Genomic DNA, 57,671 nt, shown 5'->3' on the forward strand with positions numbered 1-57,671 from the left:
TCGCCGAACTCGCGCAACGCCGCGCAGCCATCACCCGTCTCGGCGGCGTCAACGCCGTGGCACAGCGGATCGGCCGCAGTCCGTCGTCGGTGCGGAAATACATGGCAGGCAAAACCAACGAGCTACGCAATGACGCGAAATCCAAGCTCACGGCGGCGAAGGCCACAGACACCATGCGCAAGGCCGGTGTCCTCAACCCCGACGGAACACCGAAGGTCGCCACGATCCGGGTCACCGGCCGCGTACATGTGCGCAACGGCGACGAAGCGGGTTACGACTACCGCACCCGCACCTTGGATTTCGGGAACTCCGATGTCCCGTTCAGTGCCGACGAGTCCCGCGAGATCGCCGCGGCATTGGCCAACGACGACCAGGCCCGTGTTGTGGCGATTCTGGAACGTCATGCCACTGGCATTGAACCGAAACATCGAGGACCTCCACCTCATGCGGCCTCGGACAGTCCTAATCGTCTCCCCCTGTATAAAGCTGAAACGTGCGCAACTTCAAACCATGCGGACGCGCTGACGGTCGAGTATGACTTTTCGTAGTGGATGAGGTCGCGCCCTGATCACGCATCGGTGAGAGGGCACAGTCGGAGGGCGGAAACCGTTTCGCGCGGCTCGACCCATCGGTGAACCTTGAGGACGCGTAACTGCGAAAGTGGAGGCGGGAATGGGCTATCGGTCACGACCGATTCCGGGCGCTCTGTCACCCCTGGGCCGATCGCTCACCCGCGAACGACGAACTGGATGTGATGCGTCGGCAGGTTGTCGACGATATGAAGCGGGCAGTACATATCGCGCTCAGCGACTTGTCTCGATGTCATCCGATCGATGTGCGTGGGGCACAAATCCTTCTGGTCACGATCGCGAAGGAGGCCCCACCCGCGTTCACAGCGACCGGCCTGCACGTCAACAGAGAGCAGCGAACCCGAACCCTTCTCGGTGATGATCGAACGCGCGCTCTTCGTGCGGATCTGACCCGACTTGTAGAGGGCTCGACGTGACGCCGCGAACTATCTAACGGTAGTGTCATATTTGGGCGCCCAGCTATCGGCCCCGGTGAACCGAGGAGGTTGCAGATGACGAAGCGCGACAGGCTCGTGGTGTGTGCGAGTCACAGCCCGGGAATGGAACGAGATGTGGAGAAGGTCTTCGGGGTCGCATTCCGAGATGGTCTCGCCCAGGCGGCCGCACGAGTGCAGGAATTCGACCCCGACTACATTGTGCTGTTCGGCGGGGACCACCGGCGCGCATTCCGGCGCGTCGTCCCCACGTTCGGTGTGGGTTTGTCTGCGGGAATCATCGCAGAAGGCGGCCACCCCTCGGGTGCATTGACGGTTCCGCAGGGCAAAGCGCGCATGCTCGCCGATCATCTCCTCGAATCTCACTTCGACATCGGCGTCTGCCGCGACATCGAACTCGATCACGCGTTCGCGCAGCCGTTGCGCGACCTGACCGGTGCCCTCGATCGATACCCGGTGATCCCAGTGCCTGTGAACTGTGCTACCGCACCGCTACCGCATGCCAGTCGGGTGCTGGAGTTCGGCGACGCGGTGTGCCGTTACCTCGATGAGCAGGGCGATCGTGTCCTCGTTATCGGCACCGGAGGGCTGTCGCACTCACCGCCGAGTCTCGAAATCGATGCGTACGAGATCGATGACGAGGAACGCGCCCGGGTGATCGCCGAGGGGCTCCCAGCCGCACGTAAGAAGATCAAGCCGGAGTGGGATAAGAGCCTGCTCGACGCGTTCGCTGCCGCCGACCGTGCTGCACTGGTGGAACTGTCCGACTCGGCGCACGCGCGCGGGGGCGTGGGAGCGAATGAGGTGCGCACGTGGCTCGCAGCTTCCGCGGCGGGCGGTGGTGGGCCGCTCGACGCGTTGGTCTACGAACCGGTCGAAGAGTGGATTACCGGGATGGCTGTGTCTGCCTCCCGCTGACCCCAGTACGTATGAGCGTGTTCGAGCGCTCTTCTGACGTCTCATGCGGAAACGCGCTGTGCGGGATAGGGAATCCATGACCGAATCATTCGACGTGAATCGTTCTGAGTAGCGGTGCAGCCGGACTGACGGCAGCCGCCACTGCGGCGAACGAGGGTGCCCGAGGGGGGTATTCGAGAAAAACTGACCAGGTCGGCGGCGCGGCAGCGTGGCCGGGCGCCATCGTGTGGATCCTCGACCACTGGCTTATGGGTGGGTCCCGGACAGCCATGAAAGCGCATACACCTCAGTTCGTTGTCGCGAAAGCTCCCTTGAGGAGTGGCTCGGCCGCGCCTTCGTGCGTGCGGTCGACGACATGGTGACCTATCTCGACAAGCAGGACGGTACGAAAGTGTGTGTAGCTGAGGTCGTTTCCGACTGCCGTCCCGAGGATATTCGGGCGGTCTTGGCCAAGGGGTCTCACTCTTGAGATGCTATTGTTCGCCTTCGATGAACTCGTTGAGTGGCTGCATCGGGTGACTTCCGGTTGTACTTCGCGAAATTGGGGATCTGGTGCAGGAGACACCGATCGTCGCTGCCATTCCTTATCCGCCGTCCGACGAGGAGTTCGCGCAGCGGCAGAGCCGCGACGAACGCGGGGACGAGGACAGTCTCTGGTCGGTGGACTGCTCAAGGCCTGTCTCGACCGTGACGTAGCCATCGAAGCCGGTCATCGGGCACATCGGCTCGCGGTTGAGGCAGCCCGAGCGAAGGGTGTCGAAATTCGATACGGCAGATGGATCATGGACAGTGGATGCGATGGGGGCGTGAGCCTTTGCGTCTGGCGGTTTCGAATGGCACGAGGAGTACGGGTCTCGCCGATGTGTGCCGACACCTGCTCCAACGGGCTTGAACACATGCAAGTTGCCCGTTCAGCTCGAGGTGGTCTGGGCCAGCGCAACGCGATGGGCAAGACCGTCGAAAATGATCTCAACCGACGATTCGGGGGATAGTGCGGTCGCGGAACAGAACTACATCACCGCGACCGCACGTCCCCTCGGGATACCTACGTCTGGAAACGCCCGGCTGATCAGCCGACACTGGTCACCGGGATCGAACCACCGGTGATCGCCGCCCCGTCGTCGGAAAGCAGATAATCGATGACCTTCGCGATGTCGGCCGGTTGCGACCATGACTGCCGATCCGCGTCGGGCATCGCGGCCCGGTTGCCCGGTGTGTCGATCACGAACGGCATCAATGCGTTTACTCGGATGTGGTCGTCGATGTACTCGAGCGCCAGCGTTTCGACCAGTGCGACGACCGCGGCCTTGGACGCGATGTATGGCGCCGCGCCGGCGAACGGCCTGCGGGTCGCCGCCGCCGACATGCAGATCACAGACCCACTGCCACCTCGGATCAGGTGCGGCAACGCAGCCTGCGTAACAGCGTAAGCTGTCCGCAGGTTCACATCGAGCTGGGAGTCGAGGAGTTCTATCGGCGCCTCGTGCACACGCTGTCCGGACGCGAACCCGCCCACCAGGTTCACCAAGCCGAACAGCGGAGCGTCCGGATCGGTGGCTGCAACTGTCATCACCTCGTCGAGGTCGCTCTCGTCGGACAAGTTCGTCTCGACCAGGTGCAAGTTTGGATGCTCACCGAGGCGTTCGAGTTCCTCACGGACGAGCCACGGCACAACGACGCGCCAACCGGTGTCGAGGAGGTGCTTCGTGACTGCGGAGCCGAGTCCTCCGGTGCCACCGGTGACCAGAACAGTTCGATTCACCGGGCTCATCGTCCCGTCCACACGGGGGCACGCTTCTCGGCGAACGCGCGTGGTCCCTCTTTCGCGTCCTCGGACGACGCGATGGTGGGTAGCGCTTCTGACGTCATCTCCCAGCCGGATGCTTCATCGGAAGCCCATTGCCCCAGGGCGATTCGCTTGTGCGCCTGCACCGCAAGGGGTGCATTCGCGGCGATCGTGCCGGCGAGTTCGAGTGCGGTGGCCACCACATCGGATGCCGGCACAACGCGGTTGACGAGGTGCAGTTCGAGTGCGCGTTGAGCACTGATGGACTCGCCCGTCATCAACAGTTCCATCGCGACGGTCGGTGGAAGCTTGGCAGCCAGGCGGAACGCGCCACCTGCGCCGGCGATCAGACCGCGTTTGACCTCGGGTAGCCCGAACACCGCCGTATCCGCAGCAATGACGAGATCGCTGGCCAGGACGAGCTCTGTGCCGCCGCCCAGCGCGGGACCGTTCACTGCAGCGATCGTCGGCTTGCTGATGCGATGGCCGACATACCCCGCCAGCCCCCACTCTTCGCGTCCCTCCGGGATGACCCGTTCGCCGCGAGTGATCGCCTTGAGGTCGGCTCCCGCACAGAACGCTTTGTCGCCGGCACCGGTGAGAACGACGGCGCGAATTTCGGGGTCGCGATCGGCCTCCTCGAGTGCATCGCCGACGACGAGACACATCTCCGCGTTGACGGCATTGCGGGCACCAGGTCGGTTGAGGGTGATCAGCAGAACGTTGCCGCGGCGCTCGACCAGCGCGGGTGGAGCGGTGGTCATCGAGTCTGTCGCAGTCATTGAAGGTCCTCTCGAGATTCGGATTGTTCGGGATCGTGCGCGCACCACACCTGTCGAGGCGTAACCGCGGTGCGAGGAGGAGCGCTGGGCGTGGAGGCGGGAGTTCGAGAGAAGCGGGTCGCCGGCAGAGGTTGGATCACGCCGTCGATCTCAGCGAAGGTGCCTCGCGCAGTGAAATGGGGATCACTGGGGGCTTCGCTGAATGTGAGGACGGGAGTGACACAGGCGTCGACTGTGTCGAACAGTTTGGTCCATTCGGCGCGGGTTCGAGTGCGGAACCGCGCCGCGATTATGTCGCGGAGGTCGGGCCAATTCTCGCGGAGGCCGCGATCAGGCACCGTGGCTTCATCGAGTCCGAGAACATCGAGCATTCGTGAATAGAACTTCTGCTCGAACGCGCCCACCGCCATATATCGGCCGTCGGAGCACTTGTAGGTGTCCAGGTACGGACAACTGCCGTCGACGAGATTTTCACCCCGCTTGTCGGACCACCCTCCGCTGCCCCGCAGCGACCAATTGAATTGGGCCAGCAACGCTGCGCCGTCGGCCGCTGCAACGTCGAGAACCTGGCCGCGTCCGGAAGTGGCGCGCTCCCATAGTGCCGACAGTATGCCGACGGCGAGGAACATCGAACCACCTGCAAATCCTGCGACGAGATTGAGTGGTGGAATGGGGCGATCGTCGGGACGTCCGATTGCCTGCAGGATGCCTGTGGGTGCGAGGAAGTTGATGTCGTGACCGGCATGCGCCGACCGAGGGCCGTGCTGTCCCCATCCGGTCACACGCGCGTATACGAGTTGCGGATTGCGGACGAGGACGACGTCGGGCCCTAACCCGAGTCTCTCTGCGACGCCCGGACGGAACCCTTCGACGAGCACGTCTGCGCGAGCGATGAGATCGAGTACGTCCGTCACGGACTCGGGATCGCTGAGGTCGGCAGCCACGATTGTGCGCCCCCGTCGGATCTGGTCGTCGGCACTTCGCGGCAGGCCCGGTCGCTGCACACAGACAACGTCCGCGCCGAGGTCGGACAGCACCATCGCTGCGTATCCGCTGGGTCCTGCGTTGGCCAACTCCACGACCCGCAGGCCGGAGAGAGGGCCACGCATATCACGTGCAGGCGCAGGAGATGATTCGTCGAAGGCGCTTGTATCTGCGGTGTATCTCACCGGCTCACCGCCAGAGCTGTTCGGGGGCAACAGGGACGCGTGGTGGGGCGAGTGGCCGGCCTGCTGGGGTGCGAGAGAACGCAGGTGCGGGGGCCGGCTGTACGACACCGTCGATCTCGGTGAAGACTCCACGGTCGATCAGATGAGGGTCCGCCGAAGCCTCTGCGAAGTCGAGAACCGGTGTGACACATGCATCGATGCCGTTGAATGCAGCTGCCCATTCGTCGCGGGTACGGCTGAGGAAGGCATCGGTGAACGCCTTGCGCATGCCCGGCCATCCCGCCGCGTCGCGTTGGGGACCGAGATCGTCGGCATCGAGGTTCAGGACCCGCACCATCTCGGCATAGAATTGCGGCTCGAGTGCCCCTACTGCAACGTAGCGGCCATCGGCGCACTCATAGGTGTCGTAGAACGGAGCCGATCCGTCGAAGATATTGGTGCCACGTTCGTCCGACCATGTGCCGGTACCCCGCATGGACCACAACAGGTGCCCGAGAAGCGGTGCGCCATTGATCATTGCGGCGTCGATGACCTGTCCGCGGCCGGAACCCTGACGTTCTACGAGTGCCGCGAGTACACCTACGACGAGGAACATCGAACCACCGCCGAAGTCACCGAACAGGTTGAGCGGCGGCACCGGACGCTCTCCGGCACGGCCCACAGCATGCAGAAGACCGGTGAGGGAAATGTAGTTGAGATCATGCCCGGCTTCGAGAGCCCGTGGCCCGGTCTGTCCCCACCCTGTCACCCGTGCATAGACCAACCGGGGGTTCCGGGAGAGAGCCTCGTCAGGCCCCAGGCCGAGACGTTCGGTTACGCCGGGCCGGAACCCCTCCACCAGAACATCGGCGCGTTCGACCAGGCCGAGGACGGTTGCGATGTCGTCCGGATCCTTCAGATCCGCTTCGACGATCGTTCGGCCGCGCAGTTGCTGATCCGCCGGGTGGTTGTCGGCGGGCAGCGCGCCGGGGCGTTGGACTCGAACGACGTCGGCGCCGAGATCCGCCAGGAGCATGGCACCGTGGGGACCCGGCCCCATCCCTGCGAGTTCCAATACGCGGATGCCGGCGAGGGGGCCGGTGCGCGGTGCTTCGGGGTCCATCACGCGTATACCTCGTGTCTGAGCGAATTAGTTCGGATCGATGTGGCGGTCAGTCGCTCGAAGGTAACGGCTTGGCCGTCTTCAGCTCGAGCGGTTGACTACCGAGTGCGGGGCTACCACTGCCGGGCTTGGTCACGAGGATCTCGACGGTGCCACCCTCGTCGTGATAGCGCTTGCCGAGAGTGCTACCGCCGGCGAAGGCGGTGTCGATCGTGAGCCCGTCGGCAACGGGATCCCCGATTTCGATCATCGGATGCCCCCCACAGGTGAGCTCGGCCGGCGGGTTGTCGGCACGCACGACGATGACTTCGGTAGTACAGACCTGGCTGCGCAGGCGTGCTCCGGTCTTCAACATGTGTTGGGTCCTTCCTGAGAATGCGGATAGGGGTCTGTTCAGACGGGGGCGACAGCTGTGCTGTCGGTGAGAATGTCTGCAATGATGTTTCGGCGCAATATCTTTCCGGTCGCGGTGGACGGGAGCTCAGGCCGGTAGACGATCACATCGGGAGTGCGTGACCCGCGTAGGCGGGCACGGACGTACTGCCGCAGTTCTTCCGGGTCGGGCTCGTCGCCCGGCTCGGGTACGACAGTGGCCGCGATAGCCTGGCCCCAATGGTCGTCGGGGATTCCGACGACCGCGACGGAGCGCACTTTCGGATGATGTATGAGGACATCCTCGATCTCCGCGGGCGCAATGTTCTCGCCGCCACGGATGATGGTGTCGTCGTTTCGCCCAACCACGAACAGGAAGCCGTCCGAATCCTGGTACGCAAGATCACGCGTCGGGAACCATCCTTTGTCGTCGAGCAGTGAACCCGTTCCCATGTACTCACCGGACACCTGCGGGCCCCGCACCCACAGTTCGCCCTGCTCCCCGACACCGACCGGGTTGTCGTCGGCATCGCGGATCACGATCTCGATGCCAGGGACCGGACGCCCGATGGAGCCGAGGCGAGCCCGGATCTCCGGATTGTCACTGGCGAGTGCGTCCCGGTGGTCGTCGGGGCCGAGCAGCGCGATCGTAGAACTGGTCTCGGTGAGGCCGTAGGCGTTGACGAATCCGACTCCCGGGAAGGCACGTAGTGCGGCTTCGAGCGTGGGGAGGGGCATGCGGGCGCCGCCGTACGACAAGGACTTCAACGTGGGGACATCCGCTTCTGCACCGTCGAGGCTGTCGACGATCATGTCCAGCATCGTGGGAACCACCATCGCCGAGGTGGCACCGGTGCTGCGCGCGACATCGAGCCAGCGCTGTGCGTCGAAATGCGGAAGGTAGATGATGCGGCGACCTGCGTAGAGGTTTGTCAGGATGGTGCCCATGCCGGCGATGTGATACGGCGGCACGCTGACGAGTGCCCCATCGGTCTCCTTCGCCGAGCCGTATTCGACGGTGCCCATGACGTAGCTGAGCAGATGACTGTGGCGTAGGACCACGCCCTTCGGCTCCGACGTCGTGCCACTGGTGAACAGCACGATGGCCGTGTCTTCGGCGTCTACGGTGGCGGACGCGGCGACCGTGACCGTTTCGGTGCGGGTGTGGAAGTCTTCGATGGTGACAATCTGACCTGCAGCACCGGCCACGGCGTCGAGATAGCGTTGTTCGACGACGACGAGGGGCCGCGACAAGCGGCCGATCAGTTGTACGAGCTGCTCGGCCGAGAGTCGATAATTCACCGGCGCAAACGGCACACCGGCGTGGGCCGACGCGAACAGCAGGGTGGGCAGATCCAATCCGGAACCTCCGAGGTACACGACGGTGTCGACGTCCGCCGACTGGATTGCCGAGCCCGCTGCCGCCACACGGTCTGCGAACTGCTGGTACGTCACAGTCGTGTCGTCGACGATGAGTGCTGGGCGGTCGGGATTACCCGACACTGCCATCTCGAGGAGGAGGGAAATACTCATTGTCCGTTCCGATCGGTCGTCGGGATCCGGCGAGGCCGGGTCAGCTCTGGTTCATCGGGATCAGGTTCTTGACGGAAGGTGGATCGTTCTCGGTGCGACCGACCTTCGCGGCCCCTCCGGGGGAACCGAGGTCGGCGAAGAAGTCCACGTTGCTCGCGACGTAGCCGTTCCAATCCTCGGGAAGGTCGTCCTCGAAGAAGATCGCCTCGACGGGGCACACGGGCTCGCATGCGCCACAATCGACACATTCGTCGGGATGGATATAGAGCATGCGCGAGCCTTCGTAGATGCAGTCGACCGGGCATTCTTCGATGCAGGCTTTGTCCATCACATCTACGCAGGGTTCGGCGATAACGTACGACACGCGGGCGATGCTCCTCGTTTCGAATTGTGACCCAGATCAAGTCACCAACTAGATTAGGTGAAGTTCTGACAGTTTGTCTACATCTGACCCCGGCGGTCTATGTGATCGTGTTCCGCGCGCCGGATGCCGCGCGGGAGCGGGTGATTTGCACTCAGAAAGTCGAGTTGGGTTCGAATCCGAACACCACCCTGTTGCTAGCCTCGTAGTTTCGATACGCTGCGATCTGACAAGTTAGTCATTAGTTCCGGCCGGTTCTACCAGGCCGCCGCGGCGCCCCGGCCCGCTCGATCGAAAGGTACAGCGCCATGGCATTGGCGATCTCCGAGGACCACCAGGAACTGGCGGCCGTCGCGGCGGCCCACCTTGCACGGCACAAGGCCCGAGCAGCCGCTCGCGACACCTTGGACGGCGCGGTGGACACAACCACCTTGTGGTCTTCGACCGCAGAACTCGGCTGGCTCGGATTACACGTACCCGAGGAATTCGGAGGATCCGGCTTCGGCCTGTCCGAACTCGCCGTCGTCCTCGAAGCAGTCGGACGCGAACTGGCTCCTATCCCGATCTTGCCTACCGTGACCGCCGCGGCGATCCTCGCCCACTCGGATTCTCACGAGTTGCGATCCACCCTCTTGCCCGGACTTACCGACGGTTCCTCGATCGGTGCGGTCGGGATCTCGCCCGGCCTGCGACTGGACTCGACCGGATCTCTCACCGGCGAGAGCCGCGCAGTTCTCGGCGCACCGGACGCGGACATCCTGCTCCTGGTGGCGGGCGATGACGTAGTAATCTTGGACAAGGACTCGACCGGCCTGACCGTCACTTCTCTCGGCGGTCTCGACACCACCCGAAGCATCGGGACCGTTGCCGCACAAGGTGTCGCTGTGCCTGCAGGACGCGTGCTGCGAGGAGCAGCTGCCGCGGCCGTTTCCCTATATCGCGTCCTCACGGCCGCCGAAGCTGTCGGAAGTGCCTCCACATGCCTCGAGACCGCAACCGAGTACGTCAAGACCCGTGAGCAGTTCGGCCGGCCGGTCGGAACCTTCCAGGCGGTCAAGCACCACCTCTCGAACATGCTCATCGACATCGAACTCGCCGTCGCCGCAACGTGGGACGCGGCACGGTCCATTGATCTCGACAGGGTCGGCTTCGCCGCCGCGGTGGCCGCAGCCAACGCCACTCGCGCCCAGGTCAACGCTGCGCGACTGAACATCCAGTTACACGGCGGCATCGGGTTCACCTGGGAGCACGACGCACACCTGTACCTGCGCCGAGCCGATACGGTGGCTGCGTTGCTCAACGACGGGCGTCGTCCCCTCAGCGATCTCGTGGCGGAGTATCGTGCTGGGCAGGCGCACGGAGCCGAGCTCGAACTACCCCCCGAAGCCGAAGAATTCCGGGAGCAGGCCCGCGCAGCAGCGCAACACCTCGCAACGCTGTCCGAGGCCGAACGACGGGACTATCTCGTCGACAGCGGCTATCTGGTACCTCACTGGCACAAGCCCTGGGGCCGGGAAGCGGGAGCCATCGAACAACTGGTCATCGAGCAGGAGTTCGAGGGTGTCGACCTCCCCGAGTTGGGCATCGCCGGCTGGGTGACTCTGACTCTGTCCCAGGTCGGTTCGGAAGAACAGAAGAAGCGCTGGGTAGATCCGGTACTGCGGGGAACGAGCAGCTGGTGCCAGTTGTTCAGCGAGCCGGGTGCAGGTTCGGATGCAGCCGCCGTGCGAACGTCCGCCACACGCGTCGACGGAGGCTGGCGCGTCAACGGCCAGAAAGTCTGGACAAGCGCTGCAATCGGGTGTCAGTGGGGCTTGGCAACGGTGCGCACCGACCCCGACGCCCCCAAACACGCGGGCGTCACCATGATGGCAATCGACCTCACCTCACCGAAGGTCGAGATTCGTCCACTCCGTGAAATCACGGGCGACGCACTGTTCAACGAAGTGTTCTTCGACGACGTCTTCGTTCCCGACTCCGATGTGGTCGGAGGAGTGGGCGAGGGATGGAAGGTCGCCCGCGCCACGCTGGGCAACGAGCGGGTATCGATCGGTGGCGGCTCGGGCTCGATTCCGTTCACAGGCGCCGAGCTGGTAAAGCTTCTCGACAGTGCCGTCGATGCCGATACGGGTGTCGAACGTGAAGTCGGCGCGGTGCTGGCCGAGGAGCACACCCTCAGGCTTCTCAACATGCGTCAAGCGGTCCGTGCAATCATCGGCGCGGGCCCCGGCCCCGAAGCCAACGTCACGAAACTGGTGAGAGCCGAGCACTCGCAGCGCATCACTAACCTGGGGCTCACGCTTGCAGGAACCGCGGCGGTCACCGGCCAGGAACCCGACATCACCTATCCGTACCTGTTCTCCCGGTGCCTGACCATCGCAGGAGGAACCTCCGAAATCATGCGTAATACCATCGCAGAGCGGATCATCGGCTTGCCCCGCGACCCACTGGTTCGCTGAATCACATGCGAGTACAGGAGGATCAACGATGACCGATCTGCCATTGACGGGAGTCACCGTCGTCAGTCTCGAGCAGGCGGTGGCAGCTCCGTACGCAACCCGCCAGCTCGCTGACCTTGGGGCGCGCGTGATCAAGGTCGAGCGACCGGACGGCGGTGACTTCGCGCGAGGCTACGACGAAACGGTGTACGGGCAGTCCAGCTACTTCGTGTGGCTCAACCGATCGAAGGAGTCGATCACTCTCGACCTGAAGTCTACGGAGGGATTGGCGGTACTTCGGGAATTGGTCGGTCGCGCCGACGTGTTCGTGCAGAATCTTGGGCCTGGTGCAACCGAGCGGATGGGCTTCGGCGCGGATGCGCTGACGGAAGCGCATCCGGGGTTGGTCGTGTGTGAGATATCCGGTTACGGCGCGGATGGGCCGTGGCGGACTCGCAAGGCATACGATCTCCTCGTCCAGGCAGAGGCGGGTCTGCTGGCGATCACTGGATCTCCGGGAGATGTTGCAAAGGCCGGTATTTCGGTGGCAGACATCGCCGCCGGTAGTTTCGCGTACTCGGGGGTTCTTGCCGCTCTGCTCGCTCGCGCGACCACGGGTCGAGGCCGTGCTGTGCGGGTGTCACTGTTCGAAGCACTGACGGAGTGGATGGGGTCACCCGCCTACTACGCGGCCTATGGAGGACGTAGTCCACAGCGCACCGGTGCTCGTCATGCCACGATTGCTCCGTACGGTCCGTTCACTGCGGGGGATGGCCGCGCGGTGCTCTTGGCAGTGCAGAACCAACGCGAGTGGGGTCGATTGTGTACTGACGTACTCGATCGTGCCGACTTGGTCGAAGACCCGCGTTTCGCACGCAATTCCGATCGGGTCGAGAACCGTGACGAACTCGAGAAGATCATTGCCGATTCCGTGCAGCACCACACCGCGGACGAACTTGCGCAACAACTCGATACGGCATCCATCGCCAACGCACGGATGAATAGCATGAGCCAGTTGTGGGAGCATCCGGTGCTCGTAGAACGTGAACGGTGGCGGGACGTGGCTACTCCCGGTGGACAAATACGTGCACTGCGTCCACCGGCCGACCTCGATGGGCTCGAGCCCCGCATGGACGCTGTGCCGTCGCTCGGCGAACACACCGACGCGATCCTGGTCGAACTGGGCCGGAGCCCGGTTGACATCGAATATCTTCGGTCCGCCGGCAGCGTGTGACAAAGCCGTCCAGCCTCCGATGGGTTCATACGTCGGGGTCGTTTCGTATCCATTCCTCCGGAAAGGTGGTCCAAATGATCTTGTCGCCACCCGAGAAGGAATCGGCACGGGTCTGAGTCGCGATCTGCGTTCATTGCTGTGTCCGCTGCATGTGACCGATCGAAAAGTGATGAGAAGACAAGTCGTGCAACGGATTCTTATGCAGATCTGGTTGCTGCCGGTCGCAGACCATCGCGATCCCTTACACCTCGGTCCGAGCGCGATACTCAGCCGTTCAGGCTAGCTCGGGCGCTGTCGATAGCCATAGGTGCGGAGGTGATCGACGACGGCACCGTGCGGATCTTTGCACTGACCTATGTGATCGACCGGGAGGGCATCAACGAGTAGCTGCTCAACCGGGCACATACGCTTACAACACAACCACCTTCTCCGGGCTTCCCGGGGCCTTCGCTCGAGACGGAGTTGGACACTCACGATCCCGAACCAGCACGGCTGTTGCTGGCCGAAGCGGAGTCCTCCGGACTGAGCGTCGACATCATGCACGCGTGACACCGGGTCCTCGTCGTTGCTCGGACCATATGCGGACACCCCTTGGTATCCGGTGAGGTGCCCGAAGACTTTCGGCAGAAGCCCACCGATTCGTTGAATCCCGCCACCAGCCACGAAGAACGATCGATTCTCGTACAGCAGGCGTCGGACCGAGCCTGCGCGAAACTATCGGACGTCCCTATGTGTTCAGCGGCAGCCATGGTGCTCATCAACTCGGACGTCACCGGATCAGAAACGATGGCCCAGCTGAATCCAGGGTATCGACGATCCTCGATACCTGGGAAGGTGAAGTGACACCGGATCGGGAGCGATGCGCCCTATTGCCATTGCCTATCGGTTCCGTCCCGACCCCCAGTCCCGTGCCACCTCGGCAAATGCGGATGTCGCCAAGGTAGGCAGACCCGGTCGTGTGACGATGCCGACCTCGCTGGTTTCCGTGGGGACCAGTCGCTTCTGCACTACGCCGGGGACGATGATCTCCGATGCTTGGGAGGCGAGGAACGCAGCTACCCCGGACCGAACCAACTTGATCGACATCCACCGATTCTCGTTCTCCAGCACTGCATTCACCGTGATACCGATTTGAGCAGAGAACCGGTCGAGTCTACGCCTCGAAGCCGAGCCGGCCGGAGGCACGATCAGAGGTACATCCGACAGATCCTCCCACGGCAGGTCGGTTCGGTCTGGCTCGCTGTCACACGATTGCGGAAGCAGCAGGACAAGCGTTTCGGCGGCAATTGCTTCGATATCCACTCCTGCTGGAGCCTCGTCGATTCGGGCCAATCCGACGTCGCACACGCCGGTTTCGACGAGGTCGAAGACGTCTGCGTCGTCGCGTGGAGCCCAGATCTGCAGCCGGATCCCAGGATAGCGACGCGTAAAGTCGGAGATAATGTCCTCCGTGGGTACCGAGATCGTTTGCGAATAAACCAGCCGGAGGCGTCCAAGGGTAGTTCCCCGGATACCGGATACCGATTCGTCGAACAGATCGAAATCCTGCAGAATGCGGCGGCCCGGCTCGAGCAGCGTCTCACCGTCCGAGGTCAGGGTGACCCCGTATCGTGTCCGATGAAACAGCCGCAGCCCGATCTCCGCCTCGAGCTTGGCGATCGAATGGGACAGCGACGACTGCGTGACGTGGAGGACGGCCGCCGCCTTGGTGAAGGATCGATGCTCAGCAACAGCCACCAGACTTCGCACCTGTTGAAGTTCCACGCGGTCAGTGTAGGCGCTACCGACTTCACGGAGACAGACTCAGGGGGCGCCGGCGGTGCCCGCCGACACCCCCGGCGAGCGCGCTAGCGAAGTTCTGTCAGGCAGGAACCCCGATGGACTTGGTCTCCAAAAATTCCTCGAATCCTTCGACTCCGTGCTCGCGACCGAGTCCGCTCTGCCGGTATCCTCCGAACGGTACGTCGTCGCCCATGAAGGCCGCTCCGTTGACCGCAATCGTACCGGCCCGGATACGACGAGCGATATCGACCGCATGGGCCACGTCGGCACCGAATACGGAACCGGACAGGCCGTACAAGGAGTTGTTGGCGATTTCGACTGCCTCCTCCTCAGTGTCATATGGAATCGCGACAAGGACCGGACCGAAAATCTCCTCCTGCGCGATCCGGGCGCCGGGGTCGACGTCGGCGATCAACATCGGGTTGAGGAAGAAGCCGCGCTCGTAACGATCCGAACGCCCGCCACCGACCATCACCCGTCCCTCGGTACGGCCAAGTTCCATGTACGACAGCACCCGTTCGAACTGGGTTCGGCTGATAACCGGGCCGATCAACGTCGCCGGATCCGTTGGGTCACCGGGCACCAGGTTCTCCATGACCGTCCTTGCCAATTGCAGCCCTTCCGCGTAGCGAGAGCGCGGCAACAACAGACGTGTGGTCAGTGCACAGCCTTGCCCCGCGTGCGAGCACACCGAGCCTGCGATGTAGGGTATCGCGGCCTGTAGGTCGGCGTCCGGCAACACAATTGCCGCAGACTTGCCGCCGAGTTCGAGGAGCGTCCGCTTGACCGTCGGTGCGACTGCAGTGAGAATGCGCCGACCTGTCGCTGTGGACCCGGTGAAAGTTACGACGTCGACTCGTGGATCGGTCGTCAGAGCTTCACCGACGGCATTGTCGGACGAGGTGACGATGTTGAGTACGCCGGCCGGCATGTCGGTGTACTCAACCGCGAGTTTGCCGATCATTGTCGCCGACCAGGGCGTGTCCGGTGCAGGCTTGAGGACCACGGTGCAGCCTGCTGCGAGAGCCGGCGCAATCTTGGTCATGTTCAGATAGAAGGGATAGTTCCACGGAGTGATGGCTGCCACCACGCCCGCGGGTTCTTTCCGCATGAGCGGGCGCGTCTCGGTGCCCAATGATGAACGTGTCGGAAAGTGCCGTTCGTACTCGTACGTGCTCGCGAGATCTGCTGCCCAGCGTAGTGCCGAGATGCCGGGACCGATCTGCATTCGGTCGTGCAGCGCAACAGGGGCCCCGGCCTCGGCGGTGACTACCGCGCCGAGGTCGACGGCGTGTTTCTCCAATACATCGGCCAGCTGGTGAAGGACACGCCGGCGCAGCTGCGCGTCAGTCGCCCAGTTCGTCGAGTCGAACGCACGGCGAGCGGCTCCGACTGCCGCGTCGGCGTCCTCTGCTGCCGCATCTACGGTGATACCGATGACTGCCGCGGTGGCGGGGTTGATGTTCTCAAAGACTCGCCCGGAGGCAGCGTCGACGAGCTGACCGTCGATCAGCATTCGGGACTCGCGCAATACGAGTTCCGTTTCCTCGGAATGCGTTTCCGAAATGTCGGCCAACGAACTTCCTTTCGTCGAGTCGGGCAGTGAGGTCAGAGACCGAGGTTGAGGCCGGCGCCCGCATCGATGCGAATTTCCTGACCGGTGATGTAACGGGACTCGTCGGATGCGAGGTACACGACTGTGGCCGAGATGTCGGACGGTTCGACCCATGGGGTGGGGATCGCCTGCATGCTGGCGAACCCGTCCTTGACGTCATCGAGAGTGGGATTGTCCAGGTCGTCTCTGAACATCCGGTACATCGGCGCGCTGTGCAGCATATCGGTGTTGCAGTTCGTGGGGTGGATGGTGTTCGCTCGAATTCCCTTGGCGGCGAGTAGGTGGGCGACACTTCGTATGTAATTGGGGATCATGCGTTTCGCCAGTCCGTATCCCATCCCGCCGGGCGTCGACAACCCTGCGGGCATCAATGCGGCCAGTGAACCTGTTGCGATGATCGATCCACCGTCGCCGAGGTGCGGTATAGCAGCATGAACTGTATTGACGACCCCGAGAAAGTCGACGTCGAAGGCATCGATGAAGGCCTGAACTGGCAGCCCATCTCCAAGCGGACAGATTCCGGCGTTGGCGACCACAATGTCGAGTCGGCCGAGTTTCTCTACGGCAGACGTTAATTCCCTTTCGAGGCCGATACGGTCACGCACATCGACTTTCGCAGCAACGATGCGGCGTCCCTCGGCTTCAACCAGCTTGACCGTATGCGCTAGGTCGTCCTCGGTGGCCAGTGCGTATTCATTCGTCGAGATATCGGCGCACAGGTCGAAGGCGATAATATCGGCTCCTTCTTGGGCGAGTTGCACAGCGTGGCTGCGTCCTTGGCCGCGCGCTGCACCGCTGACGAGGGCCACGTTGCCCTGAGTTCTGTTCAAGTTCATTGTTCCTATCGGTTGCGAAACACGACGAGTGAGGGATGCGCTCATGGGAACCGCTCGTCTCTCGTGACCCGGGTCGGGTTGTGGGTCCACGATGGTCGCGGTAAGTACCAACTCAAGCCTAAGTGATCGGCATCACGAACATGAAGGGGCGGGGGAGGCATTCGGCATGGTATTCGCTCACGGTGCGTATGAATACGTTTAATACCTGCGTCGATGATCTACTGCTAGCGTGGCAACGAGACTTGAAACAAGAAGGTGCGGAAGGTCAACTGTGAGAATAGGATTTGTAGGCGCCGGGCAAATGGGCGAACCGATGGTTTCACGATTGCTGGCGGCCGGGCACAAGGTGTACGTATTCGTCCGCAGGGTCGAGGTCGCCGATCGTCTGCGCAAACAGGGCGCCGTGATTGTGGCGTCGTTCGCCGATCTCGGCCGTGACTGCGACATTGTCATCTGTTGCGCATTCTCTGACGAGCAACTAACGCAGATAGCGCTGAGCCCGGGCGGAGTTGTCGCACAAATGAAGCCGGGTTCGGTATTTGTTTCGCACACTACAGGGCGGGTCGACACCCTGATGCAGATCTCGACCCTCAGGAAGGCTCGAGACGTCGCAGTCGTGGACGCTCCGATCAGTGGCACAGCAGCCGAAATCTTGGAGGGACGGCTGACAATCCTGCTCGGGGGTAGCAGCGAAGATGTGGACAAAGTCGTTCCCGTTCTCGCGAGCTATGGCGAAAATATCATTCGCACTGGGAAATTCGGATCCGCACTCGGAGTCAAGCTTGTCAACAACCTTCTCTTCGCGGCAAACCTTCAACTCGTCGCGGAAGCGGTCCGGTTGGGGACGGCGATGGAGATAGAACCGGACGTGCTCCAGCACGCGGTGACGTATTGCAGCGGGTCGAGCCAGGCCGCGGAGCGGGCGGCGTCAGCCGGGGGTATAGAGGCGTTCGGGCAGATTGCAAAGCCGTTCCTCCACAAGGATGTGTCGGTATGTCTGGAGTCGGCACGCGTTCGGGGCGTGGACCTCGGTCTACTCCGCGAAGTAGTGGCCGGGGGGATTCTCGACCTCGCTCCAGCAGACAGTTCTACGGGTTAGCTGCACTCGGCTGGGATGTGAACGGGCAAAGCCGAGAAACGCGGTCCGACGAAGAGTCGGGCCGCGTTTCTCGGTTGGGGGCCTTGTACATTTTATTTCGGCTGGAACCGCAGTGCACCGTCGATACGGATGACTTCGCCATTGAGGTAGTTGTTCTCGGCGATGTGCTGCACTAGCGCGGCGTATTCGGATGGGCTACCCATCCGATTGGGGAACGGAACGACCGCTCCCCACTTCTGGTCAGCCTCCTCGCGCTCCATCTTGAAGGCGGGCGTGAAGAAGGTACCTGGCGCGATCGCCATGACGCGAACTCCCTGCTTCGTGAGGTCACGCGCAGCAGGAAGGGTGAGCCCCACAACGCCACTCTTGGCTGCGGAGTAGGCGGTCTGACCGATCTGACCTTCGAAGGCTGCGATGCTGGCAGTGTTGATGACGACACCCCGAGCGCCATCCTCATCCGCGTGGTTCTTGGCCATTGCAGCAGCTCCAAGCCGCAGAACATTGAAGGTACCGTTGAGGAAAAGGTTTACGTACCATTGGAATTGCTCGAAGGATGCCGGTTCGCCGTCGCGGCCGACAACGCGCGCTGCCCCGGCGCTACCGCCGTGAGCGTTCACGACGATCTTGAGTGGTGCGAGTTCTGTGGCGACTGCGATGGCAGCGTTGACGCTGGCCTCGTCGAGTACATCGGTGGCGACGTAGCGGACCCGCTCGCCGAGTTCGACCTCGAGGGACTTGCCCTTCTCGTCGTTGAGGTCGGCGATGACAACAGCGGTGCCGGCGGCAACGAGCCGACGAACTGTTGCCTCGCCGAGACCACCGGCTCCGCCGGTGACGAGCGCGGACGCAGTCGTGATGTCCATAGGGTTGTGCCTTCCTATCAGCTTGGTGCAGGCGATGTTTGAATCCTACGTTCAAAATGACATAAACGTCAGAAATATTCAAGACCCTTTGTGCGCTGCTCGTGTACGTGATGAAGGATCGGGCGCAGCGATATGCCCGTTGCGGTATCCGGGGCGGGCATATCACGAAGGGCGGTGTGCTCGAAGCGTGAGTTCGGTCAGTCCTCGACGGTGGTGAAGAATCCACGCCGGATGGCGGTCAACGTGAGATCGATCGACTCGTCGAGAGTGAGCGGGGGTTCCATTTCCCGTGCTGCCTCGGGGAGGCGCACGACGATTGCACGCAGAATGAGGGCGGACAGTATGGGGTCGAACGGGTAATTACGAGGGTGGGGCGACAGTACTGTCAGCAACGACGCGTCCAAGGAAGCCTGCCCATGGGCGCCCAGTCCGTGCACAATCTTACTGTCGGCAGTTCGTTCGGTCCACGCGTCGATGGAGCCCGCGTAGTGCTCCATATACGCCACGAAGGCCTTCAGCCATTGACGTGATCCCGTATCGTCGGGGTCGGCGAAGTTGATCTTACGAAGATCCTGTGCCAGCTCGAGTGCGCAGTTCGCCGATTCGATGCACAGTGTTGTGAGTAGATCCTGCTTCTCGCTGAAGTACTTGTAAAATGTACCGCGAGCGAACCCGGCAGCATCGACGATATCGTCCACGCTCGTCCGATGGTATCCCTTCGCGCGGAACTGTTGCGCACCCGCTTCTACCAGGGCACGGACGGTGTTGGTCGCGCGTTTGGTGAGTTCATCAGTGCGATCGGCAAGGCTCAGCCCCTCGGTGGAAGGCCGGTCCGGCAGGGTGATGACGCCTGTGCCTACGGTACGCAACTTCAGGCTGTGCAGCACGGCTGCGGGAGTTTCGGGAAACAGGAACAACTGGAGAAATACCGACAGGGCGTCCACGATCGATTGCGTCTCGCGGCCGTATACCCGGTCTGTGTGGATGAAGAGGTTGACGCGGTGCACCAGCGCTGTCATCGTCATGGCCGCAAGTCGAGGTTCGATTCCCGCGAGCTTCGACTCTTCGAGCCGCCTCGAAACCCGCTCGTTGTAGTTCGCGACGAAGCGGTTGATCTCGGGCTTTACCGTCGACTCCGATGTGGCGACCACGGCCCACTGTACGAACATCGTCGAGTATTTCTCGAACACCCAACTCCACTCGCCCAACCACCAGTTCAGGTTGTCGAACCCGACCTCGGTCGGCCCCAGCGGACCGATGCGCCGAGCGACACGGAACAGGGCGCGCCCACACTCGTCCAGTAGTTCGAGGAAGATCTCGTCTTTTCCCGGAAAGTACTGATAGAGCGTGGCGCGGGACATATCTGCGGCCTTCGCGATGGCGTCCACCGACGTACCGAAGAAGCCGTGCTCTGCGAACAGCTCCAGAGAGACTTCGATGATTCGCCGACGCGTAGATGCGCCCCGTGTGCCTACTTCGGGGCTCGACGGGCCATAACTTGCGCGACGGTAGATCGGATTTTCTGACATCAGTGCACAGCCTAGGTGATCGGTGTCGTTTGCCGCGAGGGCTTGGCGCGATTGTGGTCAGTATCCTACTGGTCGGTAAGAACCAGGAAGTCTGCCGTCCCGCTGATCGCGACGCCACCGGTCTGCCGCGTGCACGTGAGTGAGACAGTAACGAGCCGCCCTCCGTCCACATCCGCTGTGGCGGTGACCTCGCCGGTACAGGAGAGGACATCGTCCGGCCACACCTGCTCGCGAAAGCGAACTCCGAACCTGCGTACGTTCTCGGCGCCGAGCCAATCGGTCGCGAAGGTCGCAAGTAGAGCCGATTGATGCATCCCCTGCGAGAACACGGATGGGTTGCCGGCAGCGCGGGCCATGTTGTCGTCGTAGTGCATCGGGTTCAGATCGCCCGATGCTCCGGAGTATCGGACGAACATTTGTCTCGTGAGAGGGCCGAACGTGCGGGGCTCGGCGGTGGTACCTACCTCGAGTTCGGTGGTGGGCGCGCTCATTTTGTTGCCTCCTTGGCTGCGGTCTCGATGAAGGTCCCGCGTGATTCCGCTACCAGTTCGCCTGCCGAGTTGTGGAACTCGGTCACGACGACGGCGAAGCGCATCTGTCCCCCTTTCTTGCCGGGCTTTTCGAACCGCTCGACCAGTCGCTCTCGGGCCAGAAGACGGTCACCTACTTTCGGAAGACCGCGATGGAAAACGAACTCCTGTTCACCGTGAAGGAGTCGCTTGCGGTCGAAACCGACGTTCACCCGGGCACCAGGAGGCGCCCACTGGTTTGCACTGATCAAGAACGTGGGCGGGATTATCGCGTCACCCCCCTGGAAGGCAGGGTTGTCGGACTGCATCGCGGCTGCGAACTCGCGGATCTTTCCGCGCTCGACGAAGACTTCCCATTCTTTGCCTGTCGTGCCCACCTGTGATGGCTCGGCGATGGGTGTGGTCATGCTGATTTCTCCTTCATGAAGTGAACTCGTCGAGATAGTGTCTGACAAGTGCCACCGCGCTCTCCGGGTAGCTGCGTGCCGTCTTCTCGTCGAGGCCGCCCTCGACGAGAAGGAGGGCGAGTCGGTTGGTGATCAGACTGAGGACGAACGCTGCGAGAATTGTGTAGTAGCGCAAGTCCGCGTCGATGTGGCCGCCGAGTTCCTGGTAGCGGCGCACGATGGCATCGTCGTCGGGTACGCCGTCCATACGGGTGAACCCGAGGGATTCGCACAGAAATCGCTCGAACATCAGCCACCACCCGAGATCGATCTCCGGGGGGCCTGTGCTTGCGGTCTCCCAGTCGAAGAGGGCGGCAACGCCTAGGTCTTCGGTGAAGGCCATATTGCCGACTCGGGCATCGCCCCACACAACCGTTTCCGCGTCGGTGTCGGGAACGGACGACGACAGCACGGTCCACGCCTCGGCCAGTACGTCTTCGCCGAGGACGAGTTCGGAGCGCCGCACTTCGTACCAATCGCGTAGACGGGCCAGATACTGCTGCAGCGCAGTGACGTTCGGCTGCTGCGCAGGGGCACGTAGGACCGCGAGAGTCTGTTCGTCGTCCACAGCATGGACCGCAACAAGGGCGCGCAGTGCGTTGTCGTACATCTGTCGACGTTGGTCTGTGTCGAGCTCGACGGTCCAGCCTCTCTTGTGCCAGCTGGGTATGTCGGATGGTACCCGGCCGTGGACACGGGTCATCAAGTAGAAGGGCGCCCCGAGTATCGACGGATCCGCCTCGGTGAGCACGATGGAGGGAGTTACGACACCTGGGTGGCCACCGAGCGCCTGCATGATCGCGGCCTGTCGCAAAGCGTCGGGTTCTGTGAACAGCTGATGGTCGGCCGACTGCATGCGCAGGACGAGTTCACGGGATTCCCGTGTGCCCTCGGCAGTGGTCCAGCTTGCGGTGAACAATACTGTCTGCCCGGAGAATCCGGCATCCGGGGCGTCGAGATGGTGGATGGCGAAGTCGCTGTGCGCGCCTGGAGCGAGCCTGCCGGGCAACCACTGTCGCAAGGTCTCGCCGAGGTGCTCCTCGTGGTGAAGCTGGGTTGCGGCGCGTGCCATCGGCTACCTTCTCTCGCTATACGGAGGCCGGGGTCTCCGCGTGTTTGAAGGAATCGGATTCCTATTTGTGACCAATACTGTCAGAATACGGGTATGAGTGATCAAAAATCCAGTCCATCCGACGCCGTGCGAGACTGCGGGTCGGTGGTCCCGTTGGGGGCGTACGCGCTGCCGGGTCGCGTCCCGGATCCGAAGCCAGGTATCGAGCAGGCGGTCGAGGCCGAGCGCCTCGGATTGAACACTCTCTGGCTGAGCGAGCGATGGGGCACCAAAGATTTCGGCGTTCTGGCAGGGGCATTCGGTCAGGTCACTTCCCGGGTCAACATCGCGGCAGGCGTGACCCACTTCCAGTCCCGCCACCCTGCGATGCTGGCATCGATGGCGATGACAGCTCAGGCGCTCACGGACGGTCGGATCGTTCTCGGTGTCGGACGATCCGTCGACGCAATGTGGGATGCGGTGGGGCTGCCACGGGCCACCAACCAGTCGATCGTTGACTCCGCCGACATCTTCCGCCGCCTCTGCCGCGGCGAGAAGGTCAAATACGACGGTCCTGCTGGTTGGTTCCCATCCCTGCGGCTCAACGATGTTCCCGATGTGCCGGTACCTCCATTGGTCTTTGCCGCCCTCGGCCCGAAGGGGCTTACTCTGGCAGGGAAGCACTTCGACGGTGTTCTACTCCATCCCTTCCTGACCCCAGAGGCGGTGCGCCGCTCGGCCGCGACCGTTCGTGCCGCTGCAAGCGAAGCTGGACGAAACCCGGCAGATGTGCGGATCTATGCGACCGTCGTGGTGGCCTCCGGCCTCGAACCGGAAGAAGAGGCTGCGGTCGTCGGCGGGCGAGCAGTGACCTACTATCAGATACCCGGTTTCGGGGAGCAGCTTGCGCGGGTCAACGAGTGGGATCCCGCGGCACTCGACGTGCTGCGGAGCCACCCGCATCTCGTCGGCCTCAAAGGTGCAGCCGACTCGGTCCGTACCCGCGACCAGCTTGTCGAGGCGTCGTCTGCACTGCCGCCCGAGTGGATCACCGGGGCGGCCGCGCTCGGATCTCCGGCAGCGTGTCATGAGACATTCGCTCGCTATCGTGAGGCAGGCGCCGACGAGTTGGTCCTGCACGGCAGTACGCCCGATCAGCTGGGCTCCGTCGTCGACGGGTTGGCGATGGCAAATAAGTGACGTGGCTGCCAGAAAATTGGATCACTGTGGCATCCGGATCGGTCCGGGCTGGATGGCCAGGCGTGATCCAGTATCCAGGAGGCCAGTCGGCGCGTTTCATTCCGAAAGCAGTGTGTCCGCTCGCTGCTGAACAGCGGTGCTGGTGCGAAGCGGACGGTTCGGTAGAAGCACGGTAGCCACGAAAGCAACGGCCGCCAGCGGAACACACCAGAGGAACAGGTCTCCGATGACGTCGGCATACAGGGTCTGAACTGCTTGGCGGACGGGCTCGGACAGTTCTGCGACATCGGGCACCGTATCCCGACCGGAACCGGCGGTCCCCGAAGTCGCGGACACACGAGTGGCGATCACGGCGCCGAGAACACCGACCGCGAGCGTCCCGGCGAGTTGGCGGAAGAATGCAGGCAATGCGGTGGCAGCACCGAGCTTCTCCGGAGGAGCGCTGTTCTGCGCAAGAATCTGCATATTCGACATCAGTATGCCGACGGCGATACCGACGCCGGCAAGATATCCACCGACCAATACGAGTGGCGTGGTACTCGTGAGGGTGGCGAGCCCGACGGTGGCCGACAGTAGAAACGCTGCCCCCACGATGACCCACGGCTTCCAGCGCCCGGTACGACTGATCACCTGACCTAGCACAGTGGAAGCAATGAAAGTCGACGCCGACATGGCCAAAATCATGCTGCCGGACGCCGAGGGACTCATGCCGCGTGCAATCTGAAAATACTGGCTCATGAAAGCCGGAACTGACAACATCGTCACTCCGAGCGAGACGCTCGTGATCACGACCCGCGAAATCGTCGGATCGGTGAAGAGTCCGAGCGGTATGAGCGGTTCGGCGACCTTGCGCTCGACGACGATCGTTGCAATCGCACACCCGAGCGAGGTCGTCACCATCGCCACGGATTGCCATGACCACCACGGAAACATGTCACCGGCGACGGATACCCAGGCCATGGCCAGACCCGCGCTCGCGGTGACAAGAACGAATCCGGCCCAGTCGATCCGCGTGGACCCGCGGGGGGAAGGTAAATCGAGCGTTCGATGTAGAAGAATCACCGATGCGACGGCGAACGGTATCCCGAGATAGAAGTTCCACCGCCAGCCCAAGCCGTCGGTGATCAAGCCACCCAGGACAGGCCCGCCCATAGTGCCGACGCCGATGACTCCGCCGACAATCCCCGCATACTTTCCGCGTTCCCGCGGACTGACCAGATCGGCGAGCAGCACGGTGCCCACCGAGATGAGTCCGCCTGCGCCGACCCCTTGTACTGCACGGAATCCGATCAGGGCTTCAGCAGTGGGAGAAAGCCCAGCACACAGTGAGGCCGCGGTGAACAATCCGATCGCGGCAAACATCAGCCGGGTATGCGAGAACAAATCGCACAGCTTGCCCCAGATCGCCAAGCTCACGGTGGTGGTGAGCAGATTCGCTGTGATGACCCAGGTGTAGGCGGTCTGCCCTGCGCCGAGCTCGTTCATCATCACGGGAAGCGATGTGAGGATTGTCGTGGAGGCTAGTGCGGAGAGAACGAGGCCGAGCAACGTCCCCACCATCGCGGTCAACATGCGTCGCCGAGGCATCTCAGTGGAATCGACGCTGTCGGGCCGGGCAGCAGAAGGCTCCTGTCGGATGCTCATGGCTGCCTTTCGGGGCATGGCGATGTGGTTGAGGGCCCCCGCGTATAGCGCGGGGGCCCTCAACCACGGTCACCGAAGTCGGGAGATCAGAGAACTGCTCCGCTGATCTTGTACTCGAGGATCTCCTCCATCGTCAAACCGAGTTCCTGCAGAACCTCATCGGTATGCTCACCATGGTCCGGCGCTCGCCGGACGTCGCCCGGCCGCTCGTTGAACTGCACCGGTGCAGACACCAGCTTGAAAGCAGTGCCGGCGGAGTCGTCGAGATCGGCAATATACGAGTTCGCTTCGACCTGGGGATCGGTGACCACTTCGCGCGGGCGCTGAACCGGTGCCCACACTCCGTTGATGTCCTTGAGCGCAATCTTCCATTCTTCGAGAGTCTTCTTTGCGAAGCCGGAGCCGATTGCAGCCACGCATTCGACGTTGTTCTCGGCGCGTTTGGCGTGACTGTCGAAACGCGGATCCGTGATCAGCTCGGGGCTCTCGAGCACAGTCATCAGTTCGGGCCAGAATCGATCCGATTCGAGCATCACGATGCTGATGTGGCGTCCATCCTTGGTCCCGTACGTGTTGACCAAGGGGTTCGCTGCCTGGTCGGGCGTCTTCTTTGGGTACCCATCCAGGTTGAACGCGTGCGCACCGGCGATCGTCGGACCCATTGCCCAGGCACCGAGCGCCAGCAACGAGCTGTCGACGACCGTTGCCTCGCCGGTTCGCTCGCGGTGGAACAATGCGGATGAGATCGCGCCCGCGATAGTGAGCCCGCCGAGCACGTCTCCGAAGGCGGGGCCGGGCATGTTGACTGGATATCCTAGTGACTCGGGGCTGACGTTGTCGGCCGCGCCGCTGCGTGACCAGAACGAGGACATGTCGTAGCCCCCACGCTCGGCTTCGGGGCCGGCCTGTCCGGCTGCCGAGCCGCGGACATAGATGATCTTGTCATTGTGGGCTCGGACATCCTCGACATCGATGCCGAGTTTCTTGCGCGCGGAGGGACGGAAGTTCGTGAGGAAGACGTCCGCTGTTTCCACAAGTTTCATGAGCAGTTCGCGTCCTTCCTGGGATTTGAGATCCAGTGCGACACTGCGCTTACCACGATTCGGAAGCTCGAACATGTGATTGACCGCGCCTGCGGGAATCAGGCCGGAAGTCACCAGGCCGCGCTGTGGATCGCCCGACTCGGGGTGCTCGATCTTGAGAACGTCGGCACCCCATTCGGTGAGGATGGCGCCAGCCACCGGGACGTACGTCCAAGCGGCCACCTCGACGACTCTGATTCCACTCATCACACCGACCACGACGTGGGTCCTTTCTGGGGTTCGACTGTCATGGTGCGGGCGCGGGTGCGGGATCGATTGATCCGGCCGGCGTTCCTTCACCATGAAAAAGAAGAGGGGCTCTGAAATCTGACTCAGTGTACATAAAATTATTGCAGGTGTGTGGTGGCTATCACAAGCCCCCTTGGCGCCTGCCGTTGCAGCTCTCCGTGGGAGCTTCAGTAGGTCACCCCCGGCGGCGCGGGAGATTTCCGCCCGCAAGCCTCACGTTCCCTTCGGTGTTTACCGAACATCACTGTCAGAGTGATCCGTGATCTTCTGCTCGATGCGGCCCTCGGGCCGTGCCTTGTGCGGAACTGCAGCGCTTCCCGCAATTGGTGAGGTGCCTGCCTTGGCGAAGGCTTCCTGTCGACTCGGCATGGGAAGGCGCAAAGCAGTGAGCGGATCGCACTTTATGCAGGTTGAGATGCTTGAGCGGCGATATCCGAAGTGGTCGGTCGTGTCGCGCATTCCATCGAAGGACGCTACGTTTCGTCCGGATGGTCCGGTTGGTGCGCGTCTGGATTCGCTGTGCGCGCCATGCCTCGGGGCTGGCCGGTTCGGATATTGGGTATTTCGTGACACCACCATCAGATGTTAGTGTTCCGGCAAGCGTGACCCGTATCACTGCTTGCGGCGGCGCGGAACGAAACTTTCAGGCGAGCCGATCGCACCGTGACGTTCTTGGAGGAGCTCAATGTCCACAACAGCGGGACGGATCCTGCCGGAGGTCACCGCGGAGTCGCGGGACTTCTGGACCGGGGGATTCGACAACGAATTGCGCATCTATCGATGCCGTTCATGTAGTGGGTGGATCCATCCGCCGGTCGGGGCCTGCTGGCGGTGCCGGAGTCGGGACGTCGGTCCCGACGTCGTCTCGGGCCGGGCAACAGTTGCGGCCTTCACCGTGAACCATCACCCTTGGTTCCCCGCATTTCCGCCACCGTATGTCATTGCGGCAGTCGAACTCGAAGAGCAGCCGGATGTGCGTTTGACCACGTGCCTCGTCGACGTCGAGGTCGACGACGTCGAGGTCGGCATGCAGGTCGAGGTCGTATTCGAGAAGCATGACGACGTAGCTCTTCCCTACTTCAGGCCGGTGACCGCATGACCTTCGTTGACGACCGTGCTGTGATCACTGGTGTAGGACAGTCTCAGATCGGCCGACGGATCGGCCGTACGGGGATCGATCTCGCCCTCGAAGCTGCTGAGCGTGCGGTTGCTCATGCAGGCCTGTCGTTCGACGACATCGACGGCGTCGCAAGTTATCCCGGACCCGTGCACGCGGAAGGCGGGTTCGTCGGCGCCACCACCCACGACGTTCGCGACGCCTTCGGGTTGAAGACCCGTTGGCACGTCAGCGGTGTGGAAACCTCCGGCCAGGCCGGAACTCTCCTGGACGCGGCCGCAGCCGTTGCCACCGGCCGCGCAACCCATGTGCTGTGCTTCCGCTCGGTATGGGAAGCGACCGCGCAGGCCTCGGGCCGCGCCGCCGCCCTGACCTCCAAGTCGACTCGTGCCGGAGGCCACGCGGAGTTCCGTCTGCCGTTCGGCGCGGCATCGCCGGCGAACTGGATCGGTATGTATGCCCAGCGCTACATGCACGATTACGGCTTGACGCGTGAGCAGGTCGGTAAGCTCGTCATCAATGCCCGACGGAACGCGGGTCTCAATCCCGATGCGATCTACCGGGATGCGATGACAATGGACGACTACCTCGGCGCACGTCTCGTGTCGTGGCCGCTCGGACTGTACGACTGTGACGTGCCGTGTGACGGCGCGACCGCGATCGTTGTGTCGCGGAAGGAAGCGGCCACCGGCTTGGCGAACACTCCGCTTCACATCGAGGCCGCGGGATCGGCGCTATATCAACGGCACACGTGGGATCAGCGGCAAGATCTGACCACTATGGCCGCGCATGATGTCGCCACCGAGATGTGGTCCACCACGTCGCTCACCCCGAAAGACGTAGACTTCGCGACGCTCTACGACGGATTCAGCTACCTGTGCACTCAATGGATCGAGGCACTCGGGTTCTGCGAACACGGCAAGGTCGGGCAGTTCCTGGACAACGACGACTATTACCGCCTGGAAGGCGAACTGCCGATCAACCCGCACGGTGGTCAGCTTTCCGCCGGACGTCTCCACGGGTACGGATTCCTTCACGAAGCCTGTGTACAGCTATGGGGTGAAGCCGGCGATCGCCAGATTCCCAAAGACGTCGAGATTGCCGCAGTCGGCATCGGTGGGGGCCCGGAAGCCGGATGCATACTGCTTCGCCGCGAGGCGTGACGAAGACGAAGACAATTTTCGCGCCCCGGCGCATCGCTCTACTCAGGAGACCGGAAATGTCGATATCCGAACCAATCCCCGCAGGTGCGATACCACCGCCGCCGGTTGCGGTGAAGGAACCGCGCGGCAAGCGTTTCCGAGGGGGCCGCAAGTGGCGTGCGCTTCGTACGAATCGGGCTGCGATGGTGTCGCTGGCCTTCCTGGTTCTACTGGTCCTCGTAGCGGTCTTCGGTTCACTACTGATGACGCACGACCCCAACGCGCAGGCTCTGGGAGATCGGTTGCAGGGCCCTACCGGAGAACACTGGCTCGGCACCGACGGCTACGGGCGGGACGTATACAGCCGCCTGATCGATGCAACGCAGGTCGTGGTCCTGGCTATTGTGCAGGCGATGGCGCTCGCTGCCGTTGTCGGCATTCCGCTGGGTTTGCTGGCAGGGTTGGTCGGTGGGCCGGTCGATGCGGTTCTCAGCCGCATTGCGGAGGCCCTGCTCGCACTGCCTCCGTTGATCCTGGCGTTAGCGGTCGTCGGTGTGCTCGGGCCCGGCTTGACCAACGCGATGATCGCGGTCGGTATGCTCCTCGCACCCCGACTGTTCCGAATCTCTCGATCCGAAGCGCAAGCGGTGAGCGGAGAGTCCTATATCGAGGCATGCCGAAGCGTGGGGTGCTCGAACTTCCGGCTCCTCTGGCGACATGTACTGCCGAATGCCAGTTCCGCGCTGATGATTCAGGTAACCTTCGGCGCCGGTATCATCATCATCGTCGAAGCGAGCCTGAGCTTCCTAGGACTGGGCGTCGAGTCTCCGCAGGCCAGCTGGGGTTCCATGCTGCAGGACGCATTCCAGAACGTCAGCGTCTCGCCGAGCTTCATGATCGTGCCCACAATGGCGATCGTACTGACCGTCCTCGCGTTGTCGACCTTCGGCGACGGCATGCGAGACGCCTTCGAAGGACGTGGAGCCAATGGCTGATCAGACGAAAGATACAGGCAACACCGCCCTGCTCGATGCGGCAGAAGGCGCCGCGGGGAACATCGGACTCGGGGACACTGTCCTCGAGGTACGAGATCTTTGCGTCGACTTCAACACTCCCCATGGCTGGTCCAGGGTTGTCGACAATGTGAATTTGACGCTCAATCGCGGGGAAACCTTGGGCCTCGTCGGAGAGTCGGGCTCAGGAAAGACCGTTACCTCGCTCGCGGTGATGGGGCTGCTCACCGGTCCTCGGGTGAAGGTCACGGGTTCCGTCAAGCTCGCGGGTCAGGAGTTGGTCGGTCTGCCCGCACGAGAAATGAACCGACTGCGCGGCAAGTCGATCGGAATGATCTTCCAGGAACCTCGTCGGTGCCTCAACCCCGCCTTCACGGTGGGCGACCAGATCGCCGAGGTCGTGCGGAGACATCGTACCGATTCCTCCCGTAAGGAGGCGTGGGCACGTGCGGTCGAAATGCTGGACTTGGTGGGAATCCGGCAACCGGACAAGCGCGCAGACGATTATCCTCACCAGTTCAGCGGCGGTATGTGCCAGCGTGTCATGCTCGCGATGGCATTGGCATGTGAGCCCGTAGTCCTGATCGCGGACGAACCGACCACTGCGCTCGACGTCACTGTGCAGGCACAGGTTCTCGCGCTCCTCACTGAGCTCCAGGACCGGATGGGACTCGGCGTCCTGTTCATCACCCACGATCTGGGAGTGGTCGCCGAGACCTGCGATCGTGTCGCGGTGCTCTACGGCGGCCAGGTGATGGAGATGACCGACGCGGAAGGGCTCTTCTACGATCCACAGCACCCGTATACCGAGGGACTTCTAGCGTCTACGCCCGATGCGCAGATTCGTGCAGAACGACTGCATGCAATTCCAGGAACCGTGCCTGCACCGTGGGATTGGCCAAGCGGGTGCCGCTTCCATCCGCGTTGCAGCTACGCACAGGATGGCAGGTGTGATCAGGGCCAGGTTGCACTCGGCGGTCCCGGTGATCACTTGGTGCGGTGTGTTCGCGCCGACGAGCTGAGTCTGGAAGGAATCGTGGAATGAATCCGATCCTCGAAGTCGAGGGGCTGATGAAGTCCTTCGTCAAGAAACGCAACATCTTCGGCTTGCCAGCGGAGCGGACGCATGCCGTCAAGGATATGTCGTTCACCTTGGAGAAGGGCCGCACCCGAGCCATTGTCGGTGAATCCGGCGCGGGCAAGTCCACCGTCGGACGCATGGTGTTGCGACTCGCTGTCCCCGACGAAGGATCGATACGCCTGTTCGGTGACAACATACTGGAAATTTCTGCAGCACAAGCGCGGAAGCTCCGCCGTCGCGCAACCATGATCTTCCAGGACCCGTTCAACTCGCTCGATCCACGCATGTTGATCGGTGAGTCGGTTGCTGAGCCGCTGGTCCTGCACACCTCTCTCAACCGTGGTGAACGTGAGCAGAAAGTGGCAGAGTTGCTCGAACGCGTAGGTCTGCGTCAGGACCAGATCGAGAAGTATCCGCACGAGTTCTCCGGCGGCCAATTGCAACGAATCGCGATCGCGCGTGCGCTCGCAACCGAGCCCGAGCTCATTGTGTGCGACGAACCGGTCGCGGCCCTTGATGTATCCATCCAGGCCCAGGTTCTGAACCTCCTGCAGGATCTTCAGTCGGAGCGCGAGATCAGCTATCTGTTCATCTCCCACGACCTCGCTCTGGTAAAGATGTTCGCTCACGACGTGACGGTGATGCGCCGTGGTGAGATTGTCGAATCAGGGCCTACTGAGCAGATTTTCGACGACCCCCGAGAGACATATACCAAGGAACTGTTGTCCGCGATGCCCGTCATGAATCCCCGTCGGCGAGCGACTCGCAAGGCGGTCGCCACGCCGAGTGCCTGAGCCGACTGATCTACCTATGAGGCGTGGTGTGTCGGGCGCAAAACGAGCACTATCGAATCGAAACGAATGAAAGTGTCAACGGTGCACATCGTTGGTCTTGGTACGTCGGCAAAACCGGCGCCTGACATACCTTCCCAATCCCGAGGAGTCCGGTCGTGTTGAAACTCGTCGTCAGTCGAATCTTTGCAGCGATTCCGCTGCTCCTGCTTGTCGCATTTCTGTCATTCGTTCTACTCGAATTCGCGAACCGCGGGACCGACCCTGCCGCGCGTATCGCCGGCGAGGGTGCGAGCCCGGAGCAGATCGCAATGGTCCGGGAGAACCTGAATCTCGATTCGCCCATGATCGTCCGTTACGTGGATTGGGTCTTGGATGCGGTGACCGGCGATCTCGGAACTTCGCTCTACAGTGGACAGGCCGTAACAGACGCTCTGATGGAACGGATCTGGCCGACGGCATCCCTGGCGCTGTGGGCGATCGTGTTGACGATTGTCATCGGTATTCCGTTGGGGGTGTGGGCGGCGGTACGTCAGGGTTCGTTGGTGGACCGCTTCGTCACGACCCTGGCTTCCCTGTTGATGTCCGTGCCACCCTTCGTGCTGGGGTTGGTCCTGGTGATCACGTTCGCGATCACCCGAGCATGGTTGCCCGCTACCGGATACGTGTCCTTGGCCGAAGGTGGATTCATTGAGTGGTCGCGTCATCTGATCCTCCCCGGACTTGCGTTGGCGGCGGTCTCGGCCGCTGAAATGGCCCGTCAGACCCGGGGATCGATCGTCGATACGCTGTCCAAGGACTATGTTCGGACGGCCCGAGCCAAGGGCTTGGGCGAACAGTCGGTGTTGTGGAAACACACCATGAAGAATTCTGCGGTGTCCATCGTGACCGTTCTCGGGCTGCAGATGGGGCGCATACTCGGTGGCGCCGTGACAGTCGAATTTGTCTTTGCGATCTCGGGACTGGGGATGCTTGGCTACACCGCTGTGATCCAGCGAGACCTGCCGATGGTGCAGGGTGTGGTGATTGTGAGCGCGATTGTCGTGCTCGTCTGTAACTTGCTCGTCGATATGTCCTACGGATACTTGAATCCTAAGATTCGCACCTAGTTCGGATCCGGGTCGCCGAGATCTTATCAGGTCCGTGCATTTCCGTATTCGACTCTTGACCGGGCACGGAGCAACGCTGTACCCGAGTTATTAATTGCGTTATTGATTCTGCGTAGTCTTTTCGCACCACCATCGTTGGGATGTGCGCGCGATCGGGTTGTCCGGTCGCTCGGGGACTCGTACCCTTGCCGCGCAATCGAAGTCCGACGCCCTGTTCATCGAAAGAGAGACCTGTGGACATGAGAATCCGAAATGGATTGTCTGCTAGGGCGAAAGCGCTTGTCGGCGCAGTCGCTTTGGCCGTGACAGTTACCGCCTGCGGTGGAAGTGGAGAGACCACTTCGACAGCATCGGCCGGCGACCTTGATCGCAATGCGACCCTGCGGATGGCATGGACGCTGGCTCCGGGCAACCTGGATCCACACCAATCCGGGAACTACCAAGTTGATTTCAACTATCTGTCTCCTGTGTACGACCGCTTGACCGTTGTGGTCGCGGGTCCCTCGGTGGAGCCGATGCTGGCAGAGTCGTGGGAGTACTCGGCGGATGGTACTTCCGTCGACTTCACTCTGCGCACCGATGCGACCTTCCATGATGGCACTCCGGTGAATGCTGCTGCGGTGGTCAAGAGCCTGAGCAGAGCCCGTGATCCGCAGCAGGCCAAATCGGCCAACACCCTGGCGATGGTGACTGACGTTCAAGAAATCGATGATCGAACTGTTCGGGTGGTGGCCAATCGCCCCGCAGTCGATCTGCCCGCAGTCCTGTCCAGTACCACGGCCGCGATCATCAATCCTGTCGCATTGGACAATGAGGTCGATCTTTCGGTCGAGATGGCGGGTTCGGGTCCGTATGTCCCGGAACAGATCCGGCGCGGCGACCGTATCGTCTACAAACGCTACGACGGATACTGGGATCCGGAAGCGCAGAAAGCCGCAACGCTGGAGATTATCGGCATCGGTGACGACAACGCGCGTCTGAATGCGTTCCGGAGTGGTCAGATCGATGTGATGCTCGCCAAGGCGGGCCAGACCGACGACCTGCAACCGCTGATCTCGCAGTCCCAGTACGACATGTACGCGTACCCGGTCTCGCAATTTTATGCGGTCCAGCTCGACATCGGTCAGCCGGAACTGCAGGATCCGAAGGTTCGACGGGCGCTGAACTTTGCGATCGACCGCGAGGGCATCAACGCCGGACTGTTGAACGGCCAATGCGCTCCGGTCTACCAGCCGATTCCGGAAGGCGTGGACGGTCACAACGGGTCGTTGGGCGAGGCATACGCCTACGATCCGACGGAGGCTCGTCGACTGCTCGAGGAGGCAGGCGCAGACGACATCACCCTCCGGTTGATCACGGTGGCGGGTCTGTCGCCGCAGCAGGAGATGGCCACGGCTATCCAGGCACAGCTCGCGGAGGTTGGGGCGAAGGTTGAGATCGTGCCCCTGCCGACCGCCGACGCACAGCTTCGCATGGGCGAGGGCGGTTACGCGCTCCTCAACCCGCGGTTGGCGTATCCCACGCCGGCTCAGACTCTTCAGACGAACTACCTGACGGAACTGCGTTTCCCGACACCGCCGTCGCAGGAGTTCCAGGATGCCGTCGTCAAGTCGTTCGATCCGAATATCAGCGATGCCGAGCGGACCGAGCTGTATTCCACGGCCTCCACCATCGCCTCCGAAGACGCCTACGATCTGTTCGTGTGTGGTGTCCCGACTCAGGTGGCCTTCACGAATAAGGTCGTCGGAGTGGAGGAGGGCGGGCAGGCCGACTTCGTCGGCATCGTCGATCCCCGTTATATGGGAATCGCTTCCTGACCGAGAATTGACGGGGACCCGGATGCGTACGGGCGCGGCCGGGTCCCAGCTTCTGTCTAGAGATCTCGATCATCGGATGGGTGCATCGGTGATCTGCGGGTTGTCGAGTCGCGAGACTGGGAGCGCGGCAAGCACCCGGTCGGAATGGCTTGTCGTGAGTAATTACATTACTAGTCTTGCGTCATGTGATTGTGATCACTAATGTTGTTGCAGCGCGGTCGATCGGGTCCTTCAGCAGAGCTGGGACTCTGCATCCTGGGATAGCGCTTCTCGACACCACCCAGTTCGCCGAGAGAGAGACGTGTGGAATGAGAATCCGGAATGGATTGTCTGTCAGAGTAATAGCCTTAGCCAGCGCGTTGACTGTGGCTGTGGTCGCTACCGCGTGCGGGGGCAGTGGCGCGGCCGGTTCGGACGCCTCGACCGGCGCGATCGACCGCAACGCAACTCTGCGGATGGCATGGACGGTGGCACCTGCGAATCTGGACCCCCATCAGTCAAGCAATTACCAGGTCGATTTCAACTATCTGGCGCCCGTGTACGACCGATTGACGGTGATTGTCTCAGGCCCCGAAGTTGCGCCGATGTTGGCCGAGTCGTGGGAGTACTCGGAGGACGGGACTTCTGTCGACTTCACTCTGCGCACCGATGCGACTTTCCACGATGGCACTCGGGTGAATGCTGCTGCGGTGGTCAAGAGCCTGAACAGGGCCCGTGATCCGCAGCAGGCCAGGTCCGCGCCGTCCTTGGTGATGGTGACCGACGTTCAAGAAATCGATGATCGAACTGTTCGGGTGGTAGCCAATCGCCCCGCAGTCGATCTGCCCGCAGTCCTGTCCAGCACCACGGCCGCGATCATCAATCCTGTCGCATTGGACAATGAGGTCGATCTTTCGGTCGAGATGGCGGGTTCGGGTCCGTATGTCCCGGAACAGATCCGGCGTGGCGACCGTATCGTCTACAAGCGCTACGACGGATACTGGGATCCGGAAGCGCAGAAAGCCGCAACGCTGGAGATCATGGGACTAACAGACGACAACGCGCGCCTGAATGCGTTCCGGAGTGGTCAGGTCGATGTGATGCTCGCCAAGGCGGGCCAGACCGACGACCTGCAACCGCTGCTCTCGCAGCCCCAGTACGACATGCACACCTACCCGGTCGCCCAGTTCTACGCGGTCCAGATCGACATCGGCCAGCCAGAACTGCAGGATCCGAAAGTTCGAAGGGCGCTGAACTTTGCCATCGACCGTGAAGGCATCAACTCGGCCCTGTTACAGAACCAGTGCCAGCCCGTCTATCAGCCGATTCCGGAAGGCGTCGACGGTCACAGCGAATCTCTTCAGGACGCATACACTTTCGATCCGGAGGAGACGCGCCGGCTGCTCGAAGAGGCTGGCGCGAAGGATATAACCCTCCGGTTGATCACGGTGTCGGGTCTGTCGCCGCAGGCGGAAATGGCCACCGCGATCCAGGCACAGCTCGCGGAGGTCGGTGTGAAGGTCGAGATCATTCCGCTGCCGAATGAGGAGGCACAGATTCGTATGGGTGAGGGCGGCTACGCGCTGATCAATCCACGGCTGGCCTACCCGACCCCGGCTCAGACTCTGCAGACGAACTATCTGACGAAAGTTCGTTTCCCGACACCACCTTCGCAAGAGTTCCAGGATACGGTTGACAAGGCGTTCGATCCGAACATCGGTGACGCAGAGCGGACCGAACTGTATACCATGGCATCCACGATTGCTTCCGAGGAAGCCTACGATCTGTTCGTGTGCGGTATCCCGACTCAGGTAGCTTTCACGGACAAGGTCGTCGGAGCGGACGAAGGTGCCCAGGCAGACTTTGTCGGCATCGTCGACACCCGGTACATGGGTATCACTTCCTGACCGACAGGCGAGGGTTGTCCGCCGGCGCACGCGTGGACGGACTACCGCGTAGTCGAAATCGGTTCCCGACTCGGAGGTTCAGGCTTATGCCGCTGTTCGCTCGCAAGACCGGATTCGGCACCGGAGCACCCGGTGTTTCGGTCCTCACTGCACTGATCGCTGCAATACTTTTGCTGGCTGCATGCGGTACATCTGCCCAGGATATTGGTTCGCGGGAGGTGAACCGAGAGGGAACTCTTCGGGTGGCGGGGAACGTCGTGCCGAATAATCTGGATCCGCACCAATCAGGCAACTACACAGTCGACTACCCATTTCTTTCGCCGGTCTACGACCGCCTCACTCAGGTGATTTCCGGTCCGGAGATCGTGCCGATGCTGGCGGAGGAATGGACTTTCGCGGAGGACGGCCGGTCGGTGGACTTCCGGCTCAGAGACGATGCCGTCTTTCACTCGGGTAACCCCGTCGATGCAGATGCAGTTGTCGGGAGCCTCGAGCGCGCGCGTGATCCACAACAGTCGAGGGTTGCCGGTCGCTTCGACATGGTGGAATCCGTACAGGTAGTCGACGACCGTACCGTGCGCATCACAACGAGTCGTCCAGCGTTGGACTTGTTGTCGGTTCTCGCGACCACGGAGTCGGCAATTGTCGATGTGGACGCGATGGCGAGCGGACTGGACATCTCGAAGGAGAGCGCGGGGTCGGGACCATACGAGTTCGACCAGGTGCGGCCAGGTGACCGGATCACCTATGTGCGCCACGAAGGGTACTGGGACTCGGAGGCGCAGAAGCCCGTCAGATTGGAATTGATAGGCCTACCCGACGACAACTCCCGTCTGAATGCGTTCCGATCGGGCCAGGTCGACGCGATCAAGGTCGATCCGGATCAGTACGACGAGTTGCAGTCGGTGGTTACGCAACCGGGCTTCGAATTACACGAGTACCCGATCGTCCAGTCGTATGTGCTGTATCTCGACATCGGTATCCCGGGTCTCGAAGACAAGAGGGTGCGTCAGGCGTTGAACTATGCGATCGATCGTGAGTCCATCAACAATGCCCTGCTGAACGACAGGTGCCCACCGCTCACCCAACCGCTCCCGGTGGGTCTCGACGGCCACGACGCCGGCGCGGCGAACCTGTATCCGTACGATCCGGAGCGCGCCCGGCAACTGCTCGAGGAATCGGGGGCGCCCGACAACCTGCCGATCCGCATCATCTACGTGGCCGGTGCCTCGCCGCAACAGGAGATGGCGACGGCTGTGCAGGCTCAGTTGCGTGACGTCGGAGTGGACGTGCAGCTGGCTCCGATCCCGGCCGTGGACGCGCAGGCAACTTTCCGAACCGGTGGCTACGGACTGCTGAACATCTTTCTGTCGGCGCCGACTCCCGGCCAGACTCTGCTGACGAACTATTTGGCGGACTTCCGATTCCCGACCCCGCCATCGCAGGATTTCGCCGACACGGTGGTGCGGTCGTTGGATCCGTCGTTGTCGGATGACGAGCGTACCGCGCTCTACGAGACCGCTTCGGGAACGGCTGCGGAAGAGGCGTACAGCGTCTTTCTGTGCGGTTCACCGACGATGGTCGCCTACACGTCAGACACAGTCGGGATGGACTCACTCGGCCACGCCGATTTCACGAGTATCTTCGACGTCCGGTACGCCGGCGTGACGTCGTGAGCAGTGGTCGGGAGACCCGTATGCGCGTGATCCCGGTCGACGATCACCTGAGCGAACCGCCCGACGTGTGGACGAATCGCCTGCATAGCAGCTGACCGTCCACCCTGATGGGACAGTGCCCGCCCCCCTCCGGGCGGGCACTGTGCGTTCGGTGTCGTTACGCGGGCAGGGCCTGCATCATTCCACCGTCCAGCTCATAGGTGCTTCCGGTGATGAACGAAGCCTCGTCCGACAGCAGGAATGTCACGAGATCGGCGACTTCTCGGGGCGTACCCATCCGTCCCATGGGGATGAGCGAGGCCCACTGTGCCTGTAATTCGGTGGGGTACGACAGGATCTTGGGTGTTGCGATCGTTGCAGGCGCGACGGAGTTTATCCGTATTCCTTCGCTCGCGTAGTCGATTGCAGCAGTACGCGTCAGTCCGATGACTCCGTGCTTCGATGCGGAATAGCCGGCCATCCGGGTTGCCGATTTCAGGCCGGAGCAGGAACTGACGTTGACGATTGCGCCTGTTCCGTGTTCGACAAAGTGCCCGAGTTCTGCGCGCATGCAGAGAAAAGTACCTCGCAGGGTGACATTCGCCGCTGTATCGAAATCCGCGGGGTCAATCTCGTGCAGCCGTGCCTGCGGGTGCGAGAATCCGGCGTTGTTGACGGCGAGATGCAGCCCGCCGAACGAGTCGATCGCGACGCGGATCATGTTTGCGACATCGGATTCCTCGGATACGTCTGTGTGGCAGAAGACCGCCCGGCCTCCTGCTCCCGTGATCTCGTCCGCTACTCGATTGCCGCCCGGTTCGGAGACGTCCGCGATCACCACCGCTGCTCCCTGGGCGGCGAGCGTCTGTGCACAGGCCTCGCCGATGCCGCTTCCCGCGCCCGTGACGATCGCTACGTTGCCTTCGAATCGCATCATTTCTCCTCGGCGGTCTGCTACGTATATGTAGCTCACATCGACACTTTGCCCGGATCGCGGCAGTCGGTGACCGAGCTACCTTCGGCGCGCCCCAGCTTCAATGCAGGGTCGCTGATGCCACTGTCCGCGAACGGCGGGATGGGAGGGCGGGGGAGGTCCTCGCTGACAGCACCTTTCTTCTCCAGAAGCTTGTGCCAGCCTTCGAGGTCGCCGCCGAAGAACTTGCCGGTGCCCATGATGACGCAGTAGAGAACAGCGCCCTCGGCACCTGCCTCCCATGGCCCGAACATGTCGCCCCAGTCCAGCATCATGTGGGTGCCGGTGCCGTAGCGATTTCCGTCGCCGTCGATCAGTTCGCCCTTCAAGACGAAGATCGTATGATCACCATGATGCCCATGGTACGGCGCGAGCGCTCCGGGTTCCCAAACGTTGTAGAACACCAAGTATCTGGGTGTGTACTCGATCCACTTCTCCCAGATCGATGCAGTGTGGCCGTCGTCGAAACGGAGTCGCATGGCTTCGAACCACGGCACGTCGTCGAGATGTTTGATCAAAGGTCCGCCGCGCATGATTGTCCTCCTGGATGTGGTGTGCTGACTCGCTATCGGTTCCTCGTGAACCTCGGCTGATACCGAGACGCTGTGCACGGATTCGTGATGCTTACCATGATCGATCTCGTGGGGTCAACGAAAATGATTGCAGGAGAGTGCTGTTTAGGAATCTCCCTCGGCTCGGTGCGGTTCCGACGAGATGACCTCGATGACGGTTTTCCCGACCGACTGCCGGCTTGCCACCGCGGCCATCGCCGCGGCGGTGTCGTCCAACGGGTATCGAGCATGGATGTGGGGCCGGATCCGGCCTGCGCTCCAGAGTTCGGTGAACTCGGCGCGGTCCCGGGCAGCGCTTACGGGATCGTGCTGGGCGAAAGTTCTGATTTCGAGGCCTTTGATCACCGCACCTTTGAGGAGCACGAGATTCAGTGGAATGGAGGGAATCTCGCCGCTCGCATATCCGAGCGTGACGTACGTGCCTCCCCAGGCGAGCTCGCGGAGTGCGGGTTCTGCACACGGGCCGCCAACCGGGTCGACCACCACCTGGAGCGCTCCCGGGCCCACGGCCGCGCGGATGCCTTCCCTCACATCACCTCCGGCGTAGTCCACAACATACCGAGCTCCGCGGGCACGGGCGGCGTCCAACTTCTCGATGGTAGATGCGGCCGCGATTACGGTGGCACCGAGGGCAACCGCAAGTTCGACTGCGGCAAGACCGATGCCCCCGCCCGCTCCGAGAACGAGGACCAGGTCGCCGGATCGGACCTGAGCGATCGACCGTAAGGCATGGTATGCGGTGAGGTGGCAGACCCATGTGGCCGCCGCTTCGGCGGAGGTTACCCCGGCTGGGACCGGAATTGCGGAGGATTCCGGTACAACGACGTATTCCGCAAAGGCACCCGGTGCGAGTGCGGCGACTCGGTCACCCGGGAAGAATCCGGTTACGTCGGCACCGACGGCGGCGGCGACCCCTGCGCACTCGTGCCCGGGTACGAATGGCAACGGTGTCGTCGTCTGATACCGCCCGGCGATCATGAGGGTGTCGGGAAAGTTGACGGCCGCGGCCTCGACCGACACGAGCAGTTCGTGTGCGGCCGGCGACGGTCTCGCGACTGTGTCGATCGTGACGGCATCGGGGCTGCCGAGCTCGTGGATCCGTGCGGCACGCATCATCGGGCTCATTCGCGTACTCACTATCTGCCTCCTTGGTTCCGGTGCGTACCTGTCCGTGCGCTCCGACCTGCGCATTCGGCATCCAAAACTCGCTAGTAATTGTGTTTCGTCATTTGAGTAATTAGATTACTCGATATGACCCAGGACACGCACACCACTTCAGGGGGCGCGCTGGCGCCCACTTCCCTCGACGTCGAGGCACTCAGCCGCTGGATGGACCGGGAAGGTCTGCCTGGGCACGGGGAGCTCGCACAGGCCCGCACGCTGTCCGGCGGATCGCAGAACGAACTGTTCGAGGTCGTCCGCGGCGGCGAAAAGATGGCACTGCGTCGACCCCCCGGCTACGCAGTCGAGGGTCGCGCCAAGGTACTCATGCGCGAAGCTCGGCTTCTGAAGGCACTGGCGGGCACCGATGTTCCCCATGCCGCACTCCGCGGGGCGACCGCCGATACTTCGGTGATCGGCACCCCGTTCTACATGATGGATCTCGTCGATGGGTGGAGCCCCATGGGCGGCGGCTGGGCCCCGCCCTTCGACACCGATCTCGAAGCAAAGGGCCAGCTCGGCCTCGAACTGGTCGACGGCGCTGCCCGTATGGCTCGGGTCGACTGGAAGGCACAGGGCCTCGAAGACTTCGGCAAGCCCGAGGGCTTCCTCGATCGCCAGGTCGATCGTTGGCTGTCACACCTGTCGGGATTCAAGTTCCGCGAAATTCCCGGCCTCGAAGAGACCGCCGCATGGCTGCGCAAAAACCAGCCGACCAGCTTCCGCCCCGGAATCATGCACGGCGATTACCAGTTCGCCAACGTGATGTTCCGCCACGGGAAGCCCGCAAAGCTGGCAGCGATCATCGACTGGGAGATGGCCACGATCGGCGACCCGCTGCTCGACCTCGGCTGGGTTCTCGTCTCCTGGGGGCCCGAGGGCGACGCGATGAAGCACGCCCGCTACCTCAACTACGAGGGCATGCCCTCCCGTGACACGATGCTCGAGCACTACGCCACCGTCAGCGGTCTCGATGTCTCCGATGTGGACTACTACGTGATCCTGGCGCGGTTCAAGCTCGCGCTCGTCCTCGAAGCGAGCGTGGCTCGCCACGCAAAGGGTGAAGCCGACGACCGGGTCGCCCGATTCGGCCCCATCGTGCTCGAACTCATGGAGTTTGCGGCGTCGCTGTCCCGGCAGGTCACCCTGCGCTGACCGTCCATCCATACATTCAACCTCTAGGAGCCGTCATGGCGTGGGATTTCGACACCGACCCCGAGTTTCAGCAGAAGCTGGACTGGGTTGCTCAATTCGTTCGTGACGAGGTCGAGCCGCTCGACCTCGTCTGGCCGTACGACAACTACAAACCGCTCGACGACGAGCACCGCAGGATCGTCGACCCGCTCAAGCAGCGCGTACGCGAGCAGGGACTGTGGGCCTGTCACCTCGAACCGGCGCTGGGCGGTCAGGGATACGGGCAGCTGAAGCTTGCGCTGCTGAACGAAATTCTGGGTCGCTCCACATGGGCACCGACAATCTTCGGAACACAGGCACCCGACACGGGCAACGCCGAGATCATCGCGCATTTCGGTACGGAAGAGCAGAAGGCGCAGTATCTTCAACCGCTGCTCGACGGTGAGATCTTCTCCTGCTACTCGATGACAGAGCCCCAGGGTGGCGCGGACGTGGCCGGCTTCCAGACCACCGCGGTCCGTGACGGCGACGAATGGGTCATCAACGGACGGAAGTTCTTCTCGTCGAACGCCCGCTACGCCACTTTCTGCATCGTGATGGCCTACACCGACAAGGAAGCCGGCCCGCACAAGGGTATGTCGATGTTCCTCGTACCCACCGATACACCGGGTCTGACCATCGAGCGGAACTTCGCGCTGATCCACGAACCGGAAGAAGAGGGGTCGGAGGCGCTCATCGACTATGCCGACGTGCGCGTGCCGTCCACCGCGTTGCTCGGTGACGAGGGTCGTGCCTTCGAGGTCGCACAGGTGCGCCTCGGAGGCGGACGTGTGCACCACGCCATGCGCACCGTCGGCCTGGCCCAGCGAGCTCTCGACATGATGTGCGAACGCGCGCTGAGCCGCACGACTCGCGGCAAACCGCTGGCCGATCGCGAAACCGTGCAGACCTACATCGCGGAGTCCTACGCCCAGCTGAAGCAGTTCCGCCTGTTCGTCCTGCAGACAGCCTGGCTGATCGACAAGACCAAGGACTACTCGCAGTGCCGCACCGACATCAGTGCGATCAAGTTCCTGACACCGAAGGTGTTGCACGACATCGTCCAACGGTCGATTCAGGTTCACGGAGCACTCGGCGTCACCCGCGCTACACCGCTGCACAAGATGTGGGTTACCGCGCCGGCTATGGGACTCGTCGATGGTCCGACTGAAGTGCACCTGCGACAGGTGGCCCGTGGTGTGCTCAAGGGACAACAGGGTACGGACGGCGCGTGGCCCACCGAGTTCCTGCCCGACAAGGTAGAGGCCGCGAAACGCAAGCTCGGATTGGTGTGACGTCGATCCGAATCAGCATCGTCCCGGCGGACGACGCCGCCCCAAAGGTTGAACCACAGTGGAAGAATGAGACTGGAGGAGGCCCAATGCCGAGGATCGAACCGATTCCGTTCGACGAGCTCGATCCGGATCTGCGCAGTCGATATGCTTCCGGTCTCGAAGCGGGCCGCTACACGACGGATGTTCCGCTGCGGATCTACGCTTATGCAAAGACATACGCGGTGGCGAGCGATGAGCGCTACCGGCTGACCTTCCGGCAGGGGCTACTCGATGTGCGCTTGGAGGAACTCCTGCGTATCCGAAGCGCACAGATCAACGGGTGCGGAGCGTGCTCGGCGTCCCGCAAGAATGCGTCGATCTCCGATGAAGACGTTACCTGTATGGCCGGGCCGCTGGAGTCTGCGGGATACTCCGAACGGGAGAGACGCGCTCTGAAGTTCTTGGATGCGTTCAACCGCGATCATCATGCGATCGGTGATCACGACCTGCTCGAGTTGGCCGAAGTGTTCACAACAGCTGAAATCGTCGAACTGGGACAGATGTGCGCCACCTTCATCGGTACGCATCGGTGGACACATATTCTCGACGTGTTGGACGATTCGGAACCTGTACTGAAATTCGACCCGTCCGAGATCGATCGCCCAATTACTCACCGTGTGCGGCAGCAGTATTCGGAGCATTGACGATTGCTGCGCGTTCCGCCTAATCTGACGGCAGTGTCGTACATGGTAATCCGTGTGAAGCGTTTTGGGACAGAAGGATACGTATGAGCACAGGAATCGTGCTGGTGCACGGTGGACAACACACCGGCCGTTGCTGGTCGCGGACAGTGGATGAAATGAAGATGCTGCAGCCGGATCTACCTGTGCTGGCGGTCGACCTGCCGGGCCGTGCGACCAACCCTGCGGATCTCGCCGAAGTGGGCATTGCCGAATGCGTCGCGTCTGTTCTCGAGGACATTCACGAAGCGGAGTTCGACGACGTTGTCTTGGTTGCCCATTCGATGGGCGGTGTCACAATTCCCGGTGTAGCGGCCGAACTCGGATCCGAACGGGTGCGCAGCATGGTCTTCATTGCCGCCGCCGTTCCACCGAACCGATGGTCGATCCTCGAGAACCTTCAGGGCAGCTTGCAGGGCCAGGTAGGGGAGCGGGTGACGTCCAGGGTGACCGAACCCTTTCCCCGCGAAATGGCAACAGAACTATTCTGCAACGGGATGACCGACGAGCAAACCGAATTCACGCTGTCGGAGTTGTGTGCGGAAAGCTCACGGCTCGCTACGGAACGCGTCGACAGAAGCGCGATGCCGCAGGGAGTCCCTCGGGTGTGGGTGCTCACCGGACACGATCGTGCGATGCCGCCGGCACAACAACGCCGGCACATCGACAATCTCGGTGGTGTCTCCGAAGTCGTGGAGATCGAAAGCTGCCACGACGTGATGATCAGTGAACCTGCCGCGCTGGCCCGGGTAGTGCTCGAGTGCGTCGAGCACTACCCGGCGCCGTCCGGTAAACGGGATTCCCAGACCTGACCCGGATTTACGACTCCGACTAGATCCACAGCGGTGTGCCTCCGCTTACCTTGAAGGTCTCGCCGGTGACGAACGATGACTCGTCCGAGCACAGGTAGAGCATCATGGCGACGATGTCCTCGGTCCGGCCGAGACGATGCACGAGCTGCCGGTCTTCGACGATGGAGTCGACAAATGGCTGAGGGAGATCGGCCAGAGCGCTGTCCGTCCCGATCAGGCCAGGGGCGATAGCATTGCATCGGATACCCGCGGAGGCGAAGTCGTGGGCCAGCGCGATCGTGAGGGCACGAACTGTCAGCTTGGACACGCCGTACGCGGTAATCGGGTTGTATGCTGCCATCGACGAAATATTGACGACCGTGCCGCCCCCCCTCGACCGCATGGCTTCGAGGCATGCGATCGAGGTGTTGACGATGCCGAACACGTTGACGTCGAACAGAGCTCGCACGTCCTCGCGGCTCATTGTCGAGAAGGGCCGGCTGTAGCGGGTCAGGTGCAGACCGGCGTTGTTGATGAGAATGTCGATCCCACCGAACGCTTCCGTTGCTCGTGCCACGGCACGCGCAACGGTTTTCTCGTCGGCCACATCGCAATGGACCGCCAGTGCTTCGAAGCCGGCTTCTTTCAGTTCCTCGGCTGTCTTCTCGGCGCGGGTTCCATCGATGTCTGCGACCACCACCGCCGCGCCTTCGGCCGCGAGCGATCGGCAGAATGCTGCGCCGAAGCCCTGTGCGCCGCCGGTGACGAAGGCGACCTTGGCGTCGAATCTTCTCATCGGAAGTCCGTCCTTCCGTCGATGTGTACGGTCTGCCGGATCGTGAAGTGCGGGGCGATTACGCCGGATCCAGGAAACGGGGCACCGTGTAGTCGTGTTCGAGATTGGGGCGGGGAGAGAACTTGCCGGAGAACGGCACCTGCCCCCGGCCGAACACCTGGAACCGACGGCGCGTGAACCGCCACCCTTCGTCCAACCGGACGAGGGTGTCCTCGTACACACCGAAGTTGCAGTTGAGCTTGTCTCCGTCGTCGACTGCCAGCCATTCAGACACGGACCAACTTGCCACGGCGGTGTCGCCCGCGACCTCGACGATGCCGTTCGTGCACGTGAGAATCATGAATTTCAGCGGGGCCAGCGTACTGTCGAGGATCGACCCGATCCTGTCTCGTCCGACGACATCCGGCGCGTTGTATGCGGAGAGGATTCCGTTCTCGGAATAACATGCCGCGGCTGCAGATCCGTCGCCCCGCATGACGGCGTGGCTGTAGGCGTCGGTCAGCTTGCGGATGGCAAGTTCGTCGAGAAGTGACCTGTCGCGGTCGGTCACGGGATGCCGCCGTCCGAGCGGACGATGGCGCCGGTGGTGTAACTCGATGCGGCGCTTGCGAGAAACAGTGCTGCGCCGACAATTTCGTGTGGATTTCCGATGCGCTTGAGGTGCAGGCGCTCGGACATCCGGTTGGTGTGGTCCATGTCCCATGCCGCGGCGATATCGGTGAGGTACTGCCCCGGCATGAGGGTGTTGACCCGGACTTCGGGCCCCAGGAGCTGGGCGAAGCCCTCGGTCATCGCATTGAGGCCGTTCTTTGCGGCGGCGTAAGGGATGATCGACCCCATCGGTCGCAGCGAACCAGTGCTGCTGACGTTGATGACCGAGCCGGAACCTTGCGCTTTCATTCGCGTTCCGACCAGCTGGGTGAGCCGGAACGGGCCTTTGAGGTTCAGATTCAGGACGCTGTCGTACATCTTCTCGGTCACGTCGGTGACGTCGTCGTAGACCGGTGACATGCCGGCATTGTTGACGAGGATGTCGATGCGCCCGAACCGCTCGTATGCGGCGTCGACCAGGCCTTCGATCTCATCCCATCGGCCCATGTGACATCCGTAGGCCAGGGCGTTGCGGCCGGTGGTCTGTTCGATCTCGGCGGCCACGGCTTCGCAGTTCTCGAGTTTGCGGCTGGCGACGACGACGTCGGCGCCGGCCCGCGCGAAGGCGAGTGCCATTTCCTTGCCCATCCCGCGACTGCCACCGGTGATGAGTGCGACCTTGCCGGTGAGGCTGAACAGATCGAAGGGCGACTGCGGATCCGACGCCATGTGTTGGGCGTCGTCCTTCATACTGGGAGTCATAAATATCCTCGGATCAGAATCGGATTACCCACTGTGAAGAAAGATACATCAGAATTACAGTCATCGGCAGTCTCCCGTAGAGTCGCGCAGGCGGCCGAGCGTCGGACGGCACGGCAACGGAAGTCCGCGGAGGACGAGATCCAGCGAATCCTTGCGGTAACACTCGAACTCATCGAGAAGTCCGCACCCGCAATCCCTTCCGTCTCGGAGATCGTGGCGGCAGCGGGTATTTCGAATCAGACGTTGTACCGCTCGTTCCCGAGTAAAGATGATCTCCTGCTCGCAGTGCTGGAGCAGGGAACGCTGCGGGTCACGAATTACCTGCGCGAACGCATGTCGCGGGCGAAGGACCCCCGCGAACAGATTCTCGTGTGGACGCGTGGCGTGCTGCGCCAGGTCACCGCCACCGAAGCCGCGCAGACGAGCCGGGCGGTGCTCGAACCCCTCAAGAAGTCCGGCGATTCGGGCTCGGGCAATACGCCGGACGAGCTGCTCTACCCCCTCCGCGAGCTGCTCTCGGAACCCTTGGCGAAACTGGGGGCCGATCCCAGGCTCGACGGTGACTGCATCGCAGATCTCGTTCTGGGCGCCATGCGCCGTCACCTGTGGAACGGGACGGCCCCGACCCGTTCGGAAGTCGAGTGGACGGGTCGGTTCGTGCTCGGCGGGCTCGACGCCCGCGCCGAGAGCAAGTCCGACCGGGCCTGAAGCAACAGTCCGGCAATGACAATCCGAAGGGAATGCAAATGGCACGAGGAATCGGTGACCTGGCAGGCGCCGTCTGTGTCGTGACGGGAGGTGCGTCGGGAATCGGACTTGCCGTGGCTCGTGCGCTGCGTGACCGCGGGACGACCGTCGTCATCTCCGACGTCGAGCAGTCGGCGCTCTTGGATGCGGCAGCCGACCTTGGTGTCCTGGGCATCCGGGCTGATGTGAGCCGGTGTGAGGATGTCGAACGACTGGCCGAGGAGACTCTCACTCGGCACGGCCGGATCGACGTGATAATCAACAACGCCGGGGTCGCCCGAGTGGCCCCGTTCGAGGAGTTGACCGACGAGGATTTTCATTGGCTGGTGGACGTCAATCTGTGGGGCGTGGTGAACGGCGTACGGACGTTCCTGCCGATCATCGAGCGCACGTCACGTGCAGGATTCGTCGTCAACACTGCGTCGATGGCCGGACTCCGCGCCGCGCCTCGTCTGACTGCGTACGCGGCGACGAAGTTCGCGGTGGTGGGTTTGACCGAGGCGCTCGACGAGGAACTCGCAGCCCGCGGATCTCACGTCGGGGTGGGGGTTGTCGTTCCGGGGCAAGTCCGGTCGCGTATCGGCGCCAGTGAACGAAACCGGCCCGGCGGACCGGGCGGTCCGATCGCGCAGCAGGCCGGATCGCAGTCGCTTCTCGAGGCGGAGGTGGTGGGTGAAACGGTAGCCGACGCCATCGAGCGCGGTGATTTGTACATCGTGACCCACCCGGAGCGCCTCGGGTCGGTCAGGCAGCGGCATCGCAGGATCGAAGCAGCCTTCGAGGCCGCGGACAGCGTCATGGGCAGGGCCCGCCCGATAAGTGACTAAGCGTCAGATAACTTCTCGTCTCGACCGCGAAGTGCTCATAGCTTCTTGCCCGGTAAGCACTGAAGAGGAGGTTAAGTCACTGGAGGGTTGACGCTTGTGATGACGATCACTAGAATACGACGTGTCAGATACGCGGTGGGATTCGTTCCGGATCTGCCCATCCTTTTCACGTCCCAGCTCGACCCTCGAAGGAGTCGCTGTGCCGCTTCAGGACCATATGCACTTGATTTCGGTGGACGATCATTTGATCGAACCGCCGAACGTGTGGTCGGACCGCTTGCCGAAGAAGTTCCTCGACGAGGGTCCGCGCATCATCGAAAAAGACATGAGCACCGAGCATGGCGACGAGGGTCTGTCGGCGCTCCTGCTCGACGCCGCTCGCCACGGCAAGAAGGCTGCTGCACCGAAACTTGCGGAGGTCTGGCAGTACGAGGGCCGCGTCTATCCGAACATCGGCCTGAACGCCGTCGCAGGTAAGAAGCCCCAGGAATATGGCATGGACCCGACTCGGTACTCGGATATGCTTCCCGGTTGTTATGACGTGAACGCCCGCGTACAGGATATGGACATCGACGGGGTACAAGCCGCGCTGTGTTTCCCGTCCTTTCCCCGGTTCGCCGGCACGGTCTTCCTTGAAGGCAAGGACAAAGAACTCGCCCTGCTGTCGGTGAAGGCGTGGAACGACTTCCACCTCGACGAGTGGGCCGGAGCCCACCCGGACCGGTTCATCCCACTGATAATCGTGCCGTTGTGGGATCCCGCCGAGGCGGCGAAGGAGATCTACCGCTGCGCCGCCAAGGGCGCCAGGGCGATCACGTTCCCCGAGAACACTGTCGGCTTGGGGTTGCCCTCGTTCTACACCGACCATTGGGATCCGGTCTTCCGCGCCGCGGAGGAGACCGGTATGCCGCTGTGCATGCACTTCGGCTCCTCGGGCAGGGCCCCGATTACGTCTCCCGAAGCCCCGATGGCAGTGATGATCTCGCTGTTCGGTACGAACTCGATGGATGCGACGGCAGATTTGCTGTTCTCTCCGGTGTTCTACAAGTTCCCGAATCTGAAGGTCGCGTTGTCCGAGGGGGGTATCGGCTGGATGCCGTACCTGCTCGAGCGCATCGACCTGACCTGGGAGAAGCATCGCTGGTACCAGAACGTAAACAAGGACGTTCGGCCGTCCGATTTGTTCCGTGAGCACATGTACGGATGCTTCATCGACGACTTCGAAGGTGTTGCCCGGCGCGATCGGATCGGGATCGACAACATCACGTGGGAGTGCGATTATCCGCATTCGGATTCGAACTGGCCCAACAGCCGCCAGTACACGGCAAAGCTCCTGCAGGACGTGCCGGACGAGGATGCACACAAGATCGTCGAACTCAACGCTCGTAAGCTTTACAACTTCCCTCGTACCGACGGACAGTAGCAGGTACGAAAAATGGCTCACGAGAAGGAAATCGACGCTTCCGATTGGACCGATCAGGACCTGCTCACCAAGGACGAGGCAGGGGAACGGCTCGACGACGAAATCGAGTCGACACGCGCCCGCCTGAACGAACTCGAGACACAGGATGCTGCCGGCAAAAACGTAGCTGCCTCGCTCGGTCTTGTTCGGCGCCGATTGACCGCGATGGAGAGATTGCGCGGCACCTTGTGAACTCCGGCCGGGCCGCCTTCCTGCGATGCGGGAAGGCGGCCCGGCCTGCTTTGCGTATGCAGCGTTGTCCGAGCTTGTTATATCCCTTGATGAAAGGCAACACTATGAGTGATCGACTGAAGGGCAAGACCGTACTGGTAACGGGTTCCACCCGCGGCATCGGAAGATCCATGGCGGAACACTTCGCCGCGGAGGGCGCACGTGTCGCAGTCACCGGACGTACGGTGGAGCGCGGGCAGAAGGTCGTCGACAGGATCCGGGCGGCGGGTGGAGAAGCCGAGTTCTTCTCTCTCGATGTGACGTCGGAAGCGAGCATCCGAGAGGTCGTCGAGGCAGTCGTCGCACGGTTCGGAGGACTGTCGACCCTGGTGAACAATGCGGCCCCCACCGACGCGGTAGCCGGCACTATGAAGCCCCTCCACGAGTACGACACTGCGGAGTGGGAACGAATCATGACCGGAACTCTGACCGGAAATGTTTTCTGGGCAACAAAATACGCGTGGCCGCATCTTGTCCGGGCAGAAGGGGCATCCATCCTCAACATCTCATCCGGTCAATCGCTATCCGGGTTCAAGGGTTTCGCGGCGTACGGCGCGGCGAAGGCCGGAGTCAACAGCCTGACACGATCTCTCGCGGTCGAGGGCAGTGCGGATGGAATCCGGGCCAACTGCATTCTCGTCGGCCGTGTGGTCGCGTCGAAAGGCGACTCCGGCCACCACACTGGGGGCGGCCGCCTGACACGTATCGGCAACCCGATGGACATCGCCTACGCTGCCACCTGGCTGGTATCCGATGAGGCCGAGTTCGCAACCGGGTCGATGGTTACAGTCGACGGTGGCTTCTCGATCAACGGTGATGCTGTCTCCGACGCGGAAAGCCTTTCCATGCAAGCAGTCTGACTATCGATTCTTCGGCAGGCGCGCCACGATATCGTCGGAGGGCATGATGCGGGCCAGTGCCCCGATCAGGTTCTCCAACATCGCGGTGTGTGCCTGTGGAGACGTTCCTGCAGTGCAGTCCTCGGCGAGCACCACGTGATAACCACGGTTCACCGCCTCGCTCGCCAGGCCGGGGATCGCTACGTTGGTCGAGACGCCGGCCAGGACGATGGTGCGAACGCCTTCGAGGCGGAGCATCGCGTCGAGGTCGGTGCCGTAGAAGGCGGTTATACCGGTTGCGCGACTGCTCACGATGTCGTCAGGCTCGGGTCCGAGTTCGGATGGAATCTCCACATCCGGCGTGCCGGCGATCAAGCTGCGGGTGCGCAGCGCCATCGTGCCGAGGTACGAGTTCGGAAGCATCCCGCGCTGGTCGGCGCGATGCTCGATGATGCAGTGCACCACGGGTAGTCCACGATCGCGGAACTGCCTTGCGAGCGACGCGGTGCGGCTGACGATGCTTCGCTCGGCGGCCTCGCGTGCGAGCCCGGAAGATACGGATGACGTCGGGTCGAGGATGCCGCGCTGGCATTCGCTGATCACCAGCGCGGGGGCGGGGAAGTGGTCCGGCATGCGTGGTCTCCAAATTGTGACGGGTAAGCCAGTTCATGGAATCGTATCTCATGAAACATCAGCAAAAACCCTGTTCATGGCTGTTGTGTAATAGTGACATTACTGCCAGAATCAAGGAAATAACCGCGGCGGCACGGGGTCGTGTCCGCGAGAAATTCGAGGCAGGTTGTGATGGTGGGGACCGAGTCGGTGGCGTCGCTCTTGATGGACCTGGATTGGTGGCAGTACCGTTCCGCCGAGCGTGACGACTTCTTCGCGTCGTTGCGCCGAGAAAACCCGCGAGCGTTCGTTCCGGTTGGTACGCGAGGGTTCTGGGCGTTGACGCGGCACGCGGATGTTCTGGAAGTATCGCGACGCCCGGAGGACTTCTGCTCGGGTGAGGGTACGCAGATCTTCGACCAGCCGGCGAAACTTCGTGAATACCGGGGTTCGTTCATCGACATGGACAACCCTGAGCATGCGCGATTGCGGAAGATCGTGTCTCGTGGGTTCACAAACAAGGCATTGTCGTCGATCCGCGAAGATATCGAAGCGACCGTCTCCGAGATCCTCGACGGGATGCCGAGTGATGGTTGTGATTTCGTCTCCGAATTTGCCGCGCTGGTGCCGCTGCGGATCATCGACAATTTGCTCGGCATTCCAAGGGAGCACGAGGCGTTCATCCTCGAGGCGACCAATGTCCTGCTCGGCGCGGTGGACCCGGAGTACGTGCCGGATCAGAGCTCCGAAGGGCTCGCCTCGGCAATGACAGCGGCAAGCAAGAGGCTGATCGCGATCCTGAACGACCTCGCCGAGGAGCGGATCGCCGAGCCGCAGGACGATCTCATCACGAGGCTGGTCGCCGCCAACGACGCGGAGAATCTCACGCCGCAGGAAATGGCGAAGTTCTTTATTCTTCTGGTCGGCGCCGGGAACGAGACTACCCGCAACGCTCTTTCCCACGGCCTGCATCTGCTCACGAAATACCCGGAACAGCGCGACAAGTGGCTGTCCGATTACGATCGCTACGCACCCACGGCGATCGAGGAGATCCTCCGCATTGCCAGTCCTGTGGTGCACATGCGCCGCACCGTCACCCACGACGGCGTCCGACTGGGCGACCAGGAATTCAACAAGGGCGACAAGGTGGTGCTCTGGTATGGCTCGGCGAATCGCGACGAGTCGGTCTTCGAGAACCCGTATGACTTCGACATCACCCGCGATCCGAATCCGCACCTGGCCTTCGGCGCTCCCGGCCCGCATTTCTGCCTGGGCGCTCACCTAGCCCGCTTGGAAATGCACGTTGCGTTCCGGATGCTCTTCGAGCGCTTCCCGGATATCCACACCATCGGTGAGCCGGATGTGCTGCGCGCTAATTTCCTGAACGGGATCAAGCATCTTCGTGTCGAGTACACGGCGCCCTGACGACAGAACAGCTTACGACAGACCATGGGTCGAGGAGGATTCGGTGACCGACGTCATTGACGGACAGACACAGCGTACGGAGAGTGTGCTTCGGCAGCTGGAGGGCGGGATCTTGACGATTTCGCTCAACCGGCCGGATGCCGCGAACGCCCTGCGGCCCGATGATCGCAACGAGTTGATCCGCCTCTTCGAGGAAGCTGGGGGAGACCCCGACGTGCGCGTCGTCGTATTGCGTGCGAACGGCAGGCATTTCTGTGCGGGTGCGGATGTGGTCAGGCTGTCGGGGGATCGTGCGACCAAGGTCAAGAAGGTCACCGGGGCGATGCACACCATCATGACCGGTGCGCAGCGTCTGATCTCGTCGGTCCTGGACTGCCCCAAGCCGGTCGTTGCGGTCGTGCAGGGTGCAGCTGCCGGCATCGGCGCGCATCTGGCATATGCATCGGACCTGGTAGTGGCTTCCGAGGGCGCATACTTCGCGGAGTCGTTCGTCAAGCGTGGTCTTGTCGTCGACGGAGGCGGTGCCTACCTGTTGCCCCGCCGCATCGGGATGCAGCGTGCCAAGGAGATGGTCTTCTTCGGGGAGAAGTTGTCGGCGCGTGACGCTCTCGAACTGGGATTGGTGAATCGCGTCGTGCCGGCCGAAGAACTGGACTCGACCACCACGGAATTCACGTCTCGGTTGGCTGTCGCGCCCACCAGCGCGATTGCCCTGACGAAGCGGTTGTTCAACGATTCCCCCGACGTCGACCGGACGCAGTCCTTCGTCGCGGAAGCGATGGCGCAGGAGATTCAGGGCTATTCGCAGGACAGCAAAGAAGGCGTGCAAGCTTTCGTAGAGAAGCGCGACGCCGACTACGTGGGTTGGTGAGGGACGATGACCGAGAAGACCGCATCCGAGAAGACTGCTGGACCGGAAAAGCCGCGCGCGGACATTCCGACCGTCGACGAGGCGACCGCTCCCTACTGGGACGCGGCCAAGCAAGGAAAGCTGCTGATCGCGAAGTGCGGTGAGTGCGACAAGGTGCACCACTACCCGCGACCGTTCTGCCCGTTCTGTTGGAGTGAGGACGTAACCGCAGTCGAAGCCAGCGGACGCGGCACGTTGTACACGTATTCGACCGTGTATGTGAACGACCTTCACCCGTTCAAGTCACGGTTGCCGTATGTGGCGGCTCTCGTGGAACTCGAAGAAGGTCCGCGCGTGATGACCAATATCGAAGGGTGCGAACCCGACGAGCTGGAGGTCGGGATGGCAGTAGAGGTTGCGTTCCGGTCGTTGACCTACGAGCTCGACGCGACGATCTTCCGTCCTGTTGCAGCAACCGATCGGTAAAAGCGAATCTTCCAGTAGAAGGAGACATTTCATGGGCAAGTTGCTCGAGGGTAAGGTCGCGCTGGTTACGGGCGCCGGTCACGGTATCGGTCGCGCACATGCGTTGGAGTTGGCCGGTCATGGCGCGACCGTGATCGTCAATGATCTGGGGACTTCGGTCAGCGGCGAGGGCACCGGCAAGGTTGCCGACGAGGTGGTGCAGGTCATCGAGGATCGCGGTGGCCGGGCGATCTCGGATTTCAGTGACGTCGGTGACGAGCAGCAGGTGGATCTGCTGGTGGAACGGGCGTATTCGCAGCTAGGCCGTCTCGACATCGTGGTCAACAATGCCGGGATCGTGCGGGACCGGGCGATCTGGAACATGAGCGCCGAGGATTTCGACCTGGTTATGCGGGTGCATGTGCGGGGTTCGTGGTTGACCAGTCGTGCGGTGGCACGTAAGTGGCGTGAGGAGTCGAAGGCATCCGGCGGCAAGGTGTACGGCCGAATCATCAACACCACGTCGGGCGCCGGGCTGCAGGGGCATTTCGGTCAGACGAATTACGCTCCGGCGAAGGCCGCGATCGCGGGGTTGACCCAGACGCTGAGTCTGGAGCTGGCATCGATCGGTGCCACAGTCAATGCGATCAGTCCGGGTGGTCTCACTCGGATGTCGGCGACGATGCCGGGTCGCGCGGAGGCGGTCGAGCCCGATCAGCGTACCGATGACGTGTTCGATCCGAAGGATCCGTCGTTGGGGTCGCCGGTCGTGGCGTGGTTGGCGAGTCCGGAGGCCGGGCATGTCAGCGGTCAGGTGATCAAGGCGCTGGGTGAGAACATTTCGTGGTTGCGGAGCTGGACGCCGATTGCGACGGTGTCGAACAACGGAAAGCGTTGGGAAGCAGAAAAACTCGGTGCAGTGTTCGCTACCGATGTGTTCGGTACGCGTGCTGCCGGTTTGCGTTTGGGCGGCTGATTGGGGATGGCCGGCGGGCGCACCGCCCGGCGGCTCCCTCGGGGCGGGCATGCCCGGTCCTTATCCCAGTAGAAAATAGAATATAGATTTCGGAATTCAGTGACGCTACTTCACTCTGGCCACGGTGCGGATTGTGAAGCGCGACTGCATCCATTCACAGTGCGAGACAAGTACTTCGATCCCCCTATGCCGGCCCATCGCGGGAGCGATCTTTCTCGCTCGGCCGCTGCGCTCGCCACTGGTGGGACGACATCACGAGCAGAAAGGCGGCGTCGATGGACGCGACGTTCGATGTGATTGCAATCGGTGGGGGCCTCGCGGGATTGGCTGCGATGACCGTGCCAAAGAACGCGGTCTTTCGGCTCTGCTGATCGAGAAGACCGACACTCTCGGTGGGGTGACTGCGTATTCCGCCGGTCAGCTCTGGGTGGCGGGCTCGTTCCTCGAGCGTGCAGCGGGGATCGAGGACTCGGCCGAAGCCGGTGCGGCGTATCTGCGCCGCCTCGGCATGGGTTTCGCGGACGAGGAACACGTGCGCTTCTATGCGGACAACGCGAACCCGACACTCGAGTACTTCACCGAACTCCTGGATGCCAAGTTCCGGATCGTCGACGACCTGCCGGACTACTACTACGGTGAGTTTCCCGATGCGCGCAGGGAAGGACGGCTTCTCGAAGTCGACCCGTACCCGGGTGCGTCGTTGGGCCAGTGGCGGAAGCTCCTGAGGGTCTCTCCGCATGTCCAGTATCGGCTCACGCACGAAGACATGTGGAAACTCGGCGGGATCGCACGTAGCCACACGTGGGATCGGTCGTTGCTCGACCAGCGTGAAGCCGACGACGAACTGTGCATGGGCACAGGTCTCGCGGCGCTGTTCCTCCGCGGTGCTATCGAAGCGCGATCGGAGATCATGACGTCGACCTCGGTGTCGGAACTCGTCGCCGAAGACGGACGTGTGACGGGCGTGCGCATAGACGACGGGCGGAGCTTCGGGGCCCGCTTCGGCGTCCTCATCGCAACCGGGGCGTACGACTGGGACCCCAGGGCGATGATGGGCTTCGAGGGAATCCCCGACGTGGCCTCGGCTACGCCCCCTTCGGTCGTCGGCGATCATTTCCGACTGACCGCGCCGTTGGGCGCTCGCGTCGTGAGCGAACCCAAGCCGATGCGGCTCGGGTACCCCATCCCCGGTCGGAAAGACGACGGACAGGCGATGACCGGCATCTTCCGCGCCGTCTCCTACCCGTACTCGATTCTCGTGAACGGTGACGGTCGGCGCTTCTGTGACGAATCGTTCTATCCTGCAATCGGACATGCGCTCAAGACGATCGACGGCCGGCGACAGGCATTCGCGAACTGGCCGTGCTGGTGGGTGTTCGACACCAAGTTCCGAAGCGAGTACTCGTTCTCCTCGATTTCCCCGGGAACGGATTTCCCGCCGGAATGGGATGTCGTCTCCGCCGACTCGATCGAAGGGCTCGCAGAAAAGATGGGTGTCGACGTTGATGCCTTCTCCGACCAGGTCCGTCGATTCAACGCCGACTGCGCAGACGGAGTGGATCGCGAATTCGGCCGAGGCGAGCGGATGTACTCCCAGGTCTCTTACGGAGACCACCAGGCCGGCCAGCACCCGAACCTCGGTCCGGTAGCCGTCGGACCGTTCTACGCAATGCGACCGGTCCTCGTCGGCACCGGAATCCCTACCACCGGGCTCGATACCGATGCGGTGGGACGAGTTCTCGACTACGACGGCCGGCCGATCGAAGGGCTGTACGTTGCCGGCAACTCGTCGGCGATGCTCGAGGTCGGCGGCGGATACCAGAGCGGGGTCGCCAATATGCGATCGCTGATCACCGCGCGTTCGAGCATGTTCGACGCAGCCTCCAAGAAATGACCCCAGCGGCCGCCTACACCTGCGAGACCGCACACCCGGACGTCGAGGTGTCAAGGGCCGAGCCGCCGAGCGCAAGGGAAGATTCATGAAGATACTCGGAAAGCAAGATCTCTCGGACCGATACGACGTCGTAGTGGTCGGATCGGGCGCCGGCGGCCTCGTCGCCGCGCTCACTGCAGCGTCCGCAGACCAGTCCGTTCTCGTGCTGGAGAAGTCGAGTCAGATCGGCGGAACGTCTGCCGTGTCCGCCGGCA

At 62.3% G+C, this 57,671-nt stretch carries 54 protein-coding genes (2 of these 54 running past the window's edge); 30 read left to right on the forward strand and 24 right to left on the reverse strand.

What is annotated here, in order from left to right; translation table 11 throughout:
• Both EV641_RS12525 and EV641_RS12530 read left to right on the forward strand, forming a co-directional pair.
• A protein-coding gene (locus EV641_RS12525; RefSeq protein ID WP_347238233.1) for a hypothetical protein crosses the window boundary here: on the forward strand, positions 1–548 show its 3' portion. Its footprint begins 289 nt before the window's first position; the window shows 548 of its 837 coding nt (coding positions 290–837); its start codon lies off the left edge, out of view; its stop codon occupies positions 546–548.
• A 533-nt stretch (positions 549–1,081) separates the two neighbouring features.
• Positions 1,082–1,942, forward strand: coding sequence for a 3-carboxyethylcatechol 2,3-dioxygenase (locus EV641_RS12530; protein ID WP_132472055.1), 861 nt, complete (start codon positions 1,082–1,084; stop codon positions 1,940–1,942).
• Positions 1,943–3,011: 1,069 nt separating this feature from the next.
• Here EV641_RS12530 and EV641_RS12540 read toward each other — a convergent pair.
• The 7 genes from EV641_RS12540 to fdxA all read right to left on the reverse strand — a co-directional run bounded on the left by EV641_RS12540 (position 3,012) and on the right by fdxA (position 9,050).
• The gene (locus tag EV641_RS12540) at positions 3,012–3,713 is read right to left on the reverse strand and encodes an SDR family NAD(P)-dependent oxidoreductase (RefSeq protein ID WP_132472056.1); all 702 of its coding nucleotides are present in this window, start codon (positions 3,711–3,713) and stop codon (positions 3,012–3,014) included.
• Positions 3,710–4,492, reverse strand: a complete 783-nt coding sequence (locus tag EV641_RS12545) for a crotonase/enoyl-CoA hydratase family protein (RefSeq protein WP_199233239.1) — start codon at positions 4,490–4,492, stop codon at positions 3,710–3,712. Before EV641_RS12545 ends, EV641_RS12540 begins: the two co-directional genes overlap by 4 nt.
• A gap of 14 nt (positions 4,493–4,506) precedes the next feature.
• The gene (locus tag EV641_RS12550) at positions 4,507–5,619 is read right to left on the reverse strand and encodes a CaiB/BaiF CoA-transferase family protein (RefSeq protein ID WP_132472058.1); all 1,113 of its coding nucleotides are present in this window, start codon (positions 5,617–5,619) and stop codon (positions 4,507–4,509) included.
• Between the two features lie 64 nt (positions 5,620–5,683).
• Positions 5,684–6,781 (reverse strand): CaiB/BaiF CoA-transferase family protein, encoded by a 1,098-nt coding sequence (locus EV641_RS12555; protein WP_132472169.1) that lies wholly within the window; start codon positions 6,779–6,781, stop codon positions 5,684–5,686.
• A 49-nt stretch (positions 6,782–6,830) separates the two neighbouring features.
• Positions 6,831–7,136, reverse strand: coding sequence for a hypothetical protein (locus EV641_RS12560; protein ID WP_132472059.1), 306 nt, complete (start codon positions 7,134–7,136; stop codon positions 6,831–6,833).
• 38 nt (positions 7,137–7,174) lie between these two features.
• The gene (locus tag EV641_RS12565; RefSeq protein WP_132472060.1) at positions 7,175–8,686 is read right to left on the reverse strand and encodes an AMP-binding protein; all 1,512 of its coding nucleotides are present in this window, start codon (positions 8,684–8,686) and stop codon (positions 7,175–7,177) included.
• Between the two features lie 40 nt (positions 8,687–8,726).
• A complete protein-coding gene (gene fdxA, locus EV641_RS12570; protein ID WP_199233231.1) occupies positions 8,727–9,050 on the reverse strand; it encodes a ferredoxin in 324 nt (107 codons plus the stop codon).
• A gap of 305 nt (positions 9,051–9,355) precedes the next feature.
• Here fdxA and EV641_RS12575 point away from each other — a divergent pair, with 305 nt between their 5' ends.
• The gene (locus tag EV641_RS12575; protein ID WP_132472061.1) at positions 9,356–11,506 is read left to right on the forward strand and encodes an acyl-CoA dehydrogenase; all 2,151 of its coding nucleotides are present in this window, start codon (positions 9,356–9,358) and stop codon (positions 11,504–11,506) included.
• A 28-nt stretch (positions 11,507–11,534) separates the two neighbouring features.
• A complete protein-coding gene (locus EV641_RS12580; protein WP_132472062.1) occupies positions 11,535–12,719 on the forward strand; it encodes a CaiB/BaiF CoA-transferase family protein in 1,185 nt (394 codons plus the stop codon).
• 879 nt (positions 12,720–13,598) lie between these two features.
• Here the strand turns inward: EV641_RS12580 and EV641_RS12585 are convergent.
• The 3 genes from EV641_RS12585 to EV641_RS12595 all read right to left on the reverse strand — a co-directional run bounded on the left by EV641_RS12585 (position 13,599) and on the right by EV641_RS12595 (position 16,946).
• The gene (locus EV641_RS12585) at positions 13,599–14,483 is read right to left on the reverse strand and encodes a LysR family transcriptional regulator (RefSeq protein WP_132472063.1); all 885 of its coding nucleotides are present in this window, start codon (positions 14,481–14,483) and stop codon (positions 13,599–13,601) included.
• Between the two features lie 97 nt (positions 14,484–14,580).
• On the reverse strand, positions 14,581–16,017 hold the full coding sequence (locus tag EV641_RS12590) for an aldehyde dehydrogenase family protein (protein WP_132472171.1): 1,437 nt from the start codon (positions 16,015–16,017) through the stop codon (positions 14,581–14,583).
• 92 nt (positions 16,018–16,109) lie between these two features.
• On the reverse strand, positions 16,110–16,946 hold the full coding sequence (locus tag EV641_RS12595; RefSeq protein WP_132472172.1) for a mycofactocin-coupled SDR family oxidoreductase: 837 nt from the start codon (positions 16,944–16,946) through the stop codon (positions 16,110–16,112).
• 277 nt (positions 16,947–17,223) lie between these two features.
• Between EV641_RS12595 and EV641_RS12600 the strand changes: the two genes are divergently transcribed.
• Positions 17,224–18,051 carry an NAD(P)-dependent oxidoreductase gene (locus EV641_RS12600; protein ID WP_277874498.1) on the forward strand — a complete coding sequence of 276 codons (828 nt, stop codon included), beginning with the start codon at positions 17,224–17,226 and terminating at the stop codon, positions 18,049–18,051.
• 92 nt (positions 18,052–18,143) lie between these two features.
• Here the strand turns inward: EV641_RS12600 and EV641_RS12605 are convergent, their stop codons facing one another.
• From EV641_RS12605 to EV641_RS12625, 5 genes are all read right to left on the reverse strand, one after another.
• The gene (locus EV641_RS12605; protein ID WP_132472065.1) at positions 18,144–18,914 is read right to left on the reverse strand and encodes an SDR family NAD(P)-dependent oxidoreductase; all 771 of its coding nucleotides are present in this window, start codon (positions 18,912–18,914) and stop codon (positions 18,144–18,146) included.
• A gap of 197 nt (positions 18,915–19,111) precedes the next feature.
• Positions 19,112–20,443 (reverse strand): TetR/AcrR family transcriptional regulator, encoded by a 1,332-nt coding sequence (locus EV641_RS12610; protein WP_132472066.1) that lies wholly within the window; start codon positions 20,441–20,443, stop codon positions 19,112–19,114.
• 65 nt (positions 20,444–20,508) lie between these two features.
• Positions 20,509–20,934 carry a MaoC/PaaZ C-terminal domain-containing protein gene (locus EV641_RS12615; RefSeq protein ID WP_132472067.1) on the reverse strand — a complete coding sequence of 142 codons (426 nt, stop codon included), beginning with the start codon at positions 20,932–20,934 and terminating at the stop codon, positions 20,509–20,511.
• A complete protein-coding gene (locus EV641_RS12620) occupies positions 20,931–21,380 on the reverse strand; it encodes a MaoC family dehydratase N-terminal domain-containing protein (protein WP_132472068.1) in 450 nt (149 codons plus the stop codon). The genes EV641_RS12615 and EV641_RS12620 overlap by 4 nt, the downstream gene beginning before the upstream one ends.
• A 13-nt stretch (positions 21,381–21,393) precedes the next feature.
• The gene (locus tag EV641_RS12625) at positions 21,394–22,491 is read right to left on the reverse strand and encodes a phosphotransferase family protein (protein ID WP_132472069.1); all 1,098 of its coding nucleotides are present in this window, start codon (positions 22,489–22,491) and stop codon (positions 21,394–21,396) included.
• A 93-nt stretch (positions 22,492–22,584) separates the two neighbouring features.
• Between EV641_RS12625 and EV641_RS12630 the strand changes: the two genes are divergently transcribed.
• Positions 22,585–23,670, forward strand: coding sequence for a TIGR03857 family LLM class F420-dependent oxidoreductase (locus EV641_RS12630; RefSeq protein WP_132472070.1), 1,086 nt, complete (start codon positions 22,585–22,587; stop codon positions 23,668–23,670).
• Positions 23,671–23,766: 96 nt separating this feature from the next.
• Here EV641_RS12630 and EV641_RS12635 read toward each other — a convergent pair whose 3' ends face one another.
• Positions 23,767–25,314 (reverse strand): MFS transporter, encoded by a 1,548-nt coding sequence (locus tag EV641_RS12635; RefSeq protein WP_241997150.1) that lies wholly within the window; start codon positions 25,312–25,314, stop codon positions 23,767–23,769.
• A gap of 86 nt (positions 25,315–25,400) precedes the next feature.
• The gene (locus EV641_RS12640) at positions 25,401–26,603 is read right to left on the reverse strand and encodes a CoA transferase (protein ID WP_132472071.1); all 1,203 of its coding nucleotides are present in this window, start codon (positions 26,601–26,603) and stop codon (positions 25,401–25,403) included.
• Positions 26,604–27,330: 727 nt separating this feature from the next.
• On the opposite strand from EV641_RS12640, the gene EV641_RS12645 reads away from it, so the two are divergent.
• From EV641_RS12645 to EV641_RS12685, 9 genes are all read left to right on the forward strand, one after another.
• Complete coding sequence (locus EV641_RS12645; RefSeq protein WP_132472072.1) at positions 27,331–27,744, forward strand: OB-fold domain-containing protein; 414 nt, start codon at positions 27,331–27,333, stop codon at positions 27,742–27,744.
• On the forward strand, positions 27,741–28,925 hold the full coding sequence (locus tag EV641_RS12650; RefSeq protein ID WP_132472073.1) for a thiolase family protein: 1,185 nt from the start codon (positions 27,741–27,743) through the stop codon (positions 28,923–28,925). Before EV641_RS12645 ends, EV641_RS12650 begins: the two co-directional genes overlap by 4 nt.
• Before the next feature lie 56 nt (positions 28,926–28,981).
• Complete coding sequence (locus EV641_RS12655) at positions 28,982–29,899, forward strand: ABC transporter permease (RefSeq protein ID WP_241997152.1); 918 nt, start codon at positions 28,982–28,984, stop codon at positions 29,897–29,899.
• On the forward strand, positions 29,892–30,962 hold the full coding sequence (locus EV641_RS12660) for an ABC transporter ATP-binding protein (RefSeq protein WP_132472074.1): 1,071 nt from the start codon (positions 29,892–29,894) through the stop codon (positions 30,960–30,962). Before EV641_RS12655 ends, EV641_RS12660 begins: the two co-directional genes overlap by 8 nt.
• Positions 30,959–31,792 carry an ATP-binding cassette domain-containing protein gene (locus tag EV641_RS12665; protein ID WP_132472075.1) on the forward strand — a complete coding sequence of 278 codons (834 nt, stop codon included), beginning with the start codon at positions 30,959–30,961 and terminating at the stop codon, positions 31,790–31,792. The genes EV641_RS12660 and EV641_RS12665 overlap by 4 nt, the downstream gene beginning before the upstream one ends.
• Before the next feature lie 155 nt (positions 31,793–31,947).
• Positions 31,948–32,898, forward strand: coding sequence for an ABC transporter permease (locus tag EV641_RS12670; protein WP_132472076.1), 951 nt, complete (start codon positions 31,948–31,950; stop codon positions 32,896–32,898).
• A 302-nt stretch (positions 32,899–33,200) separates the two neighbouring features.
• Positions 33,201–34,715, forward strand: a complete 1,515-nt coding sequence (locus tag EV641_RS12675) for an ABC transporter substrate-binding protein (RefSeq protein ID WP_241997154.1) — start codon at positions 33,201–33,203, stop codon at positions 34,713–34,715.
• A 455-nt stretch (positions 34,716–35,170) separates the two neighbouring features.
• Complete coding sequence (locus EV641_RS12680; protein WP_241997155.1) at positions 35,171–36,601, forward strand: ABC transporter substrate-binding protein; 1,431 nt, start codon at positions 35,171–35,173, stop codon at positions 36,599–36,601.
• A 257-nt stretch (positions 36,602–36,858) separates the two neighbouring features.
• Positions 36,859–38,277: an ABC transporter substrate-binding protein gene (locus EV641_RS12685; RefSeq protein ID WP_241997156.1), complete on the forward strand. Its 1,419-nt coding sequence runs from the start codon at positions 36,859–36,861 to the stop codon at positions 38,275–38,277.
• A gap of 157 nt (positions 38,278–38,434) precedes the next feature.
• Here EV641_RS12685 and EV641_RS12690 read toward each other — a convergent pair whose 3' ends face one another.
• From EV641_RS12690 to EV641_RS12700, 3 genes are all read right to left on the reverse strand, one after another.
• On the reverse strand, positions 38,435–39,193 hold the full coding sequence (locus EV641_RS12690; protein WP_241997158.1) for an SDR family NAD(P)-dependent oxidoreductase: 759 nt from the start codon (positions 39,191–39,193) through the stop codon (positions 38,435–38,437).
• 32 nt (positions 39,194–39,225) lie between these two features.
• On the reverse strand, positions 39,226–39,762 hold the full coding sequence (locus EV641_RS12695) for a hypothetical protein (RefSeq protein WP_199233232.1): 537 nt from the start codon (positions 39,760–39,762) through the stop codon (positions 39,226–39,228).
• 144 nt (positions 39,763–39,906) lie between these two features.
• Positions 39,907–40,914: an NADPH:quinone oxidoreductase family protein gene (locus EV641_RS12700; RefSeq protein WP_132472177.1), complete on the reverse strand. Its 1,008-nt coding sequence runs from the start codon at positions 40,912–40,914 to the stop codon at positions 39,907–39,909.
• A gap of 216 nt (positions 40,915–41,130) precedes the next feature.
• Between EV641_RS12700 and EV641_RS12705 the strand changes: the two genes are divergently transcribed.
• The 4 genes from EV641_RS12705 (at position 41,131) to EV641_RS12720 (ending at position 44,961) form a co-directional block, all read left to right on the forward strand.
• On the forward strand, positions 41,131–42,117 hold the full coding sequence (locus tag EV641_RS12705) for a phosphotransferase family protein (protein WP_241997172.1): 987 nt from the start codon (positions 41,131–41,133) through the stop codon (positions 42,115–42,117).
• 35 nt (positions 42,118–42,152) lie between these two features.
• A complete protein-coding gene (locus tag EV641_RS12710) occupies positions 42,153–43,430 on the forward strand; it encodes an acyl-CoA dehydrogenase family protein (protein WP_132472080.1) in 1,278 nt (425 codons plus the stop codon).
• Positions 43,427–44,113, forward strand: coding sequence for a carboxymuconolactone decarboxylase family protein (locus tag EV641_RS12715; RefSeq protein ID WP_132472081.1), 687 nt, complete (start codon positions 43,427–43,429; stop codon positions 44,111–44,113). Before EV641_RS12710 ends, EV641_RS12715 begins: the two co-directional genes overlap by 4 nt.
• Positions 44,114–44,196: 83 nt before the next feature.
• Positions 44,197–44,961: an alpha/beta hydrolase gene (locus EV641_RS12720; protein ID WP_132472082.1), complete on the forward strand. Its 765-nt coding sequence runs from the start codon at positions 44,197–44,199 to the stop codon at positions 44,959–44,961.
• A gap of 19 nt (positions 44,962–44,980) precedes the next feature.
• On the opposite strand, the gene EV641_RS12725 is transcribed toward EV641_RS12720, so the two are convergent.
• From EV641_RS12725 to EV641_RS12735, 3 genes are read right to left on the reverse strand one after another with little or no spacing between them, the layout of a single operon-like run.
• Positions 44,981–45,736, reverse strand: a complete 756-nt coding sequence (locus tag EV641_RS12725) for an SDR family oxidoreductase (protein ID WP_132472083.1) — start codon at positions 45,734–45,736, stop codon at positions 44,981–44,983.
• A gap of 58 nt (positions 45,737–45,794) precedes the next feature.
• Positions 45,795–46,286: a nuclear transport factor 2 family protein gene (locus tag EV641_RS12730; protein ID WP_158289162.1), complete on the reverse strand. Its 492-nt coding sequence runs from the start codon at positions 46,284–46,286 to the stop codon at positions 45,795–45,797.
• A complete protein-coding gene (locus EV641_RS12735; protein ID WP_132472178.1) occupies positions 46,283–47,056 on the reverse strand; it encodes a glucose 1-dehydrogenase in 774 nt (257 codons plus the stop codon). The genes EV641_RS12730 and EV641_RS12735 overlap by 4 nt, the downstream gene beginning before the upstream one ends.
• A 66-nt stretch (positions 47,057–47,122) precedes the next feature.
• On the opposite strand from EV641_RS12735, the gene EV641_RS12740 reads away from it, so the two are divergent.
• The 5 genes from EV641_RS12740 to EV641_RS12760 all read left to right on the forward strand — a co-directional run bounded on the left by EV641_RS12740 (position 47,123) and on the right by EV641_RS12760 (position 51,216).
• Positions 47,123–47,797 (forward strand): TetR/AcrR family transcriptional regulator, encoded by a 675-nt coding sequence (locus EV641_RS12740; protein ID WP_132472085.1) that lies wholly within the window; start codon positions 47,123–47,125, stop codon positions 47,795–47,797.
• A gap of 38 nt (positions 47,798–47,835) precedes the next feature.
• Positions 47,836–48,663 carry an SDR family NAD(P)-dependent oxidoreductase gene (locus tag EV641_RS12745; protein WP_132472086.1) on the forward strand — a complete coding sequence of 276 codons (828 nt, stop codon included), beginning with the start codon at positions 47,836–47,838 and terminating at the stop codon, positions 48,661–48,663.
• 199 nt (positions 48,664–48,862) lie between these two features.
• Positions 48,863–50,086 carry an amidohydrolase family protein gene (locus EV641_RS12750; protein WP_347238234.1) on the forward strand — a complete coding sequence of 408 codons (1,224 nt, stop codon included), beginning with the start codon at positions 48,863–48,865 and terminating at the stop codon, positions 50,084–50,086.
• A 12-nt stretch (positions 50,087–50,098) separates the two neighbouring features.
• Positions 50,099–50,317, forward strand: coding sequence for a hypothetical protein (locus EV641_RS12755; RefSeq protein WP_132472087.1), 219 nt, complete (start codon positions 50,099–50,101; stop codon positions 50,315–50,317).
• Positions 50,318–50,421: 104 nt separating this feature from the next.
• Entirely contained in the window at positions 50,422–51,216 is a 795-nt protein-coding gene (locus EV641_RS12760) for an SDR family oxidoreductase (RefSeq protein WP_132472088.1), read from the forward strand.
• Here EV641_RS12760 and EV641_RS12765 read toward each other — a convergent pair whose 3' ends face one another.
• Complete coding sequence (locus tag EV641_RS12765; protein WP_132472089.1) at positions 51,217–51,828, reverse strand: cysteine hydrolase; 612 nt, start codon at positions 51,826–51,828, stop codon at positions 51,217–51,219. It lies immediately after the preceding gene.
• 171 nt (positions 51,829–51,999) lie between these two features.
• Here EV641_RS12765 and EV641_RS12770 point away from each other — a divergent pair, with 171 nt between their 5' ends.
• The 6 genes from EV641_RS12770 to EV641_RS12795 form a co-directional block, all read left to right on the forward strand.
• Positions 52,000–53,232, forward strand: a complete 1,233-nt coding sequence (locus EV641_RS12770) for a cytochrome P450 (RefSeq protein ID WP_132472090.1) — start codon at positions 52,000–52,002, stop codon at positions 53,230–53,232.
• 43 nt (positions 53,233–53,275) lie between these two features.
• Positions 53,276–54,103 carry an enoyl-CoA hydratase-related protein gene (locus EV641_RS12775; RefSeq protein WP_241997161.1) on the forward strand — a complete coding sequence of 276 codons (828 nt, stop codon included), beginning with the start codon at positions 53,276–53,278 and terminating at the stop codon, positions 54,101–54,103.
• Positions 54,104–54,109: 6 nt separating this feature from the next.
• Entirely contained in the window at positions 54,110–54,568 is a 459-nt protein-coding gene (locus EV641_RS12780; protein WP_132472091.1) for a Zn-ribbon domain-containing OB-fold protein, read from the forward strand.
• 31 nt (positions 54,569–54,599) lie between these two features.
• On the forward strand, positions 54,600–55,523 hold the full coding sequence (locus EV641_RS12785) for an SDR family NAD(P)-dependent oxidoreductase (RefSeq protein ID WP_132472092.1): 924 nt from the start codon (positions 54,600–54,602) through the stop codon (positions 55,521–55,523).
• 241 nt (positions 55,524–55,764) lie between these two features.
• Positions 55,765–57,417, forward strand: coding sequence for an FAD-binding protein (locus EV641_RS12790; protein ID WP_158289163.1), 1,653 nt, complete (start codon positions 55,765–55,767; stop codon positions 57,415–57,417).
• Positions 57,418–57,502: 85 nt separating this feature from the next.
• Positions 57,503–57,671, forward strand: the beginning of a protein-coding gene (locus tag EV641_RS12795) for an FAD-dependent oxidoreductase (RefSeq protein ID WP_132472094.1). It continues 1,466 nt past the right edge of the window; 169 of the gene's 1,635 nt are visible here — the first part of the coding sequence; it begins with the start codon at positions 57,503–57,505; the stop codon falls past the right edge of the window.

It is taken from the genome of Rhodococcus sp. SMB37 (assembly GCF_004345605.1).
In the GTDB taxonomy this organism is placed as follows: Bacteria; Actinomycetota; Actinomycetes; order Mycobacteriales; family Mycobacteriaceae; genus Rhodococcus.

What these genes read in the sequence shown, in the direction of transcription:
- EV641_RS12530 (WP_132472055.1), top strand. Translation starts at nt 1,082, where the DNA reads ATGACGAAGCGCGACAGGCTCGTGGTGTGTGCGAGTCACAGCCCGGGA.
- EV641_RS12540 (WP_132472056.1), bottom strand. Translation starts at nt 3,713, where the DNA reads ATGAGCCCGGTGAATCGAACTGTTCTGGTCACCGGTGGCACCGGAGGA.
- EV641_RS12545 (WP_199233239.1), bottom strand. Translation starts at nt 4,492, where the DNA reads ATGACCACCGCTCCACCCGCGCTGGTCGAGCGCCGCGGCAACGTTCTG.
- EV641_RS12550 (WP_132472058.1), bottom strand. Translation starts at nt 5,619, where the DNA reads ATGCGTGGCCCTCTCTCCGGCCTGCGGGTCGTGGAGTTGGCCAACGCA.
- EV641_RS12555 (WP_132472169.1), bottom strand. Translation starts at nt 6,781, where the DNA reads ATGGACCCCGAAGCACCGCGCACCGGCCCCCTCGCCGGCATCCGCGTA.
- EV641_RS12560 (WP_132472059.1), bottom strand. Translation starts at nt 7,136, where the DNA reads ATGTTGAAGACCGGAGCACGCCTGCGCAGCCAGGTCTGTACTACCGAA.
- EV641_RS12565 (WP_132472060.1), bottom strand. Translation starts at nt 8,686, where the DNA reads ATGAGTATTTCCCTCCTCCTCGAGATGGCAGTGTCGGGTAATCCCGAC.
- EV641_RS12575 (WP_132472061.1), top strand. Translation starts at nt 9,356, where the DNA reads ATGGCATTGGCGATCTCCGAGGACCACCAGGAACTGGCGGCCGTCGCG.
- EV641_RS12580 (WP_132472062.1), top strand. Translation starts at nt 11,535, where the DNA reads ATGACCGATCTGCCATTGACGGGAGTCACCGTCGTCAGTCTCGAGCAG.
- EV641_RS12590 (WP_132472171.1), bottom strand. Translation starts at nt 16,017, where the DNA reads ATGCTGATCGACGGTCAGCTCGTCGACGCTGCCTCCGGGCGAGTCTTT.
- EV641_RS12605 (WP_132472065.1), bottom strand. Translation starts at nt 18,914, where the DNA reads ATGGACATCACGACTGCGTCCGCGCTCGTCACCGGCGGAGCCGGTGGT.
- EV641_RS12610 (WP_132472066.1), bottom strand. Translation starts at nt 20,443, where the DNA reads ATGTCAGAAAATCCGATCTACCGTCGCGCAAGTTATGGCCCGTCGAGC.
- EV641_RS12615 (WP_132472067.1), bottom strand. Translation starts at nt 20,934, where the DNA reads ATGAGCGCGCCCACCACCGAACTCGAGGTAGGTACCACCGCCGAGCCC.
- EV641_RS12620 (WP_132472068.1), bottom strand. Translation starts at nt 21,380, where the DNA reads ATGACCACACCCATCGCCGAGCCATCACAGGTGGGCACGACAGGCAAA.
- EV641_RS12625 (WP_132472069.1), bottom strand. Translation starts at nt 22,491, where the DNA reads ATGGCACGCGCCGCAACCCAGCTTCACCACGAGGAGCACCTCGGCGAG.
- EV641_RS12630 (WP_132472070.1), top strand. Translation starts at nt 22,585, where the DNA reads ATGAGTGATCAAAAATCCAGTCCATCCGACGCCGTGCGAGACTGCGGG.
- EV641_RS12635 (WP_241997150.1), bottom strand. Translation starts at nt 25,314, where the DNA reads ATGAGCATCCGACAGGAGCCTTCTGCTGCCCGGCCCGACAGCGTCGAT.
- EV641_RS12640 (WP_132472071.1), bottom strand. Translation starts at nt 26,603, where the DNA reads ATGAGTGGAATCAGAGTCGTCGAGGTGGCCGCTTGGACGTACGTCCCG.
- EV641_RS12645 (WP_132472072.1), top strand. Translation starts at nt 27,331, where the DNA reads ATGTCCACAACAGCGGGACGGATCCTGCCGGAGGTCACCGCGGAGTCG.
- EV641_RS12650 (WP_132472073.1), top strand. Translation starts at nt 27,741, where the DNA reads ATGACCTTCGTTGACGACCGTGCTGTGATCACTGGTGTAGGACAGTCT.
- EV641_RS12655 (WP_241997152.1), top strand. Translation starts at nt 28,982, where the DNA reads ATGTCGATATCCGAACCAATCCCCGCAGGTGCGATACCACCGCCGCCG.
- EV641_RS12660 (WP_132472074.1), top strand. Translation starts at nt 29,892, where the DNA reads ATGGCTGATCAGACGAAAGATACAGGCAACACCGCCCTGCTCGATGCG.
- EV641_RS12665 (WP_132472075.1), top strand. Translation starts at nt 30,959, where the DNA reads ATGAATCCGATCCTCGAAGTCGAGGGGCTGATGAAGTCCTTCGTCAAG.
- EV641_RS12680 (WP_241997155.1), top strand. Translation starts at nt 35,171, where the DNA reads ATGGCATGGACGGTGGCACCTGCGAATCTGGACCCCCATCAGTCAAGC.
- EV641_RS12690 (WP_241997158.1), bottom strand. Translation starts at nt 39,193, where the DNA reads ATGATGCGATTCGAAGGCAACGTAGCGATCGTCACGGGCGCGGGAAGC.
- EV641_RS12695 (WP_199233232.1), bottom strand. Translation starts at nt 39,762, where the DNA reads ATGCGCGGCGGACCTTTGATCAAACATCTCGACGACGTGCCGTGGTTC.
- EV641_RS12700 (WP_132472177.1), bottom strand. Translation starts at nt 40,914, where the DNA reads ATGCGTGCCGCACGGATCCACGAGCTCGGCAGCCCCGATGCCGTCACG.
- EV641_RS12705 (WP_241997172.1), top strand. Translation starts at nt 41,131, where the DNA reads ATGGACCGGGAAGGTCTGCCTGGGCACGGGGAGCTCGCACAGGCCCGC.
- EV641_RS12710 (WP_132472080.1), top strand. Translation starts at nt 42,153, where the DNA reads ATGGCGTGGGATTTCGACACCGACCCCGAGTTTCAGCAGAAGCTGGAC.
- EV641_RS12720 (WP_132472082.1), top strand. Translation starts at nt 44,197, where the DNA reads ATGAGCACAGGAATCGTGCTGGTGCACGGTGGACAACACACCGGCCGT.
- EV641_RS12725 (WP_132472083.1), bottom strand. Translation starts at nt 45,736, where the DNA reads ATGAGAAGATTCGACGCCAAGGTCGCCTTCGTCACCGGCGGCGCACAG.
- EV641_RS12735 (WP_132472178.1), bottom strand. Translation starts at nt 47,056, where the DNA reads ATGGCGTCGGATCCGCAGTCGCCCTTCGATCTGTTCAGCCTCACCGGC.
- EV641_RS12745 (WP_132472086.1), top strand. Translation starts at nt 47,836, where the DNA reads ATGGCACGAGGAATCGGTGACCTGGCAGGCGCCGTCTGTGTCGTGACG.
- EV641_RS12755 (WP_132472087.1), top strand. Translation starts at nt 50,099, where the DNA reads ATGGCTCACGAGAAGGAAATCGACGCTTCCGATTGGACCGATCAGGAC.
- EV641_RS12760 (WP_132472088.1), top strand. Translation starts at nt 50,422, where the DNA reads ATGAGTGATCGACTGAAGGGCAAGACCGTACTGGTAACGGGTTCCACC.
- EV641_RS12765 (WP_132472089.1), bottom strand. Translation starts at nt 51,828, where the DNA reads ATGCCGGACCACTTCCCCGCCCCCGCGCTGGTGATCAGCGAATGCCAG.
- EV641_RS12770 (WP_132472090.1), top strand. Translation starts at nt 52,000, where the DNA reads ATGGTGGGGACCGAGTCGGTGGCGTCGCTCTTGATGGACCTGGATTGG.
- EV641_RS12780 (WP_132472091.1), top strand. Translation starts at nt 54,110, where the DNA reads ATGACCGAGAAGACCGCATCCGAGAAGACTGCTGGACCGGAAAAGCCG.
- EV641_RS12785 (WP_132472092.1), top strand. Translation starts at nt 54,600, where the DNA reads ATGGGCAAGTTGCTCGAGGGTAAGGTCGCGCTGGTTACGGGCGCCGGT.